Origin of the sequence: Escherichia sp. MOD1-EC6819, from assembly GCF_002965765.1 — a bacterium.
GTDB classification, from domain to species: domain Bacteria; phylum Pseudomonadota; class Gammaproteobacteria; order Enterobacterales; family Enterobacteriaceae; genus Escherichia; species Escherichia ruysiae.
In genome coordinates, this window is sequence record NZ_PTRG01000010.1 from 114,985 (window position 1) to 172,655 (window position 57,671).

General features: G+C 50.9%; 54 protein-coding genes (2 of these 54 only partly in view). 28 read left to right on the forward strand and 26 right to left on the reverse strand.

The features are described 5' to 3' along the window. On the forward strand, nucleotides 1-1,370 hold the 3' portion of the coding sequence (locus A7Z06_RS15785) for an ABC-F family ATPase (RefSeq protein WP_000961452.1). Its footprint begins 223 nt before the window's first position; 1,370 of the gene's 1,593 nt are visible here — the last part of the coding sequence; its start codon lies beyond the left edge, outside the window; the stop codon is at nucleotides 1,368-1,370. A 228-nt stretch (nucleotides 1,371-1,598) separates the two neighbouring features. Here A7Z06_RS15785 and A7Z06_RS15790 read toward each other — a convergent pair whose 3' ends face one another. From A7Z06_RS15790 to A7Z06_RS15805, 4 genes are all read right to left on the reverse strand, one after another. Then, entirely contained in the window at nucleotides 1,599-2,858 is a 1,260-nt protein-coding gene (locus A7Z06_RS15790) for a DUF1479 domain-containing protein (RefSeq protein ID WP_000144773.1), read from the reverse strand. Between the two features lie 151 nt (nucleotides 2,859-3,009). Beyond that, nucleotides 3,010-3,825, reverse strand: a complete 816-nt coding sequence (gene ybiV / locus A7Z06_RS15795; protein WP_000216898.1) for a sugar-phosphatase YbiV — start codon at nucleotides 3,823-3,825, stop codon at nucleotides 3,010-3,012. Nucleotides 3,826-3,965: 140 nt separating this feature from the next. After that, the gene (locus A7Z06_RS15800) at nucleotides 3,966-6,398 is read right to left on the reverse strand and encodes a glycyl radical protein (protein WP_000209349.1); all 2,433 of its coding nucleotides are present in this window, start codon (nucleotides 6,396-6,398) and stop codon (nucleotides 3,966-3,968) included. A gap of 5 nt (nucleotides 6,399-6,403) precedes the next feature. After that, on the reverse strand, nucleotides 6,404-7,303 hold the full coding sequence (locus A7Z06_RS15805; RefSeq protein WP_000576968.1) for a glycyl-radical enzyme activating protein: 900 nt from the start codon (nucleotides 7,301-7,303) through the stop codon (nucleotides 6,404-6,406). A 130-nt stretch (nucleotides 7,304-7,433) separates the two neighbouring features. Between A7Z06_RS15805 and fsa the strand changes: the two genes are divergently transcribed. Next, the gene (gene fsa / locus A7Z06_RS15810) at nucleotides 7,434-8,096 is read left to right on the forward strand and encodes a fructose-6-phosphate aldolase (RefSeq protein ID WP_001487873.1); all 663 of its coding nucleotides are present in this window, start codon (nucleotides 7,434-7,436) and stop codon (nucleotides 8,094-8,096) included. Nucleotides 8,097-8,183: 87 nt separating this feature from the next. On the opposite strand, the gene moeB is transcribed toward fsa, so the two are convergent. Together moeB and moeA are read right to left on the reverse strand one after the other, a co-directional pair. Next, nucleotides 8,184-8,933, reverse strand: a complete 750-nt coding sequence (moeB, locus tag A7Z06_RS15815) for a molybdopterin-synthase adenylyltransferase MoeB (protein WP_000829246.1) — start codon at nucleotides 8,931-8,933, stop codon at nucleotides 8,184-8,186. Beyond that, the gene (moeA, locus tag A7Z06_RS15820; protein ID WP_000397342.1) at nucleotides 8,933-10,168 is read right to left on the reverse strand and encodes a molybdopterin molybdotransferase MoeA; all 1,236 of its coding nucleotides are present in this window, start codon (nucleotides 10,166-10,168) and stop codon (nucleotides 8,933-8,935) included. Before moeA ends, moeB begins: the two co-directional genes overlap by 1 nt. Before the next feature lie 201 nt (nucleotides 10,169-10,369). Between moeA and iaaA the strand changes: the two genes are divergently transcribed. From iaaA to A7Z06_RS15855, 7 genes are all read left to right on the forward strand, one after another. Continuing rightward, the gene (gene iaaA / locus A7Z06_RS15825; protein WP_000513749.1) at nucleotides 10,370-11,335 is read left to right on the forward strand and encodes a beta-aspartyl-peptidase; all 966 of its coding nucleotides are present in this window, start codon (nucleotides 10,370-10,372) and stop codon (nucleotides 11,333-11,335) included. After that, nucleotides 11,322-13,193, forward strand: a complete 1,872-nt coding sequence (gsiA, locus tag A7Z06_RS15830; RefSeq protein WP_010347511.1) for a glutathione ABC transporter ATP-binding protein GsiA — start codon at nucleotides 11,322-11,324, stop codon at nucleotides 13,191-13,193. Before iaaA ends, gsiA begins: the two co-directional genes overlap by 14 nt. A 19-nt stretch (nucleotides 13,194-13,212) precedes the next feature. Continuing rightward, the gene (gsiB, locus tag A7Z06_RS15835; RefSeq protein WP_000090186.1) at nucleotides 13,213-14,751 is read left to right on the forward strand and encodes a glutathione ABC transporter substrate-binding protein GsiB; all 1,539 of its coding nucleotides are present in this window, start codon (nucleotides 13,213-13,215) and stop codon (nucleotides 14,749-14,751) included. 17 nt (nucleotides 14,752-14,768) lie between these two features. Next, a complete protein-coding gene (gene gsiC / locus A7Z06_RS15840) occupies nucleotides 14,769-15,689 on the forward strand; it encodes a glutathione ABC transporter permease GsiC (protein ID WP_000936038.1) in 921 nt (306 codons plus the stop codon). 2 nt (nucleotides 15,690-15,691) lie between these two features. After that, complete coding sequence (gene gsiD, locus A7Z06_RS15845; RefSeq protein ID WP_001236036.1) at nucleotides 15,692-16,603, forward strand: glutathione ABC transporter permease GsiD; 912 nt, start codon at nucleotides 15,692-15,694, stop codon at nucleotides 16,601-16,603. 177 nt (nucleotides 16,604-16,780) lie between these two features. Beyond that, nucleotides 16,781-19,129 (forward strand): sensor domain-containing phosphodiesterase, encoded by a 2,349-nt coding sequence (locus tag A7Z06_RS15850; RefSeq protein ID WP_105279489.1) that lies wholly within the window; start codon nucleotides 16,781-16,783, stop codon nucleotides 19,127-19,129. Between the two features lie 7 nt (nucleotides 19,130-19,136). Further along, nucleotides 19,137-20,465 (forward strand): GGDEF domain-containing protein, encoded by a 1,329-nt coding sequence (locus tag A7Z06_RS15855; protein ID WP_105279490.1) that lies wholly within the window; start codon nucleotides 19,137-19,139, stop codon nucleotides 20,463-20,465. Between the two features lie 46 nt (nucleotides 20,466-20,511). Here the strand turns inward: A7Z06_RS15855 and rimO are convergent, their stop codons facing one another. From rimO to A7Z06_RS15870, 3 genes are all read right to left on the reverse strand, one after another. Further along, complete coding sequence (rimO, locus tag A7Z06_RS15860; RefSeq protein WP_000049382.1) at nucleotides 20,512-21,837, reverse strand: 30S ribosomal protein S12 methylthiotransferase RimO; 1,326 nt, start codon at nucleotides 21,835-21,837, stop codon at nucleotides 20,512-20,514. Between the two features lie 127 nt (nucleotides 21,838-21,964). Further along, entirely contained in the window at nucleotides 21,965-23,200 is a 1,236-nt protein-coding gene (locus A7Z06_RS15865) for an oligosaccharide MFS transporter (protein WP_000926279.1), read from the reverse strand. A gap of 254 nt (nucleotides 23,201-23,454) precedes the next feature. Continuing rightward, complete coding sequence (locus tag A7Z06_RS15870) at nucleotides 23,455-24,537, reverse strand: LacI family DNA-binding transcriptional regulator (RefSeq protein ID WP_000849771.1); 1,083 nt, start codon at nucleotides 24,535-24,537, stop codon at nucleotides 23,455-23,457. Nucleotides 24,538-24,771: 234 nt separating this feature from the next. On the opposite strand from A7Z06_RS15870, the gene A7Z06_RS15875 reads away from it, so the two are divergent. The 3 genes from A7Z06_RS15875 (at nucleotide 24,772) to yliI (ending at nucleotide 28,540) form a co-directional block, all read left to right on the forward strand. Continuing rightward, nucleotides 24,772-26,826 (forward strand): beta-galactosidase, encoded by a 2,055-nt coding sequence (locus A7Z06_RS15875; RefSeq protein WP_000357588.1) that lies wholly within the window; start codon nucleotides 24,772-24,774, stop codon nucleotides 26,824-26,826. A gap of 104 nt (nucleotides 26,827-26,930) precedes the next feature. Beyond that, nucleotides 26,931-27,314, forward strand: a complete 384-nt coding sequence (gene bssR / locus A7Z06_RS15880; protein WP_000497144.1) for a biofilm formation regulator BssR — start codon at nucleotides 26,931-26,933, stop codon at nucleotides 27,312-27,314. Between the two features lie 110 nt (nucleotides 27,315-27,424). Next, on the forward strand, nucleotides 27,425-28,540 hold the full coding sequence (gene yliI, locus A7Z06_RS15885) for an aldose sugar dehydrogenase YliI (protein WP_000555066.1): 1,116 nt from the start codon (nucleotides 27,425-27,427) through the stop codon (nucleotides 28,538-28,540). Here the strand turns inward: yliI and gstB are convergent. Next, nucleotides 28,537-29,163, reverse strand: coding sequence for a glutathione S-transferase GstB (gstB, locus tag A7Z06_RS15890; protein ID WP_010347520.1), 627 nt, complete (start codon nucleotides 29,161-29,163; stop codon nucleotides 28,537-28,539). The two genes, yliI and gstB, sit on opposite strands and share 4 nt — an antisense overlap. A gap of 246 nt (nucleotides 29,164-29,409) precedes the next feature. Here gstB and dacC point away from each other — a divergent pair, with 246 nt between their 5' ends. Continuing rightward, nucleotides 29,410-30,612: a serine-type D-Ala-D-Ala carboxypeptidase gene (gene dacC, locus A7Z06_RS15895; RefSeq protein ID WP_024212562.1), complete on the forward strand. Its 1,203-nt coding sequence runs from the start codon at nucleotides 29,410-29,412 to the stop codon at nucleotides 30,610-30,612. Between the two features lie 47 nt (nucleotides 30,613-30,659). Here the strand turns inward: dacC and deoR are convergent, their stop codons facing one another. Together deoR and ybjG are read right to left on the reverse strand one after the other, a co-directional pair. Continuing rightward, nucleotides 30,660-31,418 (reverse strand): DNA-binding transcriptional repressor DeoR, encoded by a 759-nt coding sequence (gene deoR / locus A7Z06_RS15900; RefSeq protein WP_000450139.1) that lies wholly within the window; start codon nucleotides 31,416-31,418, stop codon nucleotides 30,660-30,662. 57 nt (nucleotides 31,419-31,475) lie between these two features. Further along, nucleotides 31,476-32,072 carry an undecaprenyl-diphosphate phosphatase gene (gene ybjG / locus A7Z06_RS15905; RefSeq protein WP_000892324.1) on the reverse strand — a complete coding sequence of 199 codons (597 nt, stop codon included), beginning with the start codon at nucleotides 32,070-32,072 and terminating at the stop codon, nucleotides 31,476-31,478. Between the two features lie 283 nt (nucleotides 32,073-32,355). On the opposite strand from ybjG, the gene mdfA reads away from it, so the two are divergent. Continuing rightward, a complete protein-coding gene (gene mdfA / locus A7Z06_RS15910; protein ID WP_010347523.1) occupies nucleotides 32,356-33,588 on the forward strand; it encodes a multidrug efflux MFS transporter MdfA in 1,233 nt (410 codons plus the stop codon). A 40-nt stretch (nucleotides 33,589-33,628) separates the two neighbouring features. Here mdfA and ybjH read toward each other — a convergent pair whose 3' ends face one another. From ybjH to A7Z06_RS15925, 3 genes are all read right to left on the reverse strand, one after another. Beyond that, nucleotides 33,629-33,913, reverse strand: a complete 285-nt coding sequence (gene ybjH, locus A7Z06_RS15915; RefSeq protein ID WP_077629224.1) for a protein YbjH — start codon at nucleotides 33,911-33,913, stop codon at nucleotides 33,629-33,631. An 84-nt stretch (nucleotides 33,914-33,997) separates the two neighbouring features. Further along, nucleotides 33,998-34,813 carry a 5-amino-6-(5-phospho-D-ribitylamino)uracil phosphatase gene (gene ybjI, locus A7Z06_RS15920; protein WP_010347526.1) on the reverse strand — a complete coding sequence of 272 codons (816 nt, stop codon included), beginning with the start codon at nucleotides 34,811-34,813 and terminating at the stop codon, nucleotides 33,998-34,000. Next, nucleotides 34,813-36,021, reverse strand: coding sequence for an MFS transporter (locus A7Z06_RS15925; protein WP_000217871.1), 1,209 nt, complete (start codon nucleotides 36,019-36,021; stop codon nucleotides 34,813-34,815). Before A7Z06_RS15925 ends, ybjI begins: the two co-directional genes overlap by 1 nt. 83 nt (nucleotides 36,022-36,104) lie before the next feature. Between A7Z06_RS15925 and rcdA the strand changes: the two genes are divergently transcribed. Next, nucleotides 36,105-36,680 carry a DNA-binding transcriptional regulator RcdA gene (gene rcdA / locus A7Z06_RS15930; protein ID WP_001250445.1) on the forward strand — a complete coding sequence of 192 codons (576 nt, stop codon included), beginning with the start codon at nucleotides 36,105-36,107 and terminating at the stop codon, nucleotides 36,678-36,680. A gap of 135 nt (nucleotides 36,681-36,815) precedes the next feature. Here rcdA and A7Z06_RS15940 read toward each other — a convergent pair whose 3' ends face one another. Then, nucleotides 36,816-38,501, reverse strand: coding sequence for an aspartate:alanine antiporter (locus A7Z06_RS15940; protein ID WP_001024863.1), 1,686 nt, complete (start codon nucleotides 38,499-38,501; stop codon nucleotides 36,816-36,818). Nucleotides 38,502-38,769: 268 nt separating this feature from the next. Here A7Z06_RS15940 and A7Z06_RS15945 point away from each other — a divergent pair, with 268 nt between their 5' ends. Continuing rightward, nucleotides 38,770-39,147 carry an inner membrane protein YbjM gene (locus A7Z06_RS15945; RefSeq protein ID WP_000681103.1) on the forward strand — a complete coding sequence of 126 codons (378 nt, stop codon included), beginning with the start codon at nucleotides 38,770-38,772 and terminating at the stop codon, nucleotides 39,145-39,147. Nucleotides 39,148-39,178: 31 nt separating this feature from the next. On the opposite strand, the gene grxA is transcribed toward A7Z06_RS15945, so the two are convergent. After that, entirely contained in the window at nucleotides 39,179-39,436 is a 258-nt protein-coding gene (gene grxA / locus A7Z06_RS15950; protein WP_001195223.1) for a glutaredoxin 1, read from the reverse strand. Nucleotides 39,437-39,595: 159 nt separating this feature from the next. Between grxA and A7Z06_RS15955 the strand changes: the two genes are divergently transcribed. The 10 genes from A7Z06_RS15955 to rlmC all read left to right on the forward strand — a co-directional run bounded on the left by A7Z06_RS15955 (nucleotide 39,596) and on the right by rlmC (nucleotide 48,319). Then, nucleotides 39,596-39,883, forward strand: coding sequence for a YbjC family protein (locus tag A7Z06_RS15955; RefSeq protein ID WP_001201587.1), 288 nt, complete (start codon nucleotides 39,596-39,598; stop codon nucleotides 39,881-39,883). Continuing rightward, nucleotides 39,867-40,589 carry a nitroreductase NfsA gene (nfsA, locus tag A7Z06_RS15960; protein WP_000189117.1) on the forward strand — a complete coding sequence of 241 codons (723 nt, stop codon included), beginning with the start codon at nucleotides 39,867-39,869 and terminating at the stop codon, nucleotides 40,587-40,589. Before A7Z06_RS15955 ends, nfsA begins: the two co-directional genes overlap by 17 nt. Before the next feature lie 60 nt (nucleotides 40,590-40,649). Continuing rightward, nucleotides 40,650-41,552, forward strand: coding sequence for a 30S ribosomal protein S6--L-glutamate ligase (rimK, locus tag A7Z06_RS15965; protein ID WP_000684348.1), 903 nt, complete (start codon nucleotides 40,650-40,652; stop codon nucleotides 41,550-41,552). Between the two features lie 87 nt (nucleotides 41,553-41,639). Continuing rightward, nucleotides 41,640-42,116 (forward strand): YbjN domain-containing protein, encoded by a 477-nt coding sequence (locus A7Z06_RS15970; RefSeq protein ID WP_000203025.1) that lies wholly within the window; start codon nucleotides 41,640-41,642, stop codon nucleotides 42,114-42,116. 350 nt (nucleotides 42,117-42,466) lie between these two features. Continuing rightward, nucleotides 42,467-43,579, forward strand: a complete 1,113-nt coding sequence (gene potF / locus A7Z06_RS15980; protein ID WP_000126058.1) for a spermidine/putrescine ABC transporter substrate-binding protein PotF — start codon at nucleotides 42,467-42,469, stop codon at nucleotides 43,577-43,579. A gap of 94 nt (nucleotides 43,580-43,673) precedes the next feature. Then, the gene (potG, locus tag A7Z06_RS15985; RefSeq protein ID WP_105279491.1) at nucleotides 43,674-44,807 is read left to right on the forward strand and encodes a putrescine ABC transporter ATP-binding subunit PotG; all 1,134 of its coding nucleotides are present in this window, start codon (nucleotides 43,674-43,676) and stop codon (nucleotides 44,805-44,807) included. Nucleotides 44,808-44,816: 9 nt separating this feature from the next. Continuing rightward, nucleotides 44,817-45,761: a putrescine ABC transporter permease PotH gene (potH, locus tag A7Z06_RS15990; protein ID WP_000105409.1), complete on the forward strand. Its 945-nt coding sequence runs from the start codon at nucleotides 44,817-44,819 to the stop codon at nucleotides 45,759-45,761. Continuing rightward, complete coding sequence (gene potI, locus A7Z06_RS15995) at nucleotides 45,758-46,603, forward strand: putrescine ABC transporter permease PotI (protein ID WP_085460562.1); 846 nt, start codon at nucleotides 45,758-45,760, stop codon at nucleotides 46,601-46,603. Before potH ends, potI begins: the two co-directional genes overlap by 4 nt. A 59-nt stretch (nucleotides 46,604-46,662) precedes the next feature. After that, a complete protein-coding gene (locus A7Z06_RS16000) occupies nucleotides 46,663-47,151 on the forward strand; it encodes a YbjO family protein (RefSeq protein WP_000389254.1) in 489 nt (162 codons plus the stop codon). 40 nt (nucleotides 47,152-47,191) lie between these two features. Beyond that, entirely contained in the window at nucleotides 47,192-48,319 is a 1,128-nt protein-coding gene (gene rlmC, locus A7Z06_RS16005; RefSeq protein WP_001149761.1) for a 23S rRNA (uracil(747)-C(5))-methyltransferase RlmC, read from the forward strand. A gap of 171 nt (nucleotides 48,320-48,490) precedes the next feature. Here rlmC and artJ read toward each other — a convergent pair whose 3' ends face one another. The 6 genes from artJ to A7Z06_RS16035 form a co-directional block, all read right to left on the reverse strand. Next, the gene (artJ, locus tag A7Z06_RS16010) at nucleotides 48,491-49,222 is read right to left on the reverse strand and encodes an arginine ABC transporter substrate-binding protein ArtJ (RefSeq protein ID WP_010347547.1); all 732 of its coding nucleotides are present in this window, start codon (nucleotides 49,220-49,222) and stop codon (nucleotides 48,491-48,493) included. A gap of 293 nt (nucleotides 49,223-49,515) precedes the next feature. After that, complete coding sequence (gene artM, locus A7Z06_RS16015) at nucleotides 49,516-50,184, reverse strand: arginine ABC transporter permease ArtM (RefSeq protein WP_000895401.1); 669 nt, start codon at nucleotides 50,182-50,184, stop codon at nucleotides 49,516-49,518. After that, complete coding sequence (gene artQ, locus A7Z06_RS16020) at nucleotides 50,184-50,900, reverse strand: arginine ABC transporter permease ArtQ (protein WP_001001682.1); 717 nt, start codon at nucleotides 50,898-50,900, stop codon at nucleotides 50,184-50,186. Before artQ ends, artM begins: the two co-directional genes overlap by 1 nt. 6 nt (nucleotides 50,901-50,906) lie before the next feature. After that, on the reverse strand, nucleotides 50,907-51,638 hold the full coding sequence (artI, locus tag A7Z06_RS16025) for an arginine ABC transporter substrate-binding protein ArtI (RefSeq protein WP_000756564.1): 732 nt from the start codon (nucleotides 51,636-51,638) through the stop codon (nucleotides 50,907-50,909). Between the two features lie 18 nt (nucleotides 51,639-51,656). Continuing rightward, nucleotides 51,657-52,385, reverse strand: a complete 729-nt coding sequence (gene artP, locus A7Z06_RS16030) for an arginine ABC transporter ATP-binding protein ArtP (protein WP_000027204.1) — start codon at nucleotides 52,383-52,385, stop codon at nucleotides 51,657-51,659. A gap of 217 nt (nucleotides 52,386-52,602) precedes the next feature. Then, entirely contained in the window at nucleotides 52,603-53,118 is a 516-nt protein-coding gene (locus A7Z06_RS16035) for a lipoprotein (RefSeq protein WP_010347551.1), read from the reverse strand. A 125-nt stretch (nucleotides 53,119-53,243) separates the two neighbouring features. On the opposite strand from A7Z06_RS16035, the gene A7Z06_RS16040 reads away from it, so the two are divergent. Both A7Z06_RS16040 and amiD read left to right on the forward strand, forming a co-directional pair. Beyond that, complete coding sequence (locus A7Z06_RS16040; RefSeq protein WP_001160737.1) at nucleotides 53,244-53,567, forward strand: heavy metal-binding domain-containing protein; 324 nt, start codon at nucleotides 53,244-53,246, stop codon at nucleotides 53,565-53,567. Beyond that, nucleotides 53,564-54,394, forward strand: a complete 831-nt coding sequence (amiD, locus tag A7Z06_RS16045; RefSeq protein ID WP_001258030.1) for an N-acetylmuramoyl-L-alanine amidase AmiD — start codon at nucleotides 53,564-53,566, stop codon at nucleotides 54,392-54,394. The genes A7Z06_RS16040 and amiD overlap by 4 nt, the downstream gene beginning before the upstream one ends. Here the strand turns inward: amiD and A7Z06_RS16050 are convergent. The 3 genes from A7Z06_RS16050 to ltaE all read right to left on the reverse strand — a co-directional run. Continuing rightward, nucleotides 54,391-55,404 (reverse strand): NAD-dependent epimerase/dehydratase family protein, encoded by a 1,014-nt coding sequence (locus tag A7Z06_RS16050; RefSeq protein WP_024165209.1) that lies wholly within the window; start codon nucleotides 55,402-55,404, stop codon nucleotides 54,391-54,393. The two genes, amiD and A7Z06_RS16050, sit on opposite strands and share 4 nt — an antisense overlap. A gap of 99 nt (nucleotides 55,405-55,503) precedes the next feature. Further along, nucleotides 55,504-56,934, reverse strand: a complete 1,431-nt coding sequence (locus tag A7Z06_RS16055; protein WP_001136568.1) for an SDR family oxidoreductase — start codon at nucleotides 56,932-56,934, stop codon at nucleotides 55,504-55,506. Nucleotides 56,935-56,944: 10 nt separating this feature from the next. Beyond that, nucleotides 56,945-57,671, reverse strand: the 3' portion of a protein-coding gene (gene ltaE / locus A7Z06_RS16060; RefSeq protein ID WP_000566396.1) for a low-specificity L-threonine aldolase. 275 nt of this gene lie beyond the right edge of the window; only the last 727 of its 1,002 coding nucleotides appear in the window; the start codon falls outside the window, past its right edge; it ends in the stop codon at nucleotides 56,945-56,947.

Here is a 57,671-nt window from a genome sequence, read left to right on the forward strand (position 1 = left end):
CCTTTGAAGAGTTCACCGTGCTGGATACGGTGATCATGGGGCATAAAGAGTTGTGGGAAGTGAAGCAGGAGCGCGACCGCATCTATGCTTTGCCGGAAATGAGCGAAGAAGATGGCTATAAAGTTGCCGATCTGGAAGTGAAATACGGCGAAATGGACGGTTACTCTGCGGAAGCGCGCGCCGGTGAGCTGTTGCTTGGTGTGGGAATTCCAGTGGAACAACACTACGGCCCGATGAGTGAAGTTGCTCCTGGCTGGAAGCTGCGTGTGCTGCTGGCGCAGGCGCTGTTTGCTGATCCAGACATTCTCTTGCTCGACGAACCAACCAACAACCTGGACATCGATACCATTCGCTGGCTGGAGCAGGTGCTGAACGAGCGTGACAGTACCATGATCATCATCTCGCACGACCGTCACTTCCTTAATATGGTTTGTACCCACATGGCGGATCTGGATTACGGCGAGCTGCGCGTTTATCCGGGCAACTACGATGAGTACATGACGGCGGCGACCCAGGCGCGTGAGCGTCTGCTGGCTGATAACGCCAAGAAGAAAGCGCAGATTGCTGAGCTGCAATCTTTCGTTAGCCGCTTTAGCGCCAATGCCTCGAAATCTCGCCAGGCAACTTCGCGCGCGCGCCAGATTGATAAAATCAAACTGGAAGAGGTGAAAGCCTCCAGCCGTCAGAACCCGTTCATCCGTTTCGAGCAGGATAAGAAACTGTTCCGTAACGCGCTGGAAGTGGAAGGGCTGACCAAGGGGTTTGATAACGGTCCACTGTTTAAAAATCTCAACCTGCTGCTGGAAGTGGGTGAAAAGCTGGCGGTACTCGGCACCAACGGCGTCGGTAAATCGACTTTGCTGAAAACGCTGGTGGGTGATCTGGAACCGGATAGTGGCACCGTAAAATGGTCAGAGAACGCGCGCATTGGTTACTACGCGCAGGATCACGAATATGAGTTCGATAATGACCTGACCGTGTTTGAATGGATGAGTCAGTGGAAGCAGGAAGGCGATGACGAGCAGGCGGTACGCAGCATTCTCGGTCGTTTGTTGTTCAGCCAGGACGACATCAAAAAGCCTGCTAAAGTGCTTTCCGGTGGTGAAAAAGGCCGTATGCTGTTTGGTAAGTTAATGATGCAGAAACCGAACATTCTGATCATGGACGAACCGACCAACCACCTGGACATGGAATCCATCGAGTCGCTTAACATGGCGCTGGAACTGTATCAGGGCACGCTGATTTTTGTTTCTCACGACCGTGAGTTTGTAAGCTCCCTGGCGACCCGTATTCTGGAAATCACGCCGGAACGCGTGATTGACTTTAGCGGTAATTACGAAGATTACCTGCGTAGTAAAGGAATCGAGTAAGTTATAGTCAGTAGCCCTGGTTATGTCAGGGCTACTGATGACAAATACAAGATTGCTATCAGGCCTACGCAGTACCTGCAATATATTGAATCTTCAGGACTTTGTAGGCAGGATAAGGCGTTAACGCCGCATCCGGCATGAACAAAGCGCACTTTGTCAGCAATCTGAGCAACATCGAACCTTCTTTCTTAACCTCACATCAATTCACTTCCACTAATCCATAACTTCTCAAACATCCATGCCCAGCGCGCGTTTACCGTGAACGTTCAGATCTTCCAGTGTAAATCGGCCTTGCCAGTTTGTTTCATAATCTTCCCGTGGGAAGTCTCCCGGCGATGCACCTTTTTCCAGTGCTTTCCTGACCTTGTGCGCATAAACCCGGTTTTTCTCGCACATCGGCGCGGCAGGAATATACATCACATTCCCCCAGCCCTGTTGATTGTCTACCGGTGCGACACAGTGGATCACATCGCAGTGCCACCAGACAGAATCCCCCGCTGTTATTGCCGGAATTGACGTTAGTGCTTTCATCAATAAGGGATGCCATTTCTCTGAAACAGGCAGAACTTTACCAGGCGCAACACCGCACAGCTCGTCGTCCGGTACGTCATCCAGCAACGGACGCAGCAGAACGTATGCCATCGCTTCCGGGATCGGCACCACGTGTAACAATCCCTGGCCTGGTAACATATCGGAAAGTGCCGTCCAGCCCTGGAACGTGCGGAACACCGAACATTTGGTGGTGTTATCGACGGTGTATTCTTCTACTTCGGTACGGTGTGCGGCATCCCACGGATCGTAATCATCAAAATTACCGTTGAAAACATGGGCAAAAACGCGCTGATAAGCAGGTAATAACCAGCGTTCCAGTGCGCCAGAATCAGTGTGTGCCCCCAGACCTTTGGACGTCGTGCCCGGTGGGCGGCGGCGGATCCTGTCTGGATAGATCACGCTGACATCGGGATCAAACCATTGTTTGCCGTTGCTTTCAGACTTCCACAGACGGTTAAGGAAAGATTGCACCGCAGCCATATTGTCGCTCTGCCGCGCCTGCATCTGTGGCTGTGACCAGTAAATGGGATAGATTTCGGGGCGAGACGCCTCCAGCGAGCCGAAAAAGCTGTCACCGGGACCTTTATACACATCATCAAAGTGATTGGCATCAAGGTAGTTGAGCATTGCGCGATCCCACGCCAGCGCCTGCTCGCGGGGGAAATTGCCTTTTATTACCGCGCAACCGCGACGTTTTATCTCATTGCGCGTGGCTTCACTCACTGTACCTGCTGCAATGTCGCTATAAGGAACTTCCGGCCAAACCGGCAATCCTTGCGCTTTCAGTGCGTCTATTTCTGCTACACGCGCTTCGATTTTTGCAGAGAGTTTTTCGAAGACCTGTTGTACATCGCCGATCTGTTGTCGCAGCTTCGCTTTCATTTCACGGATAGCCGTTTTCGCATCTGTTGGCAGCGTCTCATAGGTAAAAGTCATATCAACCTCGCAACTTTCGTTCGAAAGTAAAAATAGTTACGATTGATACTTTAAGTTAAAAATAAGTTAACGCAAGATAAAAATCTTGAGTCAGTACACAAAGTGAGCAAAAAAGAGAGATGCCGGAACGGTCGCTCCGGCCGGGAGAAGATTACTTATTGAAAGGAGCGGAGCTATCCAGCACCGCCTGAATCACATTCAGCGCGCCTTCATGATTATTATCATCGGTAGCGTAACGGGCGATTTGTTTAATGTTTTCCGCAGCATTGCCCATCGCAAAGGAATAATGCGCCATTTTAAGCATCTCTGCGTCGTTACCGCTGTCGCCAATCGCTACCACATTTTGCGGCGATAGACCCCAGCGTTTTAACAACCGCGAAATACCATTTGCTTTATGCAGGCCGGGAATAATCAGGTCGATAAAACCCGCGCCACTGGTGACAGGTTTCATAATGCCATCGAGCGCAACGTGCAGTTTGTCGACAACCAGCGGGATTTGTTCATCCGGCAGGTTGAGCGAAAACTTGAAAAGCACGTCATCAATCTCCTGGTAATCCTTCACAGGTTTCAGCCGATGGTAGTGTTTTTCCATCAGTGCGACGAATGCTTCCGGCGCATTTTCACTGATGTATGCGCTTTGCAGACCACAGGCGACAAAATTGAGTTGTTTATCTTTCAGCAGTTCCCCAATGACAATCCTGGATTCATGCCGGGTCAGTTCGCCGTGGAACAACTGCTTGCCATGTTCGTAGACCAGCGCGCCGTTTTCCGCGACAAAAGAGATCTCATCTTTTAGCTCAGGAAAGAAGGAAATAAGCTGGTAATACTGGTTACCACTGGCGACAACGAACTCAATATCGCGCTTTTTCAGTTCCTGATACTGCGCCATAAAACGTGACTGGTTGTACATTTTGGCGTCGTTAAGAAAAGTACCGTCCATATCGCAAACGATAACTTTTACAGTCATAAAAGTGCTCCCGGCAATGAATGCAAACGCCACAGTGTAATGACAATGTGATGCGGAGCACAAACTAATTTCGAATGAAAGCGAGAGTAAAATTGATTTCGTGAATGTTTTAGCCCGGCGGTGACGCCGGGCTGAGGGGATTACAGCATGTGTTCGGTGCGGGCGATGATATCGTCCTGAGCGTCTGGAGAGAGCGCGGTGAAGAAGGCGGAATAGCCCGCTACGCGCACGACCAGATCCCGGTACTGATCCGGATGTTTTTTCGCTTCCAGCAGCGTTTCGCGGGAAACGATGTTGTACTGAATATGCCAGCCTTTATGCACTTCGAAGAAGGTACGCAGCAGGATCATCAGTTTCTGCTTGTCAGATTCGTTCTCCAGCGTCGCCGGGTTTAGTTTCTGGTTGAGCAATACACCGCCGAGAATCGCTGCGGTAGGCAGTTTACCCACCGAGCCAATGACCGCCGTTGGGCCGAGATGGTCAGTACCGGAAGCCGGGCTTGCGCCTTCCGCCAGCGGGGTATGTGCTTTACGTCCGTCCGGCGTTGCCATTGTTTGCGCGCCAAACGGTACGTTAGCGGAGATAGACGACGTACCTGCGTAATAGTTGCCGCCAACCGGACCACGACCGTAGCGCGGGTTGTGGAACTGCTTCAGTTCGTCAATATAGGTCTGATAGGCGCGAGCCAGCAGCGTATCGACGCTATCATCGTCGTTGCCATACTTCGGCGCGCCGTTAATCAGACGCTGACGCAACTGCTCATGAGTCAGGCCATCGAAGTCATCCGCCAGCGCGGCAGCCAGTTGTTGTTGACCAATCGCGCCCTGTTCAAATACCAGTTTCTTCACTGCCGCCAGGCTGTTGCCGAGGTTGGCAATGCCCACCTGCAGGCCAGAAACCCAGTCATATTTCGCGCCGCCTTGCTTGATACTTTTCGCTCGCTCAATGCAGTCATCCACCAGCGCCGAGCAGAGAATATCGTGCACGTTCTCTTCCAGCATGGTGTCGACCACATATTCGATTTCGATCGATTTGCGGGTGTAGTAACGGATTTGCGTATCCCACGCGTCCATTACTTCATCGAAGTTGTTGAAGTTACCCGCTGACAACGCTTTTTCTTGCGGCAGGAACACGTTGCCGCTGGTGGCATCACGACCGCCTTCCAGCGCCGCCAGCATCACGCGGGCGAAGTTGATAAAGCTCATGCCGGTGCAGCGATAGCCCCATTTGCCGCCGACGGCGGTTTCGATACAACCAATCGCTGCGTAGTCGTAAGCGTCCTGCGGTTCAATACCGAGTTTAATAAATTCCGGGATCACGATTTCGTCGTTGTTGAACGCTGGCATCCCGAAGCCGCAGCGGATCACCTGTACGCAGGCGTCGAGGAAATCGTTACTCATTCCCGCATGGTAACGCACGCTGAGGTTAGGCTGAGTGGAGCGCAGACGACCGCAGGATTCCAGGATCGCGTAAGAGAGCGGATTCACTGCGTCCATCGGCTGACCATCAACCAGATTTTGCCCGCCAATGGTGACGTTCTGATACAGCGGACTTCCCGCAGAGGCTTTCGAGTGCGAGCCTGAGCGGATCTTGTTCACCTCAAGCAGTTTCAGCCAGCAGCTATGCAGCATCTCGATGGCGTGTTCGCGATCCAGCGTCTGGTTCAGTTCAACGTCGCGGCGATAGTACGGATAGAGATACTGGTCCATACGACCAAACGACACCGAGTGACCGTTAGATTCGATCTGTAAAATCAACTGGATGAAGTAGCACAGTTGCAGCGCCTGCCAGAACGTCTGCGGCGGCTGGTGGGCGATAAGGTCGCAATTTTCTGCCATTGCCAGCAGTTCATCGCGACGGCTTTCGCGGGTTTCGGTGGCTGCCATTTCACGCGCCAGGGCAGCGAAACGTTCAATATGTTCACTGACTGCAACCAGCACGATATCAATCGCTTTCAGGAACTGCTCGCCGTGCAAATCTTCCAGCACAGTCAGGTTGATACGCGAGCGACGCTCCGCCACTTTCTCGCGCAGACCATCAAGCCCTTTTTCCAGCAGCAGCGGGAAATTGACCGCCAGGTGTGCATCGCCGGAGGTCATATTGCCTTCTGCTTTGATAATACCGGTCGCCAGCAGGCCTTTTTGCTCATCGGTAAACATGCCGTAGCAGCGATCCTGTACGGTCTGACCGCGCCACCACGGGCACACTTCATGCAGAACGCGTTTGTTCTCTTCGCTCACCGCAAAACCCGCGCCGGGACGATCGGCCAGATCATCAATCTCTTTTTCGATCCACGACACGGTATATTCCGGGAAGATTGGCGCGGCGCGAACTTCGCTTGCCTGGTTGCCGATGATCAACTCATCGTGTTTGATCCAGATGGTGCGATTCGCCAGGTGATGCGCCAGCGCCAGCGCGCGACGAACCGGGATCGGCTTATCGAGATGTTGTTGATACATCTCGGTATAGTGCTGTGCGCGCTCGGTACAGACCGGCGGTTTCACAATATGCACCAGCGCATTTTTGTGCGCTTTAATGCGGTCGCTGAGCGTGTCCAGTTTCAGTGTTGTCATGGTTGTTATCCTCGTAAAGTCGCGGTTAACCCTTTCTGGCAGGCATACTGCTGGGCAAAGTCGAGCAGTTCTGGCGCATCAAGCGGTTTTTCCGGGGCGTCATAGGGCAGATTAAGTAAGTGATATTTGTTGATGCCCAGCGTGTGGTAGGGCAGGAAATGAATTTCGCCAACGTGCAGCTCGTCGGCGGCAAAATCGGTAATGGCTTTTACAGAGGTTTCGTCAGCATTAAAGCCCTGAATCAGCGGCACGCGGATAATGATTTTTTTCCCCGCTGCGGCGAGTTTTTTCAGGTTATCCAGCACTCTGGCGGCGTTACCGTCGGTCCACTGTTTAAACGGCACGTCGGCGACGTGTTTTAAATCGGCAAGAAACAGATCGATATAGGGCAGAGAAGGGGCGATATATTTCCACGGCACATGCAGGCAGGTTTCTACCGCAGTATGAATGCCGGCCTCGTGGCTGGCTTGCAGTAGCGCCGTCGCCATTTCCGGCTGCATAAAGGGTTCACCGCCAGAAAGCGTTAAGCCGCCGCCGCTGCGATCGTAAAACGGTTTATCGCGCAAAACGGTCGCCATGATCTCCTCAACGCTTTTCACTTCACCACACACGGTTAACGCCTGTGTCGGGCAGCAGTTGGTTAACGCCGTCAGATGCTCCGGGGTTAACTTTTCCCGATGAATAAGCAGGCCATTCAGCGTGCGCTCAATCACTTCCGGCACGGCCTTAGCACATAGCTCGCAGCCCTCCAGGCACAGACGTGCGTCATACAGTAGATCCTGCGTGCGGGCGCGGCTTTCAGGATTCTGACACCAGCGACAACCCAGCGAGCAACCTTTCAGAAAAACCACTGTGCGAATGCCGGGGCCATCGTGGGTCGAGTAGCGTTGAATATTGAAAATCATAGATGCCTCTCTGTTTCGTTCAAACATTAAATTACTTTCGAATGAAAGTTATGTTGATGTGCGTCAACTGTTCAGAGAGTTTTCTCGTGGTAGTCTGGTTTCAGACAAAAAGTACATTTTGAGGATGGTTATGGAACTGTATCTGGATACTTCAGACGTTGTTGCGGTGAAGGCGCTGTCACGTATTTTTCCGCTGGCGGGTGTGACCACTAACCCAAGCATTATCGCAGCGGGTAAAAAACCGCTGGACGTTGTGCTTCCGCAACTTCACGAGGCGATGGGCGGTCAGGGGCGTCTGTTTGCCCAGGTAATGGCTACCACTGCTGAAGGGATGGTGAATGACGCACGTAAATTGCGTTCTATTATTGCGGATATCGTGGTGAAAGTCCCGGTGACCGCCGAGGGGCTGGCAGCTATTAAGATGTTAAAAGCGGAAGGGATCCCGACGCTGGGCACGGCGGTGTATGGCGCGGCACAAGGGCTGTTGTCGGCGCTGGCGGGCGCGGAATATGTTGCGCCTTATGTCAACCGTATTGATGCTCAGGGTGGTAGCGGTATTCAAACCGTGACCGATTTGCATCAGTTACTGAAAATGCATGCGCCACAGGCGAAAGTGTTAGCCGCGAGTTTCAAAACCCCGCGTCAGGCGCTGGACTGCTTACTGGCAGGATGTGAATCCATCACCCTGCCGCTGGATGTGGCACAACAGATGATTAGCTATCCGGCGGTTGACGCTGCCGTAGCGAAGTTTGAGCAGGACTGGCAGGGAGCGTTTGGCAGAACGTCGATTTAACCGGACGTTCTGCATCCTCATAAATTGCTGATGACGTGGCGGAGTGCACCGATGCCTGGCGCGTCTTATCAGGCCTGGAGGCGACAATTACTGCCCGCAAACCTCACATCCCGGATTGCGCATCAGTTTCATTTCGCGGAACTGACAGGTCATCGCATCGTACATAACGATTTTTCCGCTGGCAGGTTTCCCATAGCCTGCCAGCAGTTTGATCGCTTCCATTGCCTGCAACGAACCAATTACGCCAATCAATGGCGCCATCACGCCTGCTTCCACGCAGGTTAACGCGTTTTCGCCAAACAAACGGCTAAGGCAGCGGTAGCAAGGCTCGCCGTCCTGATAAGTAAAGACGGTGATTTGACCTTCCATACGAATTGCCGCGCCGGAAACCAGCGGCACCTTCGCGGCAAAACAGCCTGCGTTCAGTTGATTACGTACCGCAACGTTATCCGTACAGTCGAGCACCAGATCGTGTTTAGCAATCAACGCAGCAAGCTCAGCATCATTAAGTAACGCATTCACTGGTGTAATTGCGATATGTGGATTGATCCGTGCCAGTGCATCACGGGCAGATTCAACCTTCGGTTGCCCGACCGTAGCGTCACTGTGTAGCGTCTGGCGTTGCAGATTCGAGAGCGAAACCGTGTCGAAGTCGAGCAGCGTCAGGTTGCCGACACCGGCGCTTGCCAGATACTGCGAGGCTGCGCAACCGAGTCCACCGAGGCCGACGACCAGCACGCGAGAATCTTTCAACGCTTCCTGGCCGTCAAAATCAAAACCACGCAGGATGATTTGCCGGTTGTAGCGCAGCATCTCCTGATCGCTGAGTTCCGCCATTACAGGCCTCCGAACAACGCGTTAAACGGCTCGACTTCCACCCATTCGCCCGCTTCAACATTGCCGCGATCGCGTTCCAGCACGATAAAGCAGTTGCCGAGGCTAAAAGAGCTAAATATATGGGAACCCTGATGTCCGGTGGTCATCACTTCCAGTTCGCCGTCGGCATTGCGTTGCAGCACACCACGCTGGAAATCAAGACGACCAGGCGTTTTCTTGAGGCGAGAAGCCGTGCGTACACGTTGGCGCGTAGGCAGGCCGCTGGCGGTGTTGCCGCTTAATTTTGCCAGTAACGGCTGTACCAGTTGGTAGAATGTCAGCGTTGCTGAAACCGGATTACCCGGCAGGCCGCAGAACCAGCTATTGCCGAGTTTACCGAACGCGAACGGTTTACCCGGTTTAATCGCCAGCTTCCAGAAGGCGATTTCGCCCAGCTCTTCGAGAATGGTTTTGGTGTAATCTGCTTCACCAACCGAAACACCGCCAGAACTGATCACTACATCCGCCTGACTGTCGGCTTCAATAAATGCTGTGCGCAAGGCGTGGGGATCGTCGCGGATAATCCCTAAGTTGATCACCTCGCAACCCAGTTGTTCTAACATCAGGTGTACGGCGAGACGGTTGGTATCGTAGATTTGACCGTCGCCCAGCGGCTGGCCTGGCAACTGTAACTCATCACCGGTGGAAAACAGCGCCACACGCACTTTGCGAATCACCGGAACGTCGGCAATTCCCAGTGAAGCAATCACCGGCAGCTCTGCGGTAGTCAGGCGAGTCCCCGCCGGGAAAACAACCGCACCCGCAGAGATATCTTCACCGCGACGACGAATATTTTGCCCGCTACGCACTTCAGCGGTAAAACGCACTCCTGCATCCGTTTGTTCGGTCTGTTCCTGCATCACCACCGCTTCACAGCCTTCCGGCACCGGAGCACCGGTCATAATGCGAATACAGGTGCCAGCAGGCCATTCACCATGATACGGCTGCCCGGCAAACGATTTGCCAGCAACGGGCAGCGGTTGCCCGGAGGCGATATCGGCTAAACGAACCGCGTAGCCGTCCATTGCCGAGTTATCAAACCCAGGGACATCGAGCGGCGAAACCACATCGCTCGCCAGAATACGCCCAAAACACTGAACCAGTGGCAGCGTTTCCTGAGCAGTCAAAGGGGTAACGCGAGAAAGCATCTCATTAAGCGCGGTGTCGAGCGACATCAAACCGGTGGTAAATTCCATGAAAACACTCCTGCGGGGCAAAATCGAATCCGCCTATTATGTCAGAAAAACGCCACGGACTGTATGCCACCTCGGTCGTAGAGCGGGCTCCTGCCTTTACATGCCATATACATCTTTCTATATTCAAAAATTGAATGAATAATTCATAAAAATTCTGATATTTATAGCAAAGTGGCGAGCCACCCTTAATGGACGAATACTATGGGCAAAGCAGTCATTGCAATTCACGGCGGCGCAGGCGCAATTAGCCGCGCACAGATGAGTCTGCAACAGGAATTACGCTACATTGAGGCACTGTCTGCCATTGTTGAAACCGGACAGAAAATGCTCGAAGCGGGCGCAAGTGCGCTGGATGCAGTGACGGAAGCCGTGCGCTTGCTGGAAGAGTGCCCACTGTTTAACGCCGGAATTGGCGCTGTCTTTACGCGTGATGAAACCCATGAACTCGACGCCTGCGTGATGGATGGCAATACCCTGAAAGCCGGTGCAGTGGCGGGCGTCAGTCATCTGCGTAATCCGGTTCTTGCCGCCCGTCTGGTGATGGAACAAAGCCCGCATGTGATGATGATAGGTGATGGCGCAGAAAATTTTGCTTTTGCTCATGGCATGGAGCGCGTCTCGCCGGAGATTTTCTCCACGCCTTTGCGTTATGAACAATTACTGGCGGCGCGTGAGGAAGGGGAAACGCTCCTCGACCATAGTGGCGCTCCGTTGGATGAAAAACAGAAAATGGGCACTGTGGGAGCCGTGGCGTTGGATCTCCATGGCAATCTGGCGGCTGCCACGTCCACGGGGGGAATGACCAATAAATTACCTGGTCGGGTCGGCGACAGCCCGCTGGTTGGCGCCGGGTGCTACGCCAATAACGCCAGCGTGGCAGTTTCTTGTACCGGCACGGGCGAAGTCTTCATTCGCGCGCTGGCGGCGTATGACATCGCCGCGTTGATGGATTACGGCGGCTTAAGCCTCGCACAAGCCTGCGAGCGGGTAGTGATGGAAAAACTCCCTGCGCTTGGCGGCAGTGGCGGACTAATCGCTATCGATCATGAAGGCAACGTCGCGCTACCTTTTAACACCGAGGGAATGTATCGCGCCTGGGGCTACGCAGGCGATACGCCAACCACCGGTATCTATCGTGAAAAAGGGGACACCGTTGCCACACAGTGATGAGCTTGAAGCCGATGATGTGCTGGCTGTTGATAATCTCAATATTGCCTTTATGCAGGACCAGCAGAAAGTGGCTGCGGTTCGCGGTCTCTCTTTTAGCCTGCGACGTGGTGAGACGCTGGCAATTGTTGGAGAGTCCGGTTCCGGCAAGTCAGTCACAGCACTGGCGTTGATGCGTCTGTTAGAACAGGCGGGGGGGCTGGTGCAGTGTGACAAAATGTTGTTGCGGCGGCGCAGTCGTGAGGTGATTGAGCTTAGTGAGCAGAGCTCCCGGCAAATGCAGCATATACGCGGTGCGGATATAGCGATGATTTTCCAGGAGCCAATGACGTCGCTAAATCCGGTATTTACCGTGGGCGAACAGATTGCCGAGTCTATCCGTCTGCATCAGAACGCCAGTCGTGAAGAAGCGATGTCGGAGGCGAAACGGATGCTGGATCAGGTTCGCATCCCGGAAGCACAAACCATTCTTTCGCGTTATCCGCATCAACTCTCCGGTGGGATGCGTCAGCGGGTGATGATTGCCATGGCGCTGTCATGTCGCCCGGCGGTGCTGATTGCCGATGAGCCGACGACTGCACTGGACGTCACCATTCAGGCGCAGATCCTGCAATTAATCAAAGTGTTGCAAAAAGAGATGTCGATGGGCGTCATCTTTATCACTCACGACATGGGCGTGGTGGCGGAGATTGCCGATCGGGTACTGGTGATGTATCAGGGCGAGGCGGTGGAAACGGGCAGCGTCGAACAGATTTTTCATGCGCCACAGCATCCTTATACCCGTGCGCTATTGGCTGCTGTTCCGCAGCTTGGCGCGATGAGAGGGCAAGATTATCCCCGACGTTTCCCGTTGATATCGCTTGAACATCCGACTCAACAGGAACGCCCTGTCGAGCAGAAAACGGTGGTTGATGGCGAACCTGTTTTACAGGTGCGTAATCTGGTCACCCGTTTCCCTTTGCGTAGTGGGTTGTTGAATCGCGTAACGCGGGAAGTGCACGCCGTTGAAAAGGTTAGTTTTGATCTCTGGCCGGGTGAAACGTTGTCGCTGGTGGGGGAGTCTGGCAGTGGTAAATCCACCACCGGACGGGCGTTGTTGCGCCTGGTTGAAAGTCAGGGCGGAGAAATTATCTTCAACGGCCAGCGAATCGATACTCTGTCACCCGGCAAACTTCAGGCATTGCGCCGCGATATTCAGTTTATTTTTCAGGATCCTTACGCCTCACTGGATCCACGCCAGACGATCGGTGATTCGATTATCGAACCGCTACGTGTTCATGGATTATTGCAGGGTAATGAAGCCGCTGCACGCGTTGCGTGGCTACTGGAACGCGTTGGTCTGTTACCCGAACATGCGTGGCGCTACCCGCATGAGTTTTCCGGCGGCCAGCGTCAGCGTATCTGTATTGCCCGTGCGCTGGCGTTGAATCCCAAAGTCATTATTGCCGATGAAGCCGTGTCGGCGCTGGATGTTTCTATTCGCGGGCAGATTATCAACTTGTTGCTCGATCTCCAGCGTGATTTCGGCATTGCATATCTGTTTATCTCTCACGATATGGCGGTCGTGGAGCGGATCAGCCATCGTGTAGCGGTGATGTATCTTGGACAAATTGTCGAAATAGGCCCCCGGCGCGCGGTCTTTGAAAATCCACAGCACCCTTATACGCGTAAATTACTGGCGGCAGTTCCGGTTGCTGAACCGTCCCGGCTGCGACCACAGCGCGTACTGCTATCGGACGATCTTCCCAGCAATATTCATCAGCGTGGCGAAGAGGTTGCAGCCGTCTCGTTGCAATGCGTCGGGCCGGGGCATTACGTCGCACAACCACAATCAGAATACGCATTCATGCGTAGATAACATTCAGGCGGAGAATCAAATGGCAAGAGCTGTACACCGTAGTGGGTTAGTGGCGCTGGGTATTGTCACAGCGTTGATGGCATCTTGTGCATTCGCTGCCAAAGATGTGGTTGTGGCGGTGGGATCGAACTTCACCACCCTCGACCCGTATGACGCGAATGACACGTTGTCACAGGCCGTGGCGAAATCGTTTTACCAGGGGCTGTTCGGTCTGGATAAAGAGATGAAGCTGAAAAATGTGCTGGCGGCGAGTTATACCGTCTCCGGTGACGGCCTCACTTACACCGTGAAATTGCGTGAAGGGATTAAGTTCCAGGATGGCACCGACTTCAACGCGGCGGCGGTAAAAGCGAATCTGGATCGGGCCAGTGACCCAGCGAATCATCTTAAACGCTATAACTTGTATAAGAATATTGCCAAAACTGAAGCGGTCGATCCGACAACGGTGAAGATTACGCTTAAACAGCCGTTCTCCGCGTTTATAAATATTCTTGCCCATCCGGCGACAGCGATGATTTCTCCGGCGGCGCTGGAAAAATATGGCAAAGAGATTGGTTTTCATCCGGTGGGAACCGGGCCGTATGAACTGGACACCTGGAATCAGACCGATTTTGTGAAGGTCAAAAAATTCACCGGTTACTGGCAGTCAGGACTGCCCAAACTGGACAGCATTACCTGGCGTCCGGTGGCGGATAACAACACTCGCGCGGCAATGTTGCAAACCGGTGAAGCGCAGTTTGCTTTCCCCATTCCCTACGAGCAGGCCGCGCTGCTGGAGAAAAACAAAAATATCGAGCTGATGGCCAGCCCGTCGATTATGCAGCGTTATATCAGTATGAATGTGACGCAAAAGCCGTTTGATAACCCGAAGGTACGGGAGGCGCTGAATTATGCCATCAACCGTCCGGCGCTGGTGAAAGTCGCGTTTGCGGGATATGCAACGCCCGCCACTGGCGTGGTGCCGCCGAGTATCGCCTACGCGCAAAGTTACCAACCGTGGCCTTACGATCCGGCAAAAGCGCGCGAATTACTTAAAGAGGCGGGATATCCCAACGGTTTCAGTACCACGCTGTGGTCGTCACATAACCACAGCACCGCGCAGAAAGTGCTGCAATTTACCCAGCAGCAGTTAGCGCAGGTAGGAATTAAAGCCCAGGTGACGGCGATGGATGCCGGACAGCGGGCGGCAGAAGTAGAAGGTAAAGGGCAAAAAGAGAGCGGCGTGCGACTGTTCTACACCGGCTGGTCGGCATCGACCGGCGAAGCTGACTGGGCGTTATCGCCGCTGTTTGCGTCACAGAACTGGCCACCGACGCTGTTTAATACTGCGTTTTACAGTAATAAACAGGTGGATGATTTCCTGGCTCAGGCACTGAAAACTAACGATCCGGCGGAAAAGACCCGCTTATATAAGGCGGCGCAGGATATCATCTGGCAAGAGTCGCCGTGGATCCCGCTGGTGGTCGAAAAACTGGTGTCGGCACACAGTAAAAATCTGACCGGTTTTTGGATCATGCCAGACACCGGCTTCAGCTTTGAAGATGCGGACTTGCAATAAGCAACGCAGGGAGTGGAATGCTTAATTACGTTATCAAACGCTTACTGGGGTTGATTCCGACGCTGTTTATCGTCTCGGTGCTGGTGTTTTTATTTGTCCATATGCTGCCCGGCGATCCGGCGCGATTGATTGCCGGCCCCGAAGCCGATGCTCAGGTCATCGAACTGGTGCGTCAGCAACTGGGTCTGGATCAGCCGCTGTATCACCAGTTCTGGCACTACATCAGCAACGCAGTGCAGGGAGATTTTGGCCTGTCGATGGTGTCGCGTCGTCCGGTTGCCGATGAGATTGCCAGCCGCTTCATGCCAACGCTGTGGCTGACCATAACCAGTATGGTCTGGGCGGTGATATTTGGTATGGCGGCAGGAATTATCGCCGCCGTCTGGCGTAACCGTTGGCCGGATCGATTGAGTATGACCATCGCGGTGTCGGGGATCTCCTTCCCGGCATTTGCCCTGGGGATGCTTTTGATACAGGTTTTCTCCGTTGAGCTGGGCTGGCTGCCTACCGTAGGTGCAGACAGTTGGCAGCACTACATTTTACCCTCCCTGACGCTCGGCGCGGCAGTGGCAGCCGTGATGGCGCGCTTCACCCGCGCGTCGTTTGTCGACGTTTTAAGCGAAGATTATATGCGTACCGCGAGGGCGAAAGGGGGGAGCGAAACCTGGGTTGTCCTCAAACATGGGCTACGCAACGCGATGATCCCGGTAGTGACTATGATGGGCTTACAGTTTGGCTTTTTGCTCGGAGGTTCCATCGTGGTGGAGAAGGTTTTCAACTGGCCCGGACTTGGACGCTTACTCGTTGACTCCGTAGAAATGCGCGATTACCCGGTGATTCAGGCGGAAATTCTGCTTTTCTCGCTGGAATTTATTCTTATCAACTTAGTGGTGGATGTGCTTTACGCCGCCATTAACCCGGCTATCAGGTACAAGTAAGGATGCGATTATTTAACTGGCGTCGTCAGGCGGTGTTAAACGCCATGCCACTAGTAAAACCTGATCAGGTGCGTACTCCGTGGCATGAGTTCTGGCGACGTTTTCGCCGTCAGCATATGGCGATGACCGCCGCATTATTCGTCATTTTGTTGATTGTGATGGCAATTTTTGCACGCTGGATCGTCCCCTATGACGCCGAAAATTATTTCGATTATGACAATCTGAATAACGGACCTTCTTTGCAGCACTGGTTTGGCGTCGATTCACTGGGGCGCGACATTTTCAGCCGTGTCCTGGTTGGTGCACAAATCTCGCTGGCGGCGGGTGTGTTTGCGGTGTTTATCGGTGCGGCGATTGGGACGTTGCTGGGTTTGCTGGCTGGATATTACGAAGGCTGGTGGGATCGGCTGATCATGCGTATTTGCGATGTGCTGTTTGCTTTCCCTGGCATTTTGCTGGCTATTGCTGTTGTCGCGGTGCTGGGAAGCGGCATTGCTAACGTGATTATCGCCGTCGCTATCTTTTCTATTCCTGCGTTTGCCCGACTGGTGCGCGGCAACACGCTGGTGTTAAAACAGCAAACCTTTATTGAATCAGCGCGCAGTATTGGGGCCAGCGATATGACCATTTTGTTGCGCCACATCTTACCGGGGACAGTCTCTTCCATCGTCGTGTTCTTTACCATGCGCATTGGCACCTCAATTATCTCCGCCGCCAGTCTGTCGTTTCTCGGCCTGGGAGCGCAGCCGCCGACCCCGGAGTGGGGAGCGATGCTCAACGAAGCGAGAGCGGATATGGTTATCGCGCCGCATGTGGCGGTTTTCCCGGCACTGGCTATTTTCCTGACCGTGCTGGCGTTCAACTTGCTGGGTGATGGTTTGCGTGATGCGCTGGACCCCAAAATTAAAGGATAGTCACGGTTGAATATTGCTTGAAAGGGTAATGACCTCAGAGGAAATTATTGCCTTAAGCAAGTGTTGTAACTTTCTTCTAATTTTGTAGAATCGAGTAATTTGGTTAAAAAGCCGCTGTGAGGGACTATTTATGCAGCGGCACAGCGTATTGACAGTTATTTTGTTAAATGTATTAACATGCTGAGTTTATACGAAAAGATAAAGATCAGGCTGATAATTTTATTTTTATTGGCTGCGCTGTCATTTATTGTTCTTTTTTTCATCATTAACTATCAGCTGGTATCGGAGCGTGCGGTAAAACGTGCTGATAGCCGCTTTGAACTTATTCAAAAAAACGTTGGCTATTTCTTTAAAGATATTGAACGTTCCGCTCTGACGTTAAAGGACTCACTTTATTTATTGAAAAACAGTGAGGAGATTAAACGAGCTGTCATCCTGAAAATGGAAATGATGCCATTTTTAGACTCAGTGGGGCTGGTACTGGATAATGATAAATATTATCTATTTTCGCGGCGGGCGAATGATAAAATCTTTGTTTATCATCAGGAAAAGGTAAATGGTCCCCTTGTTGATGAGGCAGGACGCGTCATCTTTGCCGATTTTAATCCGTCGCAGCGCCCGTGGTCAGTAGCTTCGGATGGCTCTGACAGTAGCTGGAATCCGGCATATAATTGCTTTGATCGTCCGGGGAAAAAATGTATTTCTTTTACACTACGAATTAACGGCAAAGACCGTGATTTGCTGGCTATTGATAAAATTCATGTCGATTTAAACTGGCGATACCTGAACGAATACCTTGATCAAATCAGCGCAACTGATGAAGTGTTGTTTCTGAAACAAGGTTATGAAATCATTGCAAAGAACCAACTCGCCCGTGAAAAATTGATTATTTATAATAGCGAAGATAATTATAATATTATTGATTCTGTCGATACGGAGTATATAGCAAAAACATCGCGCGTACCCAATAACTCGCTATTCGAAATCTATTTTTATTATCCTACGGGGAAACTATTTAACGCGTCAGATAAACTTTTTTATTTACCGTTTGCTTTCATTATTGTCGTATTGCTGGCGGTTTACTTAATGACGACCCGTGTGTTCCGTCGCCAATTTTCAGAAATGACAACGCTGGTCAATACGCTGGAGTTTTTACCTGACTCTGCGGATCAAATGCAGGCACTGAAAATTCGTGACGGCGATGCGAAAGAGATTATCAGCATCAAAAATTCGATCGCGGAAATGAAAGATGCTGAAGTTGAGCGTTCAAATAAATTGCTCTCGCTGATCTCCTACGATCAGGAAAGCGGTTTTATCAAAAATATGGCGATTATTGAGTCAAACAATAATCAGTATCTGGCCGCCGGGATCATCAAACTGTGCGGACTGGAAGCCGTCGAAGCCGTGTTTGGTGTCGAGGAACGCAACAAAATCGTCAGGAGGCTGTGTCAGCGAATTGCCGAGAAATATGCACAATGCTGCGATATCGTGACATTTAATGCCGATTTATATTTATTATTATATCGGGAAAATATACAGACGTTTACTCGTAAAATAGCGATGATAAACGATTTCGACAGTAGCTTTGGCTATCGCAATCTGCGTATACACAAATCTGCCATTTGTGAACCTCTGAAGGGCGAAAATGCCTGGAGCTACGCAGAAAAACTGAAGCTGGCGATTTCCAGCATCCGTGACCATATGTTCTCTGAGTTTATTTTCTGTGATGATGCGAAACTCAGCGAAATTGAAGAGAATATCTGGATTGCGCGCAATATCCGTCATGCAATGGAAAAAGGCGAGCTATTCCTGGTTTATCAACCGATTGTTGATATTAACACCCGTGAAATTCTGGGCGCTGAGGCACTGTGCCGCTGGGTTTCTGCGGAGCGGGGGATCATCTCGCCACTGAAGTTTATTGCTATCGCGGAAGATATCGCTTTTATCAATGAACTGGGTTACCAAATTATTAAAACGGCGATGGCTGAATTCCGCCATTTTAGCCAGCGTGCGCTCCTGAAACAGGATTTCTTACTGCATATAAATGTTTCGCCCTGGCAGTTAAACGAACCTCATTTTCATGAGCGTTTTATCGCCATCATGAAAGAACATGAACTGACAGCGAAAAGTCTCTGTATTGAGATCACTGAAACTGTGATTGAGCGAATTAGTGAACATTTTTATCTCAATATTGAACAGCTGCGTAAACAAGGGGTACGAATATCGATTGATGACTTTGGTACGGGTTTGTCAAACCTGAAACGTTTTTATGAAATTAATCCTGATAGCATAAAAGTGGACTCGCAATTTACCGGCGATATTTTCGGCACTGCGGGTAAAATTTTGCGCATTATCTTCGACCTGGCACGCTATAACCGGATCCCGGTGATTGCAGAAGGTGTTGAGAGCGAAGAGGTTGCGCGTGAATTAATCAAATTAGGGTGTGTTCAGGCCCAGGGGTATCTGTACCAGAAGCCGTTGCCATTCTCTGCCTGGGACAAAAGTGGAAAGTTAGTAAAAGAGTAGTTTAGGTATGTCCAGAATCAATAAATTCGTACTTACAGTCAGTCTGCTGATTTTTATCATGATTTCAGCAGTTGCCTGCGGGATCTATACCCAGATGGTAAAAGAACGGGTGTATGGCCTGAAACAGTCCGTTATTGATACTGCTTTTGCGGTGGCAAATATTGCTGAATATCGGCGTAGTGTGGCAATTGATCTCATTAACACGCTTAACCCGACTGAAGAAGAATTGCTGGCTAGCTTGCGCACAGCTTACGCTGACTCGGTTTCACCTTCTTATTTGTATGATGTTGGTCCTTATCTGATTTCCAGTGATGAGTGTATTCAGGTTAAGGAGTATGAAAATAATTATTGTGCAGATATTATGCAAGTTGTTAAGTATCGGCATGTTAAAAATACGGGGTTCATCTCTTTTGACGGCAAAACCTTCGTCTATTATCTCTATCCGGTTACTCACAATCGCAGTTTGATATTTTTGCTTGGGCTGGAGCGATTTTCGTTACTGTCAAAGTCACTGGCAATGGATAGCGAGAACCTGATGTTCTCACTGTTTAAGAACGGCAAGCCAGTTACCGGTGATGAATATAATGCCAAAAACGCCATCTTCACCGTTTCGGAAGCGATGGAACATTTCTCCTATTTGCCGACCGGATTGTACGTATTTGCTTATAAAAAAGACGTTTATTTGCAGGTATGTACGCTGATTATTTTCTTTGCTGCCTTGGTGGCAGTTATTTCAGGCACAAGTTGCCTCTATCTGATACGCAGAGTGATTAATCGTGGCATTGTTGAGAAAGAAGCCATTATTAATAACCATTTTGATCGCGTGCTGGACGGTGGGCTTTTCTTTTCGGCGGCGGATGTCAAAAAACTCTACAGCATGTATAACTCGGCGTTTCTTGACGATCTGACAAAAGCAATGGGCAGAAAATCCTTTGACGAAGATTTAAAAACCTTACCGGAAAAAGGTGGTTATTTATGCCTGTTTGACGTCGATAAATTCAAAAATATTAACGATACCTTCGGTCATTTGTTGGGCGATGAAGTGTTGATGAAGGTCGTGAAAATCCTTAAATCACAAATTCCGGTGGATAAAGGCAAAGTCTACCGCTTTGGCGGCGACGAATTTGCGGTGATTTATACTGGCGGAACCCTGGATGAGTTGCTATCGATTTTAAAAGATATCGTTAATTTCCAGGTGGGGAGTATTAATTTAAGCACCAGTATCGGCGTGGCGCATTCAAATGAATGTACTACCGTTGAACGGTTAAAAATGCTGGCGGATGAGCGGCTGTATAAAAGTAAGAAAAACGGCAGGGCACAGATTAGCTGGCAGTAATTTTTATTAACGAACCGGGCAAATGATTTTGCCCGGCCTGAATTAATTAAACCCGACTACCCCACAAATCGTACTCGTCGGCGTGCTCGACTTTCACACGCAGGATATCGCCCGGCTTAACGTTGGTTTCACCGTTGAGATAAACCGCGCCGTCGATTTCCGGTGCATCTGCCATGCTGCGGCCAATCGCGCCTTCTTCGTCTACTTCGTCGACGATCACCAGAATTTCACGGCCCACTTTTTCTTGCAGGCGCTCGGCGGAAATCTGCTGCTGCAGTTGCATGAAGCGATTCCAGCGTTCTTCTTTCACTTCTTCCGGAACCTGGTCAGGCAGGGCATTGGCGTCTGCGCCTTCAACCGGGCTGTATTTAAAGCAGCCAACGCGATCCAGACGTGCTTCTTTCAGGAAGTCGAGCAGCATCTGGAAATCTTCTTCCGTCTCGCCAGGGAAGCCGACAATAAAGGTTGAACGCAGGGTCAGTTCCGGGCAGATTTCGCGCCACTGTTTGATGCGTGCCAGTTGGCGATCTACAGAACCCGGGCGCTTCATTAGTTTGAGAATGCGCGGGCTGGCGTGCTGTAACGGAATATCCAGATACGGCAGGATTTTGCCTTCAGCCATCAGCGGGATAACGTCATCTACATGCGGGTAAGGGTAAACGTAGTGCAGACGTGTCCAGATCCCCAGTTTTGATAACTGTTCGCACAGGCTGACCATACTGGTTTTTACCGGCTCGCCGTTGTAAAAGCCTGTACGGTGTTTAACATCAACGCCATACGCGGAAGTATCCTGGGAGATCACCAGAATCTCTTTAACGCCCGCATCTACCAGGCGTTTCGCTTCGCTTAACACTTCGCCAATCGGACGGCTCACCAAATCGCCGCGCATAGACGGAATAATGCAGAAGGTGCAGCGATGGTTACAGCCTTCGGATATCTTCAGATAAGCGTAATGACGTGGCGTCAGCTTAACGCCTTGCTCAGGCACCAGGCTCAGAAATGGGTTGTGTTTCGGTTTTGGCACGTAGTGATGAACGTGCTCCAGAACCTGCTCATAGCTATGAGGGCCGGTGATTTCCAGCACTTTCGGGTGGACTTCGCGGATCTGATCTTCTTTCGCCCCCAGACAACCGGTCACTATTACCTTGCCGTTTTCATTCAACGCTTCGCCAATGGCTTCCAGTGATTCTTGCACCGCACTGTCAATAAAACCGCAGGTGTTGACGATTACCATGTCTGCGTCGTCGTAGCTCGGTACTACGTCATAACCTTCAGTGCGCAATTCGGTCAGAATACGCTCTGAATCGACGAGGTTTTTCGGACAGCCGAGGGAAACAAAGCCGATTTTCGGCTGGGGAGTTACTTTGCTCATAGCTTAAAAAATATTCAGTTACAGGAAAGGTCAGGGCAGGGATTCTACAGAGTTCTGGATAAAATTTGTATCGTAATCTGGTCAACAGGCGAGGAAAACGCCCCAACTATCGGGGCGCAAATGGTTATCAGGCTACAGGGTTTTCAGTTAGCGCCTTTGCAGGCTGGTTGCTGGATTTGTCCCGCAGCGTAAAGACCGAAATAAGCGTGAAACAACCGGCAATCGCCCCCAGGATGAGATAGGTTTCAGCAAAGCCAATGGTGTCATACAGATAGCCGGCAATAGGTGAATAGATTGCCGTGGCGATGGATGCCACAAAAAGCACCAGCAGGTAGACCGTCGAAGAGAGTTTATGATCAAAGTTAGCTGCGATAAATTTAAACACAGATACCAGGATCAGTGGTTTTTCGATGGCGTGCATCATTTTAACGGCTGCAATCCACACTGGTCCCAGTTGGATTGCAGAACCGGCAATGCGCAACGACATAATGGTTCCGGCAATCACTAATGCCCATTTTGCGCCAGTGCGGTTAACAAACCACGGCATCAGACAGAGAAATAGGGTTTCTCCACAGACCTGGACAGAAGCCAGAATCCCGTACCAGCGATTGCCTTCTTCTGGTGTCGGAAATTGCAGCGAAAAATATTGTGCGAATTGTTGATCGTAGGTGTCATAAATTTGCGTTACGAACAGAGTGAACATCAATAAAAACCAGAACTGACTATTTTTCGCCAGTTCAAGCGCATGGATAGCTTTCAGCGAATTGGTTTTTTCAATTTCCGCCTCGGTCAGTTCGATTTTGGTAAACATAAAGCAGATTGCGGCGACCACAATGGCACAGCTTGCCAGCCAGAAAGAGAGATTAGGGCTGGTATCAATGTATTTACCCACAATCCACGCGGCGGCGGCCCATCCCAGAGAGCCCCACATTCTTACGCGACCATATTCAAAATGATAACGACGCGAAACTTTATCTATCCAGGAATCCAGAACGCCACAGCCAGAATTAAAAATGATCCCCAGGTAAACGCCACCCAAAACAGCGCCCAGCCAGAAGTTATGAACCAGAAGCGGGGCGTACACATAAATAAAGAATGGGCCTACGGGAAGTAATAATGCGACGAGGATCCAGATGAGTTGTTTCTTAAGACCAAATTTATCGGAGATGAAACCGAAGAACGGTTGCATTAATAACGCAATGAAAGCATTAACGGAATAAAGTAATCCTGTGCGTGTGGCGGTAATTTCCAGATGCTGTGTCGTCCATATGACAAAAAATGCCATCGTTGCCGACCAGGCAAAGAGGTACAGGAAATCGAAAATACTGAGCAAAATATAATTACGTTTACCGGGCAATAACATAGCCATATCCTCAATCACTGGCGTTGGGTCATTTACCGTTGGCACAGGCATTCGCTGTGCTTACTGGTTATTGTTTTGGTATGCATCTCCGTAAAATGTCATACGTTAACAATTTCATTTTTACTCTGACCCTGAGTGCGATGATTAGGCAATGTGTTAAATGAATGTTTGCGATTTGCATCACAATTATTGCTGGTAATAAAAAAGATTTAGCGAAATAGATCACTAAATCTTTTTATGGGAACGTATTACTTTTATGCCTTGCGTGTTAGCTCATCCGCCAGTGTGCGAAGGTGTTCAGCAATATTCATCAGATCTGTCTGTGGTGAGTGCAGAGGGCCAGCAGAGTTACGCACGACCAGGCGACTGGGAAGGATGGTTGAAGAGCGGAGCATCGCGTGTTCATCGTCCGGCTGTAAAATCTGTTGAACGGCAATTTTCCCTTGTAAATCAAAGTCGATTGCGACGGTCGTTAGCGAAGGTTCAAAAAACGCACTCTCATAAGTGTCGTCATAGCCAATGACAGAAATATCTTGCGGGATTTTACGTTTTTGTTGATGTAAGGCGCTTAACGCCCCCAATGCCATCTGATCATTGGCGATCAGAAGAGCGGTCGCCTGTGGCGTTTCACGTAGCATCTGTAACGTCGCCAGATAGCCGCTTTGAGCGTCCCAACTACCGTAATGAATGGCCAGCGGCGTCAGTTGGAGTGAGGAGAGGGTATCGCGCCAGGTATTGAGTCGTAGCCGCGCCGGTACTGAGTTTTCTGGGCCAGAGATCAGGCAAAATTGACGATGCCCCAAATCGTAAAGATATTTCACGCTGGCGCGTGCACCTTCTGCGGGATTAAAGGTGACGTTAAACACCGGGCTATAAGGATCCACGTCGAGAAACAGACATAATACATCGCTGTTTTCAGCAACCAGAGTTTCAGCCAATGCCGTTTCCAGTGGTGCGTTGATAATAATCTTTGTTACCCGTTGTGCTTTTAAGTCATTAATTGCAGCCTGAATACCTTTAATATCAACATCATCAATCATGGATATCAGCACCTGATATCCCTGTTTTCCTGCATATTTTTTCACTGCTGCCGCAATTTGCGAGGGGGCATGTAGGGCGAGCGAAGTTGTAACCAGCCCGATCGTTTTGCTCTCTTTCCCTACCAACTGTTGAGCTACGCGATTTGGAACGTATTTAAGTTCGGCAATGGCTTGTTCAATTTTTTGACGTGTTTTGGCAGACACGTTCGCTGAATTGTTAAGCACCCGCGACACTGTCTGATAAGAAACATTGGCATGACGAGCAACATCGGCAAGGGTTGCAGCTTTGGTTTTCATATTCGCCCCGGCTAAAAGATTTGTCACAGTATACCGCAGTGAATGTCATACGTATCACGCTCACCTGTCTCAGTGCTGGTAAGCTGAACCGACGAACCTGTTTGAAGGGAAAAAACGCGTACTTGATCACATTCTTGCCGGACATTCCTTGCATAGCGAAGCAATTAATTACTAGATGATATCCTTGTGAACGAATAACATTTTTTGTCTGTTTAAAACAATTCAGGAGTCAGCATGGACAAGCACCCACCGATCATCCCCAGAGCCCCATGGTTACTTCATGGTGCTGATTACAATCCGGAGCAATGGTTACATGTCCCTGAGATTCTGGAGAAAGATATCGCCATGATGCAACAGGCTGGTTGTAACACCATGTCGGTGGGCATTTTTAGCTGGTCAATGCTGGAACCCACAGAGGGGGAGTATCGCTTTGACTGGCTGGATGAAGTGCTGGATAAACTTCATGCTGGCGGGATTTCTGTCTTCCTCGCAACACCAAGCGGAGCAAAACCCGCCTGGCTTGCAGCTCGTTATCCAGAGGTTCTGAGAGTTAGCGCCTCACGCGAGAAAATGCTTCACGGAGGTCGCCATAATCATTGCCTTTCTTCGTCAGTGTATAAAGATAAAGTGACGCAAATTAACCGTAAGCTGGCGCAGCGATACGCCAATCATCCGGCGGTTCTGGGGTGGCATATCAGTAATGAATATGGCGGAGAGTGTCATTGTAAGGGATGCCAACAGGCGTTTCGCCGTTGGTTGCAGACTCGTTACACCACTCTTGAGGCGCTTAATCAGGCATGGTGGACTGGCTTCTGGAGCCATACATACAGTGACTGGTCACAAATTGAATCGCCTTCCCCATTAGGTGAGATGTCTAACCACGGTTTGAATCTTGACTGGCGGCGCTTTGTCACATCGCAGGTAAAAGAGTTCTACCAAATGGAGATCGCGCCGTTAAAAGCTGAACGCCCAGATTTACCTGCGACGACCAATTTTATGTGGTATTTCAATGACTACAACTACTGGGCATTAGCCGAAGTGGTTGATTTTGTGAGTTGGGATAGCTATCCCATGTGGCATAAACAGGAAGATGAACGCGCCGTTGCCTGTAAAACAGCGATGTATCACGACCTGATGCGTACCTTGAAAAATAAACCGTTTATTCTGATGGAATCCACGCCCAGCCAGACAAGCTGGCAGCCAACCAGCAAATTGAAAAAGCCGGGAATGAATATTCTTTCTTCCTTACAGGCCGTCGCTCACGGCGCAGACGGCGTGCACTATTTTCAGTGGCGTAAGAGTCGTGGCGCCGTGGAGAAGTTTCATGGTGCGGTAGTTGATCATGTCGGTCATCTGGAGACGCGTACCGGGCGCGAAGTCATACAACTGGGGCAACGGCTGGCTCATCTTAACCAATTGGTTGGGACGAAAACGCAGGCAAAAGTTGCCATTATTTTCGACTGGGAAAACCGCTGGGCGGTCAATGATGCTGCCGGGCCGCGCAATTGCGGTATTCACTACGAGCAAACGGTAGTGGAGCATTACCGACCTTTCTGGGAGCAGGGCGTGGCGGTCGATATTATCAATGCTGATTGTGATCTTACGGGTTATCAGTTAGTTATTGCCCCAATGCTCTATATGGTTCGCGATGGATTTGCTGCTCGTGCTCGCGCCTATGTTGACGCTGGTGGCAATTTTGTCACCACTTACTGGTCCGGGATTGTCAATGAAACCGATTTATGTCACCTGGGTGGGTTCCCTGGCCCGTTGCGTGACCTGATGGGTGTGTGGGCTGAAGAGATTGATAGCCTTAATGATTATCAGCATAACGAAGTTATCTGTGAGCCGAATGCATATGGACTGCAGGGGCAATGGCAGGCACGGGAATTATGTGCGGTTATTCACGCCGAAGGTGCACAGGTTCTGGCGCGCTATGGCGAGGATTTTTATGCGGGTACGCCTGCGTTAACGGTAAATCACGTCGGACAAGGTCGAGCTTTCTATGTGGCTTCGCGTAATGATGCGTTATTTCATCAAGCGTTTGCCGCGATGTTGATCAACACACTTCATCTCCCAAAAGCACTTGCTACTGAACTTCCTGCTGGCGTTATTGCAACGCGTCGGACAGACGGCGATCAGGAATGGGTTTTTGTACAAAACTACACTGCTCATGTACAAAATATTGTGCTTCCTGGAGCGTGGCGAGTGGCGGAAACAGGTAAAGCTTGTTCACAAGACTTAGAACTGGCTCCGTGGGGATGCGAGGTGCTGGAAAGAGAAATAATGTAAATTCTTATTAATAAAATGTGAAGTATTGATCCCTGACAGCATTTTGTACAAAAAGTAGCCATACTATTTAATTGCACAAAGGCTGCAAAGAGGAGGATCGAAGTATGTTCGTTGACAGACAGCGAAGCGATCTACTTAACCGGTTGATCGATGCAAGAGTTGACCTCGCCGCATATGTGCAACTGAGGAAGGCCAAAGGATACATGTCCGTCAGCGAAAGCAATCATCTACGAGATAACTTTTTTAAACTGAATCGCGAACTGCACGATAAATCGCTGCGGTTGAATCTTCATCTGGATCAGGAAGAGTGGAGTGCTCTTCATCATGCTGAAGAAGCATTAGCGACAGCCGCAGTATGTTTGATGAGTGGGCATCATGATTGCCCGACTGTTATTACCGTCAACGCCGATAAGCTTGAAAATTGTCTGATGAGCTTAACGCTGAGTATCCAGAGCCTTGAAAAGCACACCATGCTTGCGCAGGCCTGAAAACTAAGGGGGAGAAAGCGTCTCCCCCTTCATGTTTAAGTTTTTGTAAAAATGAATTTGTCATCTCCTCCACTGACTACGCTTTAAGCCAGAGTCAATCCGGAGGCGTTATGCATCGACAATCCCTTTTCCTTGTGCCCTTTCTCTGTGTTTCTTCCGCTCTCTGGGCGGCTCCCGCGCCGGTAAATGTCGAAGTACTGCAAGACAAACTCGACCATCCGTGGGCGCTGGCCTTTTTACCTGATAATCACGGCATGTTAATCACCCTGCGCGGTGGCGAGTTGCGTCACTGGCAAGCAGGAAAAGGATTATCTGCGCCGCTTGTCGGTGTGCCGGAAGTCTGGGCGCGCGGGCAGGGCGGCCTGCTGGATGTGGCATTAGCGCCTGATTTTGCCCAGTCGCGCCGCATCTGGTTAAGTTATTCCGAAGTTGGCGATGATGGCAAAGCCGGAACTGCCGTGGGGTATGGCCGCTTAAGTGATGATCTCTCAAAAGTGACCGACTTCCGCACTGTCTTTCGCCAGACACCAAAACTTTCTACCGGCAACCATTTTGGCGGGCGGCTGGTCTTCGACGGTAACGGTTATCTTTTTGTTGCTCTGGGCGAAAACAATCAGCGTCTGACGGCGCAAGATCTGGATAAATTACAGGGCAAACTGGTGCGTCTGACCGAACAGGGCGAGATCCCGGATGATAATCCCTTTGTAAACGAATCCGGTGCGCGAGCCGGGATCTGGTCTTATGGCATTCGTAACCCGCAAGGGATGGCGATGAATCCGTGGAGTAATGCGCTGTGGCTGAATGAACATGGCCCGCGCGGTGGTGATGAAATTAATATCCCGCAAAAAGGCAAAAACTACGGTTGGCCGCTGGCAACCTGGGGCATTAATTACTCAGGTTTTAAAATACCGGAAGCAAAAGGGGAAATCGTCGCCGGAACCGAGCAACCGGTTTTTTACTGGAAAGATTCGCCCGCCGTGAGCGGTATGGCCTTCTATAACAGTGACAAATTCCCCCAGTGGCAGCAAAAATTATTTATTGGCGCGCTGAAAGATAAAGATGTCATCGTGATGAGCGTCAAAGGCGACAAAGTGACGGAAGATGGCCGCATATTAACGGACAGGGGGCAGCGAATTCGTGACGTTCGCACAGGACCCGACGGTTATTTATACGTTCTCACCGACGAGTCCAACGGGGAATTACTCAAAGTTAGCCCACGCAATTAGCTAACGGGGATCATCACCACTTTGCGCACTGCGGGGCGTTCGGTGAGTTGCTGATACCAGCGTTGCAGATTCGGACGCGGTGTCCAGGTCAGGCCAACGTTAAACAAATTGTAAATAAACGGTGCGATAGCGATATCGCCCACACCAAACTCGTCGCCAGAAAACCATTTTACTTTTGCCAGTTCCGCATCGAGTAGGGCAAACAGGGCATCGCACTCTTTGCAGCTGGCATCAATGGCGGCCTGATTACGTTCTTCTGGTGGCGTTCTGACTAATCCCATCAGGATCCCACGATGGGCATTGCTGAGCGTCTGGTTTGCCCAGTCCATCCACTTTTCGGCTTCTGCGCGACGTGCCGGTGAGTCGATCCACAGACGTTCTTGCCCGTACTGTGCCGCCAGATAGCGGACAATGGCGTTTGATTCCCAAAGAATTAAATCACTTTCGTCATCACGCAACAGCGGCACCAGCCCGTTAGGGTTCATCGCCAGAAAATCGGCGTCATGGTTTACCCCAAACTCACGACCCGCCAAAATTTGCTCATAAGGCAGTTCCAGTTCTTCGAGCGTCAGCAACACTTTTTTAACGTTGGTTGAATTATTCCGACCCCACAACGTAATCATACTCACCCCTTTTCCGACAGGCAGCCACAGGCTGAACAGGACTCCGATGGTGAAGTAAAGTTAACTTTTAAGCAACAGCGAGTAAAAAAATGACGCCAGAAGCAGCGAAGCGGCAGGATATTGCATAAACTTTAAAAACTTTACCAACTTACGGTTTCTTTAAACTTGTGTGTGCGTTATTAATCACCGAACTTATCATACGGCGATATAACGTATTTTTTTTGAATGGATACTCGGGTGGCATTTATGACGCAATACTCCTCTTTCCTTCGTGGTCTTGCAGCGGGTTCTGCATTTTTATTCCTTTTTGCCCCAACGGCATTCGCGGCAGAACAAACCGTTGAAGCGCCGAGCGTGGATGCGCGTGCATGGATTTTAATGGATTACGCCAGCGGTAAAGTGCTGGCAGAAGGCAATGCGGATGAGAAACTGGATCCCGCGAGTCTGACTAAAATCATGACCAGCTATGTGGTTGGGCAGGCGCTTAAGGCCGATAAGATCAAACTCACCGATATGGTGACGGTCGGTAAAGATGCCTGGGCGACGGGAAACCCGGCACTGCGCGGTTCGTCGGTAATGTTCCTCAAACCGGGCGATCAGGTTTCGGTGGCGGATTTGAACAAAGGTGTGATTATCCAGTCCGGTAATGACGCCTGTATTGCGTTGGCCGATTACGTTGCCGGGAGTCAGGAGTCATTTATTGGTTTGATGAATGGTTATGCCAAAAAACTGGGCCTGACCAACACCACCTTCCAGACGGTGCACGGTCTGGATGCGCCGGGGCAATTCAGTACCGCGCGCGATATGGCATTGCTGGGTAAAGCGTTAATCCACGATGTGCCGGAAGAGTACGCTATTCATAAAGAGAAAGAGTTTACCTTTAACAAAATTCGTCAGCCTAACCGTAATCGTCTGCTGTGGAGCAGCAATCTGAATGTTGATGGCATGAAGACCGGAACCACGGCAGGTGCGGGATATAATCTGGTTGCTTCGGCTACCCAGGGTGATATGCGTTTAATCTCCGTAGTGCTGGGGGCAAAAACTGACCGCATCCGTTTTAATGAGTCTGAGAAATTACTGACCTGGGGCTTTCGCTTTTTTGAAACCGTGACGCCAATTAAACCTGATGCCACCTTTGTGACTCAGCGCGTCTGGTTCGGTGATAAGAGCGAAGTGAATCTCGGCGCAGGCGAAGGGGGATCAGTGACCATCCCACGCGGGCAACTGAAAAACCTGAAAGCGAGTTATACGTTAACGGAACCGCAGCTCACCGCGCCGCTGAAAAAAGGTCAGGTTGTCGGCACCATTGATTTCCAGCTTAACGGTAAATCTATTGAACAGCGTCCGCTGATCGTGATGGAAAATGTGGAAGAGGGTGGGTTCTTTGGTCGGATGTGGGACTTCGTGATGATGAAATTCCATCAGTGGTTCGGCAGCTGGTTCTCTTAATCTTCTGATGACCGGATGGCGCGGAAACGTCATCCGGTTATGCGTCATTAATACATCAACTTAATACGCTGCGCCTGCGCATACTTCACATACTCATCTTCCGGACAACAATCGCTCACCACAATATCAAAGCGTTTCAGCTCGCCCATGCGCGCCGGACGTACCTTGCCAAACTTACTGTGGTCGACAACCAGCACGTGCTTTTGTGCCATCGACATCGCCCAGTGTTTTACCGGCAACTCTTCAAGATTAAAACAGGTTGCGCCTTTACTGACATGCACGCCAGCTGCGGAATAAAAAGCGATATCCGGGCAAAAATTATTCAGTGTTTGCTGAAAATCAATGGGTTTGAAAATGGCGTTGCTGGCGTGAAATTCACCACCGCAAAGAAACGCGCGGCAATGGGGTTTCTCTTTCAGCGCCAGAAAGGTATTTAGCGAATAACAAACGGCGGTGAAAGGGATTTCATTATCTATCGCTTCAATAATCCACGGCGTGGTGGTGCCGCAGTCAAAAAAGAGGGTCTGATCGGGTTCAACCAGCGTCGCGGCCAGTTTTGCCGCCCGGCGTTTTTCTTCCACCAGGCGGGATTTTTGATCGCTTAACAGGTAATGGCTGGCACTACGCGGTTCCAGAACAATATAGCCGCCGAGTAGTACGACGGGGGCACTGTTGTTATTCAAATCGCGACGAATCGTCATCTCTGAAACCCCAAGCAGGGCGGCGGCATCCTTCAGGTGTAACTTATCGCTGCGTTTTAATTCTTGTAGTAACTGCCCGATACGCTCTTCGCGACGTGTTTCCATATTCCCTCTGAATAGTTATTGAAGCGAGCCGCCTGATATTACACTTTTTATCCGAAATCAGCCACGCACCCAGCCTTTACGTATAGGTAAGGCGAAACAGAAGCGATACCATAATTGCAGCTTCTGGTAGAGCATTGCCCCCACAGCCTGCCAGATAATCTGGGCGCTAAGGCAACCAATCATTCCTGCCAACAATCCACCGAGCATGTCCAGCGGCCAGTGAACACCGAGATAAACACGTGACCAGGCAATGACCACCGCCAGCGTCATGAGGATTGCGCCTGACCACAGGCGATGCCAGCATAAAAATGCCAGCGCAAAGGTAAATATCACCGTGCCGTGATCGCTTGGGAAAGAGTCATCCGCCGCATGATGCAGGAAGTTATAGCCGATATGATCAACAAACGGACGGTCGTGCGGAAATAAGTGCCCCATCGTCCAGGAAACAAACAGGCCGACCGCCAGCGCGATAGCGATTTTTATCACCAGTTGCCGTTGCGCTGTAAACCCCCATAGCCAAAGCACCGTAGCCAGCAGCGGTACTACAGTAATTAAATCTTTGGCAATAAAAATCGCTAACGAAATCATCCATGCGGATGAGTCTGGCGTCGCGTTAATAAGAGAGAATAATGAGTAATTCAGATTTTCCAGCATAACTTTCAGACTCAAAAGGTGATTATTGGGGAGCCATCAGGCAAGTCGATGAGCATAAAGTGCATGTTAAACAGGGTAAAGCGGCATCGTCTTATTTCACTTTCGGATTGGTTTACAACAGGGAATAGTAACGCGAAGGAATTAAATAAAGCTTAAAGAAAGAGTAGCTATACTCGGAATAATGTAAGAATGTGCTTAAGCGTGGTTTCACCTACAAAATTTGCTTTCTCGTTTGCCGCGCTTTTATTAAACTTTGCGCGATTATTATTGGCGAAGAAATTGCATGCAAAATAGATTAGCTTCCGGTGCCCGGCTTGGACGTCAGGCGTTACTTTTTCCTCTCTGTCTGGTGCTCTACGAATTCTCGACCTATATCGGCAATGATATGATTCAACCCGGTATGCTCGCTGTAGTGGAAGAGTATCAGGCGGGTATTGACTGGGTTCCTACTTCGATGACCGCTTACCTGGCGGGCGGGATGTTTTTACAGTGGCTCCTGGGACCGCTGTCGGATCGTATTGGCCGCCGTCCGGTGATGCTGGCGGGCGTGGTGTGGTTTATCGTCACCTGTCTGGCAATATTGTTGGCGCAAAACATTGAACAATTCACGCTATTACGCTTCCTGCAAGGGATAAGCCTTTGTTTCATTGGCGCTGTCGGATACGCCGCGATTCAGGAATCCTTCGAAGAGGCGGTTTGTATCAAGATCACCGCGCTGATGGCGAACGTGGCGCTGATTGCTCCGCTACTCGGTCCGCTGGTGGGCGCCGCATGGATCCATGTGCTGCCCTGGGAGGGGATGTTTGTCTTGTTTGCCGCATTGGCAGCGATCTCCTTTTTCGGTCTGCAACGCGCTATGCCGGAAACCGCCACGCGTATTGGTGAGAAACTGTCCCTGAAAGAGCTTGGGCATGACTACAAGCTGGTGCTGAAGAACGGTCGCTTTGTTGCCGGAGCTCTGGCGCTGGGGTTCGTCAGCCTGCCGTTGCTGGCGTGGATCGCCCAGTCACCAATTATCATTATCACTGGCGAAAAGTTGAGCAGCTATGAATATGGTTTGCTGCAAGTGCCAGTTTTCGGGGCGTTAATTGCGGGTAACTTGCTGTTAGCGCGTTTGACCTCGCGCCGCACCGTTCGTGCATTGATCATCATGGGCGGCTGGCCGATTATGATTGGCCTGTTAGTCGCCGCTGCCGCAACGGTTATCTCATCGCACGCGTATTTATGGATGACCGCCGGGTTAAGTATTTATGCTTTTGGTATTGGCCTGGCGAATGCGGGGCTGGTGCGATTAACCCTGTTTGCCAGCGATATGAGTAAAGGTACGGTTTCTGCGGCGATGGGGATGTTACAAATGCTGATCTTTACCGTCGGTATAGAAATCAGTAAACATGCCTGGCTGAACGGGGGCAACGGCCTGTTTAATCTCTTTAACCTTGCCAACGGAATTTTGTGGCTGCTGCTGATGTTTATCTTTTTAAAAGATAAACAAACAGGAAATTCAAACGACGGATAAGAAAATGCCTGGTTGCTTTGCACAATCAGGCATTCATGGATTAATGGTGATGGTCGTCGATTTGATGTTCGATAACCATCCCTTCGCCTACGCTGGCAAGGTGACGAACATACGGATGTGGGCGGTAAGCCGGCGCTGGAGTAGGCGCCACATAGACAGTTTGCGGTACAGTCGCGACGCTGACCGCTTGTGGAACGCTGACTGAATCGGGGACTACCACCACTTTGTATCCGCTCGGCACATCAACGGTGACACTTTGCGCCATTGCCACACCAGTAAAACTCAACAGAAACGCGCCCAGCAGTACACAATTTTTCATCATCATTTCGCCTGAAATAATCCAGAAGGGGAATTTCCGCGAATTATGCATCCTTCATTCAGGCATTGTGTTGCCGGGCGTGCTGCCGTTTTATTGATTAAATGGCGCTTCGTGCTTAAGAACTTTATCGATCACATCCAGTACGCCTTCACGGTTATTGGAGCCAGCGCGGTATTTCGCCGCAGCTACGACCGCGTTGCCGGCATTTTCCATCGCAAAGCTAAAGCCAGCCTGGCGCAGCATTTCGATATCGTTACCGCCATCGCCAAAGACCACCACTTCACTGTCGTCTATTCCCCATAACTTCTGGAGTTGCCGCAGGCCATTGGCTTTATGTACGCCGGGGATAATCAGATCGATGCTACCGTTGCCGGTGTGAACCGGCACCATAATATCGCCAATCGAATCATGTAACTCTTTTTGCACTTGCGGAATCAGTTCATCGGAAAGATTCAGGCCAAACTTAAAGAAGATATCTTCTAAGTTGTCAAAGTTATCGACATATTCCAGACGGTGATAATACATTTCCGCCACCGTTTTCATGGCATCGTCATATTTTTTGAGGGTATAGGCGCTATTTTTTCCGCAGGCAATAATTTCCACTTCCGGGCGCGTCAGTAAATGTTCCACTACAGTGGTAAATGCATTTTTCGACAGCTTGCCATTAAAAACATCTTTGCCTTCGCTCACTACCCAACCGCCGTTTTCTGCCACAAAGGCAATTTCATCGGCAATTTCGGGGAAGAAAGAGATCAACTGATAATATTGATTCCCGCTGGCGACCACAAAGCGAATCCCTTGTGCTTTCATTTGCTGATATTGAGCCATAAACCGCTCGCGGTTATAGGTTTTTTGATCGCTTAAGAAAGTACCATCCATGTCTACCGCAATTAATTTAATGCTCATCAACTATTCTCCATCGCCGTCTGCGTTTTGGTATCGGGTTTGGCGACGGCCTTCGCGACAATAGCCGCGAGAATAACCAGCGCCAGTACAACCAGCATTGCACTACGTAATCCATAATGTTCGCCGAGATAGCCCAGCAGCGGCGGCCCGACGAGGAAAGCCAGATAACCGGTTGTTGCTACCACGCTGACGCGGGTCGGCGCATCGGGGCCGGTATCACTGGCGGCAGAAATGGTCAGTGGGAAGCCCAGAGAAGCTCCCAACCCCCAAAGGACAACAGACACCCCCGCGACCCAGGCGCTATCGACAAAAATAATCAGCCCAATACCCAACGCACCCATTAGCGCACTGGCCCGAACCACGGCAACGCGACTGTAACGGTCTATGAACCAACCGCCAGTGAAGCGTCCAACGGTCATCCCCAGGGTAAAACCGGCATAAATCAGCGAGCCGGAAGTAGGGCTAAAACCGTGACCATCAACCATTAATAAGGGTAACCAGTCGTTGGCAGAACCTTCTGCAAACGCCATCGCCAGCACCACGACACCAATCAACAGCAACTGGATATCGCGATAAAAAGGTACGCCTTTTTCGCCATGCTGCGTGCCATCGGCGGCATTTTTTCCTGTTCCGTCAGGGATTGCCTGAATGGCGATATAAATAGGTGCAATGCCGACCAGTGCCGCCAACAAAATATGCACAGTTGCCGGAACGCCAAAGGCCGTCAGCGCCATCCCGACACCAGCACCTGCCAGCGTGCCCAGGCTATAAAAGCCGTGCATCATCGGCAAAACCGTTTTATTCATTTCTCGCTCAACGGCGGCACCTTCAACGTTTATAGCAACTTCAGCGGAACCAAAACTGGCTCCAAAGACGCCAAGACCCACGGCAAAGAGCACGGGCGATGTCAGCCAGAGTGCCAGACTTAATATCATCATCCCGATCAACGCGCAGGACATCGTGACCAGGATGACATTACGCGTCCCAAAACGTTTCACTAACCACGCCGAGCAGAGAATTCCGCTCATCGAACCGATCGACAAGCCAAAGAGTACACCGCCCATTTCAGCGATCGAAACAGAAAGAATGTCGCGAATCGCTGGCGTACGGGTTGCCCAGGACGCCATTAACAGGCCTGGCAAAAAGAAGAACATAAACAGCGCCCAGGTTCGGCGTTTCAAGGCATTACGTGAAGAATTTACGGTCATAGATCACGTCAAAAAAAGAAGAGGGAAGACAACATTAGCAAGGTTGTGTACATTTGTACACAATTGCAAAGAGAGGAAATGACATGCGTCGCGCTAACGATCCGCAACGGCGAGAAAAAATCATCCAGGCCACGCTGGAGGCGGTGAAACTTTACGGAATACATGCCGTTACACACCGCAAAATCGCTACCCTTGCCGGAGTGCCGTTGGGGTCGATGACCTACTATTTTTCAGGAATTGATGAGCTGCTGCTGGAGGCGTTCAGCAGTTTTACAGAGATAATGTCTAAGCAATATCAGGCATTTTTTAGTGATGTCAGTGATGCTTCAGGCGCCTGCCAGGCCATAACTGACATGATCTACAGCTCGCAGGTTGCAACGCCGGATAACATGGAACTGATGTATCAACTCTACGCATTGGCCAGCCGAAAACCGCTATTAAAAACGGTGATGCAAAACTGGATGCAGCGCAGTCAGCAAACGCTCGAACAATGGTTTGAACCCGGAACCGCCCGCGCGCTGGATGCATTTATTGAAGGGATGACACTGCATTTTGTCACTGACCGTAAGCCGCTATCGCGCGAGGATATTTTGCAGATGGTGGCGCAATTGGCAGGGCAGGAGATAAATTTCAGGCAACAAAAAACCCACCAACCTTGAACCGAAATGGCGGGGTTGATGGGCTCCACAAAATGGGGACATCAAAGAAAAGCAGTGGCACTAATTAAGACTGATGCCCCGAGGAAAAGTTCTGCGGTTGTGCAAAAAAATTTCATTTTTGGGGCAACTTCAGTTTTATCCGAGTCCTGGCCATACCATTACGATGATTGTCCCTGCCAACGTCAGCAGCACGTTAGCTATTGCATAAGTGCCCGCATAACCTAATGCCGGAATGTTGCTGCGCGCAGTGTCGCTGATGATCTCCATTGCTGGAGCACAAGTACGCGCGCCCATCATTGCACCGAACAACAGCGCGCGGTTCATGCGCAGCACGTAAGCGCCAAACAGGAAGCAAATCACAACGGGCACCAGGCTGACAATTAACCCGGCAATCAACATCTGACCGCCAATCGCGCCCAGGCCGTTATTGATGCCGCTGCCGGCACTTAAACCAACGCCCGCCATAAATACCATCAAACCGAACTCTTTCACCATGCTTAACGCGCCCTGGGGAATATAGCCGAAGGTTGGGTGGTTCGCTCGCATAAAGCCCAGCATAATACCAGCGAATAACAACCCGGCAGCGTTACCCATGCCGAAGCTGAATGTGCTGAACTGGAAGGTGATCATCCCGATCATCAGACCGATGACAAAGAACGCGCAGAATGCCAGTAGATCAGTAACCTGGCTGTGAATCGAGATAAAGCCGATGCGATCGGCGATGGTTTTCACGCGACGGGCATCGCCGCTCACCTGCAATACATCGCCTTTATTAAGCACCACGTTATCGTCGATCGGCATTTCGATCTGGCTGCGAATGACGCGGTTAAGGAAACAACCGTGATCGGTCAGCTTCAGTTGTGCCAGACGTTTACCGACAGCGTTATGGTTTTTGACGACCACCTCTTCAGTGACGATACGCATGTCGAGAAGGTCTCGATCAAAAACTTCTTTACCATTACGGAAGCTGGGATCGAGTCGGGCGTGGGCGTCGGGATAGCCTACCAACGCTATTTCATCGCCCATCTGTAGCACGGCGTCACCATCCGGATTTGCCAGAATCCCGTTACGACGAATACGTTCAATGTAGCAACCTGTTTGTCGATAAATACCCAGTTCACGCAAGTTTTTGCCGTCGGCCCAGGCGACCAGTTCCGGGCCGACGCGGTAGGCGCGAATTACCGGCAGATAGACTTTACGGCTGGCGTCGGTGTCCAGACCTCGCTCACGAGCGATTTGCTGGGCGCTGGTCTGTAAGTCCTGATGCTGCAACTTAGGCAAGTAACGCGCACCGACAATCAAACTCACCAGGCCAATCAAATAGGTTAATGCATACCCGAGGCTTAAATTATCCAGTGCCGCAGAGAGTTGCCTGCTTTCTATTCCAGAGTGGCGTAAGGTATCGCCCGCACCAACCAAAACCGGTGTTGATGTCATTGAGCCAGCCAACATACCAGCCGTCAGGCCGATGTCCCAGCCAAACAACTTACCCAGCCCTAAGGCGATCAGCAGTGCACTACCGACCATTACCAGGGCTAACATTAGGTAATTTTTACCATCGCGGAAAAAAATGGAAAAAAAGTTGGGTCCGGCTTCGACCCCGACGCAGAAAATAAACAGCATAAAGCCAAGATTAAGCGCGTCGGTGTTAATACTGAAATGTTGTTGCCCTAATAACAGTGATACGACTAAAACGCCAATGGAATTACCCAGTTGGATTGAACCAAGTCGTAATTTTCCGAGACATAGTCCAAGCGCGAGGACCACGAATAATAACAGAATGTAATTCCCATTTAACAATTCGGCGACGTTTATATTCACGGAGACTAACTTCTTGTTTACGAGTAAGCTGTTGAAAGAAATGGTAATTTAAGATAATGTTTTTACCTGAATTCAGAGCGCAGATTCATTCAGCGCACTTAATCAATAGTAAAGTAACAATATATTTTACTAGTGTAATCACATTAGATACCAACGGCTATAAGAATTGTGTTGGCCTATATTAGCATGGAATGCGAAGCGGCTTTATCTTACTGAGCGCCACACCGGCGAAAAATGTGTTCGATAGAGGCAGTGTCAGGAGGAACATGTGAAACATAAACAACATTGGGCGGGGGCAATTTGCTGTTTTGTCCTCTTTATTGTGGTGTGCCTTTTTCTGGCGACACATATGAAGGGAGCTTTTCGGGCTGCCGGGCACCCTGAAATCGGCTTACTGTTTTTCATTCTTCCTGGGGCTGTAGCCAGCTTTTTTTCGCGGCGTAGAGAAGTCCTTAAACCACTGTTTGGCGCAATGCTGGCAGCACCCTGTTCTATGTTAATTATGCGTCTGTTTTTTTCACCATCACGCTCATTCTGGCAGGAGCTGGCGTGGTTGTTGAGTGCCGTCTTCTGGTGTGCGCTGGGCGCGTTATGTTTTTTGTTTATTAGTAGCTTGTTCAGGCCACAACACAGAAAAAATCAATAAAGCCCTCAAACAGAGAGGGCTTATCCGGTAATCAGGCGTCAAGATTCTCTTTCACCCAGGCAGCAAAATCGGTATAGCCACCGATGTGTTGCTGATCGACAAAAATCTGCGGTACGGTTTCTACCGGCTTGCCAGCTTTCTGTTGCAGATCCTCTTTAGTGATCCCTTCAGCACGAATATCCACATACTGATAGTGAAAATCATCGTGTTCATTACTTAACTTTTCTGCCAAATCTTTGGCACGCACGCAGTAAGGGCAACCCGGACGACCGAAAATAACGGTTTGCATTGGCTTTCTCCATTTATCTGTCATGTGTGCATGATCACGCCAAATCTTATTCGCTGAAAGTAGGTTTAACCTGTTGCATTGATTGCTTAAAGCTATAACTGTTAAGCACAACGCGGCGAAAGGTTTTAAACTGGCTGCTCACTTTGCAGAGGGAAGTCTATGCGCGCGATCGGTAAATTGCCTAAAAGCGTGTTGATACTGGAATTTCTCGGAATGATGTTACTGGCGGCGGCGTTACTGTCGATAAGTGACAACTTTTCGCTTCCAGCGCCGTTTTCTACGCCAGAAGCGCAAATTCTGATGATTTTTCTCGGTGTTTTGCTCATGCTTCCCGCTGCGGTGGTGGTTATTCTTCAGGTGGCAAAACGGCTGGCCCCGCAACTGATGAATCATCCACCGGAATCTTCACGTTCAGAAAGAGAAAAAGATAATGACGCCAACCATTGAACTTATTTGTGGTCACCGCTCCATTCGCCATTTCACTGATGAACCTATCTCCGCTGAACAGCGTGAGGCGATTATCAACAGCGCCCGTGCGACCTCCAGTTCCAGCTTTTTGCAGTGTAGTAGCATTATTCGCATTACCGACCCCGCATTGCGTGAAGCCCTGGTGCCGCTGACCGGTGGGCAAAAACACGTTGCGCAAGCGGCGGAGTTTTGGGTGTTTTGCGCCGACTTTAACCGTCATTTGCAGATCTGCCCGGATGCTCAACTCGGCCTGGCTGAACAGTTGTTGCTCGGTGTTGTTGATACGGCGATGATGGCACAAAACGCCTTAATCGCAGCGGAATCGTTGGGGTTAGGCGGTGTATATATTGGCGGCCTGCGCAATAACATTGAAGCGGTGACGGCGCTGCTGAAATTACCAAAGCATGTTCTGCCGCTGTTTGGCCTGTGTCTCGGCTGGCCTGCGGATAACCCGGATCTCAAGCCGCGTTTACCGGCTTCCATTTTGGTGCATGAAAACAGCTACCAACCGCTGGATAAAGATGCTCTGGCACAGTATGACGAGCAACTGGCGGAATATTATCTTACCCGTGGCAGTAATAATCGCCGGGATACCTGGAGCGATCATATTCGCCGGACGATTATCAAAGAAAGCCGTCCTTTTATTCTCGATTATTTGCATAAACAAGGTTGGGCGACGCGCTAAAACCGTTACGGCGATGTATTATACGCGGGCTTTTGACCAGGTCTGACAGAGAGGTGCAGGGTGAAAATTGCCATATTGTCCCGGGATGGAACGCTCTATTCGTGTAAGCGGCTGCGTGAAGCCGCCATACAGCGTGGTCACCTGGTTGAAATTCTCGATCCGCTTTCTTGCTACATGAACATAAATCCTGCGGCGTCTTCCATTCACTACAAAGGCCGTAAGTTACCCCATTTTGACGCAGTGATCCCACGCATTGGCACTGCTATAACCTTTTATGGGACGGCGGTGCTGCGCCAGTTCGAAATGCTGGGCAGTTACCCGCTGAACGAATCGGTCGCGATTGCCCGGGCGCGTGACAAATTGCGTTCCATGCAACTGCTGGCGCGTCAGGGCATTGACCTGCCTGTCACGGGGATTGCGCATTCGCCGGATGATACCAGCGACTTAATCGATATGGTCGGTGGTGCGCCACTGGTGGTTAAGCTGGTCGAAGGCACGCAGGGAATTGGTGTGGTGCTGGCGGAAACGCGCCAGGCGGCAGAAAGCGTGATTGATGCTTTTCGCGGCCTGAACGCTCATATTCTGGTGCAGGAATATATCAAAGAGGCGCAAGGGTGCGATATCCGCTGTCTGGTCGTCGGTGATGAAGTTGTCGCGGCGATTGAACGGCGGGCGAAAGAGGGCGATTTTCGCTCCAATTTGCATCGTGGCGGCGCGGCAAGCATCGCCAGTATCACGCCGAAGGAGCGTGAAATCGCCATCAAAGCCGCGCGAACGATGGCGCTGGATGTTGCCGGTGTGGATATTCTGCGTGCCAATCGCGGGCCATTGGTGATGGAGGTGAATGCGTCGCCGGGGCTGGAAGGAATAGAAAAAACCACCGGTATCGACATTGCGGGTAAAATGATCCGCTGGATCGAACGCCACGCCACGGCAGAATATTGCCTGAAAACGGGTGGTTAGTCGCAATCACATTACTGATCATGGTTTTGCCTGCGCTTTTTGCGTAAGCTGTGCCAGTCTTTTTATCGGAAGAGGTTGTACAAAATTATGACATCGCTGGTCGTTCCTGGTCTGGATACGTTGCGTCAATGGCTCGATGACCTGGGGATGAGTTTTTTTGAATGTGATAACTGTCAGGCTTTGCATCTGCCCCATATGCAGAATTTCGACGGTGTCTTTGATGCCAAAATCGACCTGATTGATAACACAATCCTGTTTTCTGCCATGGCGGAAGTCAGGCCTTCAGCCGTGTTGCCGCTGGCGGCGGATTTATCAGCCATCAATGCCAGCTCACTGACCGTGAAAGCATTTCTCGATATGCAGGATGATAATCTGCCAAAGCTGGTGGTTTGCCAGTCTTTATCTGTTATGCAGGGCGTAACCTATGAACAGTTTGCATGGTTTGTACGCCAGAGCGAAGAGCAGATTTCAATGGTCATCCTCGAAGCTAATGCCCATCAGCTGCTGTTGCCGACTGACGATGAAGGGCAAAACAACGTTACCGAAAACTATTTCCTTCACTGATAACTTTCTTCGAGCACGCAGTCGCTGCCGCAGTGACTGCGCGTCGTAATATTTCCTGCTGATTTTAACCCTTCATTAAAGATTATTTCACTTCTATTGTGCCAGATTTGCTTTATCACATAGAGCAAATGCGCATAAAAATTTGTTAAATACCGTTTTTTAATTACAGCTATAGTTTCAAACCCTGGCTAAAGTTATTCTTGCGAGGCTTTTATATAGCGAGCAATGCTGGCCGGGAGAGAGTTCTCTTTTCTTGCACCGCGCCGATAAAAAATATGCACGTTTATTGCATATCTTTCAGTGTGACAACTTTTGTTCGTTTGTTAACGAACTTTCAGAAGGAAAGAGATATGACCGCCTTAAATAAAAAATGGCTATCGGGTCTGATTGCGGGTGCTCTGATGGCCGTCTCTGTCGGCACGCTCGCGGCTGAACAAAAAACACTCCACATCTATAACTGGTCTGATTATATCGCCCCGGATACGGTGGCAAATTTTGAAAAAGAGACCGGTATTAAAGTCGTCTACGATGTTTTTGATTCCAACGAAGTGCTGGAAGGCAAATTAATGGCGGGGAGTACCGGTTTTGACCTGGTCGTGCCGTCAGCCAGCTTTCTGGAGCGCCAGTTGACTGCGGGAGTATTCCAGCCGCTGGATAAAAGCAAATTGCCGGAGTGGAAGAATCTCGATCCAGGACTGCTGAAGCTGGTGGCAAAACACGATCCCGACAATAAATTTGCTATGCCGTATATGTGGGCGACTACCGGGATTGGGTATAACGTCGATAAAGTCAAAGCAGTGCTGGGCGAAAACGCGCCGGTCGATAGCTGGGACTTGATCCTCAAACCAGAAAATCTGGAAAAACTGAAAAGCTGTGGTGTCTCTTTCCTCGATGCGCCGGAAGAAGTTTTTGCCACTGTGTTGAATTATCTTGGTAAAGATCCGAACAGCACCAAAGCGGATGATTACACCGGACCAGCGACTGACCTGCTATTGAAACTGCGCCCGAATATTCGTTATTTCCATTCATCTCAATATATTAACGACCTGGCTAATGGCGACATCTGCGTGGCGATTGGCTGGGCGGGCGATGTCTGGCAGGCCTCCAACCGCGCGAAGGAGGCGAAGAATGGCGTGAATGTCTCTTTCTCGATTCCGAAAGAAGGGGCGATGGCATTCTTTGATGTCTTTGCCATGCCTGCCGATGCCAAAAATAAAGACGAAGCGTATCAGTTCCTGAATTATCTGCTGCGCCCGGATGTAGTAGCACATATCTCTGACCATGTGTTCTATGCCAACGCCAATAAAGCAGCTACGCCGCTGGTGAGTGCGGAAGTGCGTGATAATCCAGGGATTTATCCTCCGGCGGACGTTCGCGCCAAAATGTTCACCCTGCAAGTGCAGGATCCGAAAATCGATCGTGTGCGCACCCGCGCGTGGACAAAAGTGAAGAGCGGAAAATAATCCGCTGCCGTAGATGCCGGACGGGCGCACCACTCCCGCCGGCAATTCGCACCATCCTGGTGCGCTTGCACACATTAAATGCCGGAGAGCAGCCGTGAATGACGCTATCCCTCGCCCGCAGGCGAAAAGTCGTAAGTCGCTGACACCACTATTAGAAATCCGCAATTTGACCAAATCTTACGATGGTCAACACGCGGTCGATGATGTCAGTCTGACCATTTATAAAGGCGAAATCTTTGCACTGCTGGGCGCATCCGGCTGTGGCAAGTCCACGCTGCTGCGTATGTTGGCAGGTTTCGAACAACTTTCTGCCGGGCAAATTATGCTTGATGGTGTTGATTTGTCACAGGTTCCGCCTTATCTGCGCCCCATCAACATGATGTTCCAGTCCTACGCGCTATTCCCCCATATGACCGTGGAGCAAAACATTGCTTTTGGTCTGAAACAAGACAAGTTACCAAAAGCGGAAATTGCCAGTCGGGTCAATGAAATGCTGGGGCTGGTGCATATGCAGGAGTTTGCCAAACGCAAACCGCATCAGCTTTCCGGTGGCCAACGTCAGCGAGTGGCGCTGGCCCGAAGCCTCGCTAAACGCCCGAAACTATTACTGCTCGATGAACCGATGGGCGCGCTGGATAAAAAACTGCGCGACCGGATGCAGCTTGAAGTGGTGGATATTCTGGAGCGTGTCGGCGTGACCTGTGTGATGGTAACGCACGATCAGGAAGAGGCGATGACCATGGCGGGGCGCATCGCGATTATGAATCGCGGTAAATTTGTTCAGATTGGCGAGCCGGAAGAGATCTACGAGCATCCGACTACCCGCTATAGCGCCGAGTTTATTGGATCGGTAAACGTCTTTGAAGGCGTACTCAAAGAGCGTCAGGAAGATGGTCTGGTGCTTTATTCGCCGGGGCTGGTGCATCCGCTGAAAGTCGACGCGGATGCCTCGGTGGTCGATAACGTGCCGGTACATGTGGCGCTGCGCCCGGAAAAAATCATGCTTTGCGAAGAGCCGCCCGCCAATGGTTGTAACTTCGCGGTGGGGGAGGTGATACACATTGCCTATCTCGGCGATCTTTCGGTGTATCATGTCCGCCTGAAAAGCGGGCAGATGATCAGCGCCCAGTTACAAAACGCCCATCGTTTTCGCAAAGGGTTACCGACCTGGGGTGATGAAGTTCGTTTGTGCTGGGAATCAGACAGTTGTGTGGTGCTGACGGTTTAAGGAGCAAAGATGAGTACACTTGAACCTGCTGCCCAGCCGGGCGGATTAAAGCAGTGGCTTACACAGTGGCAAATGAAGCACGGGCGCAAACTGGTGATTGCGCTGCCGTATATCTGGTTGATTTTGTTGTTTCTGCTGCCATTTCTTATCGTCTTTAAAATAAGCCTGGCTGAGATGGCGCGCGCCATTCCGCCTTATACCGAACTGATGGCGTGGGCTGACGGGCAACTGTCTGTCACCCTCAATCTCGGCAATTTCCTGCAACTGACTGACGATCCGCTCTATTTCGATGCTTATCTCCAGTCGTTACAGGTGGCGGCGATTTCGACCGTTTGTTGCTTATTGCTCGGCTATCCGCTGGCGTGGGCAGTGGCGCACAGTAAACCTTCGACCCGCAATATCTTATTGCTGCTGGTGATCCTGCCTTCGTGGACCTCATTTTTGATCCGCGTTTACGCCTGGATGGGGATACTAAAAAACAATGGCGTGCTGAATAATTTCCTGCTGTGGCTGGGGGTTATCGATCAGCCGCTGACCATTCTGCATACCAATCTGGCCGTTTATATCGGCATTGTTTACGCCTATGTGCCGTTTATGGTGTTGCCTATCTACACCGCGTTAACTCGCATTGATTATTCGCTGGTGGAAGCCGCGCTGGATCTCGGCGCGCGTCCGCTGAAGACTTTCTTTACGGTGATTGTGCCGCTTACCAAAGGTGGGATTATCGCCGGATCGATGCTGGTTTTCATTCCGGCGGTGGGTGAGTTTGTGATCCCGGAACTGCTCGGCGGCCCGGACAGCATCATGATCGGGCGCGTTCTGTGGCAGGAGTTTTTCAATAACCGTGACTGGCCGGTGGCCTCAGCGGTGGCAATCGTTATGTTATTGCTGCTGATTGTGCCAATTATGTGGTTCCACAAATATCAGCAAAAAAGCGTGGGGGAACACGGATGAATAATTTACCGGTCGTTCGTTCGCCCTGGCGAATGGTGATTTTGTTGCTGGGCTTCACCTTTCTCTATGCGCCGATGCTGATGCTGGTCATCTATTCATTTAACAGTTCGAAGCTGGTGACGGTGTGGGCCGGTTGGTCAACGCGCTGGTACGGCGAGTTATTGCGTGATGATGCGATGATGAGTGCGGTCGGCTTAAGTCTGACGATTGCCGCCTGTGCGGCGACGGCGGCGGCAATTCTTGGAACTATCGCGGCGGTTGTGCTGGTACGCTTTGGGCGGTTTCGTGGATCAAATGGCTTTGCCTTTATGATCACCGCGCCGCTAGTCATGCCGGATGTGATCACTGGCCTGTCGCTGTTGTTATTGTTCGTTGCTCTTGCTCATGCGATCGGCTGGCCTGCCGATCGCGGTATGTTAACTATCTGGCTGGCGCACGTGACCTTCTGTACGGCTTATGTGGCAGTTGTTATTTCTTCGCGTCTGCGGGAACTGGATCGCTCCATTGAAGAAGCGGCGATGGATCTCGGCGCGACGCCGCTGAAGGTGTTTTTCGTCATTACACTACCGATGATCATGCCGGCGATCATTTCTGGCTGGTTACTGGCTTTTACTCTGTCGCTCGACGATCTGGTGATCGCCAGCTTTGTTTCCGGGCCGGGAGCCACCACCTTACCAATGCTGGTCTTCTCCAGCGTGCGGATGGGGGTGAATCCGGAAATCAACGCCCTGGCAACATTGATTCTCGGCGCGGTAGGAATTGTCGGATTTATCGCCTGGTATTTAATGGCGCGCGCAGAAAAGCAGCGGATACGCGATATCCAGCGTGCAAGACGTGGCTGAAGACACTAAAATTTGCCAACCTGGCTACATAATGCCGCGCATGTCGCGGCATTGTTTTCATGGAAGACGAAACGTTGGGATTTTTTAAGAAAACATCTTCATCACATGCTCGCCTGAATGTGCCTGCACTGGTGCAGGTGGCGGCGCTCGCCATTATTATGATCCGTGGCCTCGACGTGCTGATGATTTTCAATACGCTGGGCGTGCGCGGTATCGGCGAGTTCATACATCGCAGCGTACAAACCTGGAGTTTAACGCTGGTCTTTCTAAGCAGCCTTGCGCTGGTTTTTATTGAAATCTGGTGTGCGTTTTCGCTGGTGAAAGGGCGTCGCCTGGCGCGCTGGCTGTATCTGCTGACGCAAATCACGGCCGCCAGTTATCTGTGGGCAGCTTCGCTCGGTTATGGTTACCCTGAGCTGTTCAGCATTCCCGGTGAATCGAAACGCGAAATCTTCCATAGTCTGATGTTACAAAAGCTGCCGGACATGCTCATCTTATTGCTGCTGTTTGTTCCCGCCACCAGTCGGCGGTTCTTCCAGTTGCAATAATGTGTATAATCCTCGCCCCTGATGATGTGAAGGTCAATGTATGCAGTGCGCACTTTACGACGCGGGTCGCTGCCGCTCCTGTCAGTGGATAACGCAGCCGATTCCAGAGCAACTCTCCGCTAAAACCACCGATCTTAAAAATCTGTTGGCCGATTTTCCGGTCGCGGAATGGTGCGCGCCGGTGTCTGGCCCGGAACAAGGGTTTCGCAATAAAGCCAAAATGGTGGTGAGTGGTAGCGTTGAAAAACCACTGCTCGGAATGCTACACCGCGACGGTACGCCAGAAGATCTTTGCGACTGTCCGCTTTACCCTGCCTCATTTGCGCCTGTTTTTGCGGCGCTAAAACCGTTTATCGCCCGTGCGGGGCTGACGCCCTACAACGTGGCGCGCAAACGTGGCGAACTGAAATATATTCTGCTGACTGAAAGCCAGATGGATGGCGGTATGATGCTGCGCTTTGTACTGCGCTCTGAAACCAAGCTGGCGCAACTGCGTAAGGCGCTGCCGTGGTTACAGGCGCAACTGCCGCAGCTAAAAGTCATTACCGTCAATATTCAGCCAGTGCATATGGCGATAATGGAAGGGGAGACGGAGATCTACCTGACCGAACAGCAGGCGCTGGCAGAGCGTTTTAATGACGTGCCGCTGTGGATCCGCCCGCAAAGTTTCTTCCAGACTAATCCGGCGGTCGCCAGCCAGCTGTACGCCACCGCGCGTGACTGGGTGCGGCAATTGCCGGTAAATCATATGTGGGATCTGTTCTGCGGCGTTGGTGGTTTTGGTTTGCATTGCGCAACGCCAGAAATGCAGCTAACGGGGATTGAAATTGCGCCAGAAGCGATAGCCTGTGCGAAACAATCTGCTGCTGAACTGGGTCTAACGCGTCTGCAATTTCAGGCGCTGGACTCCACTCAGTTTGCCACCGCTCAGGGCGAAGTGCCGGAGCTGGTGCTGGTTAATCCACCGCGTCGCGGCATTGGTAAACCGCTGTGTGATTATCTTTCGACGATGGCACCGCGTTTTATTATCTACTCAAGCTGTAACGCCCAAACGATGGCGAAAGATATCCGCGAACTGCCAGGATATCGCATTGAGCGGGTACAGCTTTTCGATATGTTCCCCCACACCGCACATTATGAAGTGCTGACGCTGCTGGTGAAGCAATAAAAAAGCCGCATCTGCGGCTTCAGATCGCAGACCTGGTGCGCTTTGTTCATGCCGGATGCGGCGTGAACGCCTTATCCGGCCTACAAATCGTGCTCAATCAATACATTGCAGAGTCGATGTTGTCCTAATAAGCGTAGCGCATCAGGCATCTTACTTTCGTCTCAGTCTCAATTACTGCGGGAACCACTGATCGCTGATTTTCTGATATGTACCGTCTGCTTTAACGGCTGCCAGTGCGTTATTCAGTTTCTCCAGCAGAGCTTTGTTATCCGGACGTACAGCGATGCCCAGACCGGTGCCGAAGTACTGCGGATCGGTTACTTTCTCAGTCGCAACGCCCAGTTGCGGATTGGTTTTCAGCCACTCATTAACTACCGCTGTATCACCAAATACCCCATCAATACGACCATTTTTCAGGTCGATAAATGCATTCTGATAACTGTCATAAGAGACGGTTTTCACTTCCGGATGCTGATCCTGAATATATTTCTGGTGGGTAGTGCCGTTTTCCATACCAATACGTTTACCTTTCAGGTCGGCAAAAGTCTTATAGGTATCTTTTTTGGCAATCACAACGGCTGAGTTTTCGTAATAGGGGGTGGTAAAGGCGACCTGTTTGCTACGTTCCGGTGTGATGTCCATCCCGGAAATCACTGCGTCATATTTTCTGAATTTCAGTGACGGGATCAGGCTGTCGAAAGCGTGATTAGTAAAAGTACATTCTGCCTGCATTTGTTTGCATAACGCTTTTGCCAGATCGATATCAAAGCCGACGATCTGGTTATTTGCATCCATCGATTCGAATGGCGGATAAGTGGCAGAGACGCCGAAATTGATTTTCTCTGCGGCAGAAGCGCCGAATGCACAGGATGCAAGTAATGCGGCAAGAACTAGCTTTTTCATGATGGAACTCCCGTCTGTCAATCTTATGATTATTAGCCGTGTCTGCGGCATGGATTTACAATGCCATCAAATGAATTTATATGCAATAAATATGATTAAATAGTTTGCGAGAGATAAAAAAAGACGGACAACTTAGTGGGTTGTCCGTCTTCATTATAAGGATTTATGCACTATGTGTGCCGGATAAGGCGTTTACGCCGCATCCGGCACAGGCACCGTGCAGGTGTCTGATGCGACGCTGGCGCGTCTTCTCAGACCTACAAAACCCCCCGGCGAATGTGTACGCAGTCACATTAATTCCGACGTTCAAATGCCAGTGCTTTACGCTCAATCAGACGCATCATCAGCGTCAGCAGGCCGTTGACGACGAGGTAAATAATCCCCGCCGCGCCAAACACCATTACGTCGTAGGTGCGTCCGTACAGTAACTGGCTGTAGCCCATCACTTCCATTAGCGTAATGGTGTATGCCAGAGAGGTACTTTTGAACACCAGCACCACTTCGTTGGAATAAGACGAGAGCGAGCGTTTAAAGGCATACGGCAGAAGGATCGCCAGCGTATCTTTTTTGCTCATTCCCAGCGCGCTACAGGACTGCCATTGACCTTCCGGGATCGCGCGAATCGCCCCGTAAAACAGCTGCGTGGTATACGCTGCACTGTTCAGCGACAATGCAATTAGCGCACACAGCCACGGTTCCGACAGCAAATGCCACAGCGCCGGATACTCCTGCAACGTCGGAAACTGACCTGGTCCGTAGTAAATCAGGAAGATTTGCACCAGCAGCGGTGTACCGGTAAACAGCGTGATATAACCACGCACCAGCCACACCAGCACCGGCGTTTTTAGCGTCAGGATGATGGTAAAAATCAACGCCAGAATCAGCGCCACAATCAGCGAGGCAACCGTCAGGGTCAGGCTGGTATGCAGCCCTTTCATCAGTTCGGGTAAATACTCAAGCATCAGCCAGGTCTCCGCTCAAAACGTGTCGCGCGCAGGTCAATGCGTTTGAGAATGTACTGGCTCAACAGGGTAATCACCAGGTAAATCGCCGCCGCCACAATGTACCAGGTAAACGGTTCCTGGGTACGGGTGGCGATGCTTTTGGTTTGCAGCATTAAATCATTCACACTAATCAAACTGACCAGCGCGGTATCTTTCAGCAGTACCAGCCACTGGTTGCCGAGACCAGGCAGCGCATGACGCCACATCTGCGGCATCACCAGACGGAAAAAGATAGCCGATTTCGACAGCCCCAGCGCCTGACCCGACTCCCACTGACCCACCGGCACCGCTTTCAGTGCGCCACGCAGAGTTTGCGAAGCATAAGCGGCATACAGCAGTGACAGAGCGATAACACCGCAAAGGAACGGACTGACATCGAAGTTTTCAATCTGCATCTGCACCGGGATCTCTACAATCCCAAGATTGATGGTGAAGCCATCCGCAAGCGTCAGCAGTAACTGCGAGGAGCCAAAATAGATAAACAGCACCACCAGAATTTCTGGCAGGCCGCGCAGAATCGTCACCAGCGCCGAACCTGCCCATGCAACAGGGCGCCATTTTGCTGACTCCCATACTGCAAAGAACATCGCCAGCGCCAGTCCGACAATCAATGCACAAACGGCAAGGCCGACGGTCATCCCGGCGGCGCTTGCTAAAGGAAAAAATTCATTCATCAGGAATTACTTCTGGAACCATTTGTTGTAGATGGTTTCGTAAGTGCCATCTTTCTTCACTTTTTCCAGCGCAGTATTAAATTTCTGCTGCAGTTCAGTGTTGCCCTGACGTACTGCGATGCCGAGGCCAGTACCGAAGTAATCTTTATCGGTCACTTTGTCGCCCACTGCCGCCAGTTTCGGGTTATCTTTCAGCCATTCGGTTACTACTGCGGTGTCACCGAATACACCGTCGATACGCCCGTTTTGCAGATCCAGTTTTGCGTTCTGGTAGCTGTCATACGGAACTGTGGTGATTTCCGGATGCTTATCCATAATGAATTTTTGGTGTGTCGTCCCGTTCTGCACACCGACTTTCTTGCCTTTCAGCTGATCAACGCTGGTGTATTTACCTTGCTGACCCACAAACAGGGCGGAGTTGTCATAGTACGGAGTGGTGAACAGCACCTGTTTTTCACGCTCTGGAGTGATATCCATACCTGCCATAACGGCGTCCACACGGCGGAATTTCAGACTCGGGATCAGGCTGTCAAATGCCTGGTTGGAGAAAGTACAGGTTGCATCAATCTCTTTACACAGCGCCTGTGCGAGGTCGACGTCAAAACCGACGATCTGGTTATTCGCGTCTATAGATTCAAACGGAGGATAGGAGGCTTCGGTAGCAAAACGAATGGTTTCGGCAGCTGTGGCGGAAAGACTAAAACCTGCAATTAACGCGGCAATCAGAACTTTTTTCATTGTCGTTATCCCGAATCTTTAGTGAGAGAGATAGTTTTTAAATGCTTCGGTTTGCGGCTCGGTAAAGCAGCGCGCGTCGCCTTGTTCAACGATGTGACCGTTTTCCATATACACCACACGGCTGGCGGTTTTACGCGCCACTTCAACTTCGTGGGTGACGATCACCTGGGTAATATTGGTCTCCGCCAGCTCACGAATGATGCTGACGATTTGTGCCGTAATTTCCGGATCCAGCGCGGCGGTCGGTTCATCAAACAGCAGTACCTGCGGCTCCATCATCAGCGCACGGGCAATAGCAACACGTTGTTGCTGACCACCAGAAAGGTGCAGCGGGTAACGATCGCTATAAGGTTTGAGACGCAGACGCTCCAGCAGTTTTTCTGCACGAGCCAGCGCCTGATCTTTACTCAAGCCGAGTACGCGGCATGGCGCTTCGATCAGGTTTTGCTGTACGGTGAGATGCGGCCACAGATTGTATTGCTGAAACACCATGCCGACGTTGCGACGCAGGTCGCGAATCGCTTTGTCTGACGGTGTTTTGGTGAAATCGAAATGGTTGCCTGCAATGTTGAGCGTACCGGAGCGCGGCATCTCAAGCAGATTGAGTACACGCAGCAGCGAGCTTTTCCCCGCGCCGCTGGGGCCAAGTAACACCAGCGTTTCGCCCTGCGGGCAATCCAGCGTGATATCGAACAGCGCCTGATGTGCGCCGTAGAAGCAATTAATGCCGTTTAATTGAATACTCATTGACACTCGTATACTGGCAGTCTGATAGCTATTGAGGTCGAAGATAGTACCTTTGACAGAATAATTATGCAATATTTCTGCTTTAAAAGTTAAAAGCAAAGCGCATTATTCAATAAACATAGCACAAAATAACGGGGGCGTTGTTCGGCGAGCATAAATGTCGGCATTCCTCTCAGAATGCCGGACAATTTATGGGGGTTATAATCTAATCAAGGGATTAACGATTCTCAATGGACTGGCGTAATGTCCCCGCTTTGGCGTGAACGCTGCCACCTAAATAGCGCACATCGTCGATGACCCAACACTGGCCTTCCTGAATCATCAGCACCTCATCCTGCCAGCTCTGGTCGCCTTGTTTCAGATCCACGCGCAGCGGAATATTACGTGCATCGCGATTCGGGATGGTAGAAGCACTGGCGACGCGGGCGCTGTCTGGCAAGGTGGTACGACTGGAGAAGGGATCGCTGCTTAACAATTCGCGTTGGTTGTTATCGCGGCTGGCATCACTGAGCAGTGCCGCCAGTTTGTCACTCAAGTACGGACGCAGAGCGGTAATGTCGTTACTGCGATGCTGAATACGGTAGTCATAGAATTGCTGAGCCACGCTGTCAGGGCCGCCCTGGACGCAAGAACCTGTGCGGGAGCCGTTGTCTTTATAGGCTGGCGTGACGGTGGTGCAAGCACTGAGTAACAGTGCGCAAGGGATAAGCATGGTCAATTTGCTGTAGCGCATAATGATTTCCTTATAAGCGAACACCTTGAAAGCGTTCTACGATAATAATGATATCCTTTCAATAATAGCGTATCAGTCCGATAATGCTTTTGAGATCGAAGGCTTAGCAAACAAGGAGATCGATCATGCAATTTTCCACAACCCCAACACTTGAAGGTCAGACCATCGTTGAATATTGCGGTGTGGTGACGGGCGAAGCGATTTTAGGCGCCAATATTTTTCGTGATTTCTTTGCCGGTATCCGCGATATCGTCGGCGGTCGTTCAGGGGCTTACGAAAAGGAACTGCGCAAAGCCCGGGAGATTGCGTTTGAAGAATTAGGCTCCCAGGCACGGGCGCTGGGAGCGGACGCAGTGGTTGGCATTGATATCGACTACGAAACTGTCGGGCAAAACGGCAGTATGCTGATGGTCAGCGTCAGCGGAACGGCGGTGAAAACACGTCGATGAGAAGCGTTTTCTGGCTGGTTGCGGCGATCCTGTTACTGGCAGGGTGTGCAGGCGAAAAAGGCATTGTCGAGAAAGAGGGATACCAACTCGATACCCGACGCCAGGCGCAGGCGGCATATCCCCGTATTAAAGTGCTGGTGATCCACTACACGGCGGATGATTTCGACACGTCGCTGGCGACGCTGACCGATAAAAAAGTCAGCTCGCACTACCTGGTGCCAGCTGTGCCGCCGCGTTTCAACGGCAAACCGCGTATCTGGCAACTGGTGCCGGAGCAAGAACTGGCCTGGCACGCGGGGATCAGCGCCTGGCGCGGGGCGACGCGGATTAACGATACCTCTATTGGCATTGAGCTGGAAAATCGCGGCTGGCAGAAATCAGCGGGGGTGAAATATTTTACGCCGTTTGAACCAGCGCAAATTCAGGCGCTCATTCCCCTGGCGAAAGATATTATCGCCCGCTATCACATCAAACCAGAAAACGTAGTGGCACATGCGGATATTGCCCCACAGCGCAAAGACGATCCTGGTCCACTGTTCCCGTGGCAGCAACTGGCGCAGCAGGGGATTGGTGCCTGGCCGGATGCATCGCGCGTTAGCTTTTATCTGGCCGGGCGCGCGCCCCACACGCCGGTAGAAACCGCATCGTTGCTTGAGCTTTTGGCACGCTACGGCTATGACGTAAAACCTGAAATGACGCCGCGCGAACAGCAGCGAGTGATTATGGCGTTTCAGATGCATTTCCGCCCGACGTTATATAACGGCGAAGCGGATGCAGAAACTCAGGCGATTGTCGAAGCGTTGCTGGAGAAATACGGTCAGGATTAGCGCGGCAGTTTTCCGTGGTCGCGCAGCCAGGCGGCAGTTTGCTCAATACCTTCATTTAGCGTGATGATCGGCTGATAACCTAACTCTTCCTGCGCACGCGTAATATCCAGCGTAAAGTCAAAATTCAACTTGGAGACGCCGTAATGGGTCAGCGGCGGCTCTTTTGCTGACTTGCGTCCTAAACGCTCCATACTGCGGGCAATCATATCCAGCATCGGGTAGGGGACGGAACGAATACGACAGTCAATATTCAATTCGTCGATCAGCTTCTGCACGATGCTGCGCAGTGTGCGATGTTCGCCGTTGGTGATGTTGTACACACGCCCGGAAGGCAACTTATCGCACGCTTCCTGACTCGCCAGCCACATAGCGTGCACGGCATTTTCATAGTAGGTCATATCGACCAGCGCGCTGCCGCCGTGGGGTAACAGGATGCTGCCGTAGTGGTGCATCATATGCGCCAGACGGGGAATAAAAACTTTATCGTGCGGGCCGAACAGACTTTGTGGGCGCAGAATAGTAAAGCGCGTCTGTGGGTTGGTCTGCGAAAGCATATTGATCACCTCTTCGCTGGCGGCTTTGCTGCGGGCAAATTCGTTGGCGAAGCGGTGAGGGCGAAAATCTTCTTTGATATCGCGATGGTGGTGATAATCGAAGTACAGGGAGGGTGAAGAGATATGAATAAAGTTACGTACACCCCAGGCGACAGCCCATTCGCCCAGGCGGCGAGTGGCACGAACGTTTGCCAGATCGAAAGCCTGCTGCGTTCCCCACGGCGAGGTAAAGCTGGAACAGTGCCACAGTGTATCAATGCCCGCGAGCATCACCTTCGCCTGCGATGAGACCAGCTCAGTCAGATCCGCATGGACAAACTCTGCACCTATTTTTTCCAGCAATTTGCCCATCGCTTCGTTGCGACCGGTTGCTCTCACACTGATGCCTTTCCGGCATAAAAACTCAACCGCGTTTCGACCTAAACCGCTGGTGGCGCCGGTAACCAGTACCTTCATATCATTCCACTGTTGTTGATAAAACGACGAGCGCATTCTTCCGTGATTTCCTCCTTGATGCAATGGGAAACGTGAAAGAATAACGCAGGTTTTTTTCGATTAATCTGTGCTTTGTTCTGCAAGTCTGGCGATTCGTTTTGCCATGCCGCGAAAAATAAACAGATGTGCTGGGATCATCAGTAGCCAGTAAAACAACCCTGGCATACCGTGAGGATGCCAGAAGGCGCGTACATCAATAGTGCGATAGTCGCCTTTATCTTCCAGTGTAAAACACAGTCTTCCCAGCCCCGGCGCTTTCATGCCAAATAACAGGGTAAGTTGTTTTTCCGGTTCGACGATAATCACTTTCCAGCTATCCACCGCATCGCCTGTTTGCAGATATTCCCGTGCGGGGCGACCTTTCGCCAGTTTGTGACCTATCGCGCGATCCATTAGCGCCCGGGTCTGCCACAAAATATTGCCAAAGAAATAACGCTCTTTACCGCCGATTTGATTCACCACCTGCCATAAAGCCTGAAGGCTGGCGGAAGTTTTAACGGTAAACCCCGCCTGTTTGGCGAAATAACCGTATTCTGGTCGCCAGCGGGCAAAGGCCTGAGCGTCGTATCCCCAGTCGCTGGAGTTGACCAGTTTTTCTTCCTCTTTCAACGTGCTACGTACCGCATCATCGAAAGCGATCAGCGGTTGTGGAATGAGTGCACGTAACGCGGTGTCATCTGCTAACAGATCGTGTTTCAGCCCCTGAATCAACGCTTTGGCGGTGGTGGGCGGTACGGAAGTAATCACATTGAGAAACCATACCGAAATCCAGCGGGTGGGAAAGGGGATGGGGATCAACCAGCGGCGCTTACCGCTTACGGTCATAAAATGTTCAAATTGTTGTTGATAACTGAGCACCTCTGGTCCGGCAGCTTCGAAGATGCGGTGTTCGCTGGCCGGATGGTCCAACAGCGCCACCAGATAGTGCAGCAGGTTTTCCAGCGCGATGGGCGTGGTGCGTGAACGAACCCAGCGCGGCGGGGTTAGCACTGGCAGGTTGTATACCATATCGCGCATGACTTCGAACGCCGCTGAACCTGCGCCAACGATAATTCCGGCACGCAATTCGGTCACCGGGACACCCGCTTCACGAAGAATGTCCGCCGTAGCCTGACGGGCGCGCAGATGGTCTGACTGCTCATGTGGCGGGGCTTGCAGTGAACTGAGGAAGATTAATTGCTTAACCGGCACTTTGCGCAGCGCATCGCGGACGTTGAGAGCCACCTGGCGCTCCTGCGCGATAAAATCGCCGCCTTCGCCCATGCTGTGCACCAGAAAATAGACGGTATCGATATCCTGCAATAGTGCCGGTAGGTTATCCGGCCAGCTAAGATCGACTTTATGGCAACTGACATTAGCCAGTTGCAGCTTCGAAAGTCTGTCGACGTGACGTGCCGCCGCCAGGATCTGATGCCCCTGCTGGCTGAGTGTGCGCACCAGATGCTGACCAATGTAGCCACTGGCACCGAGAACTAAAATGCGTTGCGGCACGTCTCTCTCCTTAACGCGTCAGGAAAGCGCGCCAGTGGGCGGCGACTTCCGCCAGTTGTTCGCGCGAGACGTCAAGATGCGTCACCAGGCGGACAATCGGCGAGGCGTTGATCAGTACGTTTCGCGCTTTCATGTATTCACCTAACGCGGCAGCTTTTTCTTCCCCGACGCGGACAAACAGCATATTAGTGTCCTGACGCATCACATCCGCGCCTGCTTCACGCAACTGCTCCGCCATCCAGGCGGCGTTGTCGTGGTCTTCCTGCAACCGTGCAACGTTGTTTTTCAGCGCATACATCCCGGCGGCAGCCAGAATGCCGGACTGGCGCATCCCGCCGCCGGTCATTTTCCGCCAGCGGATGGCGCGTTTAATATAATCACGATTGCCGACCAGTAACGAACCGACTGGCGTACCAAGACCTTTCGACAGACAAATGGTGAACGAATCACAATATTGCGTGATCTCTTTCAGTTCGCAGCCGTAAGCCACTACGGCATTAAAGATGCGCGCGCCGTCAACGTGTAGCGCCAGATTACGCTCGCGGGTAAATTCCCATGCCTGTTTCAGGTATTCACGCGGCAGCACTTTGCCGTTGTGGGTGTTTTCCAGACTGAGTAATTTGGTGCGGGCGAAGTGAATATCGTCGGGTTTGATTTTCATCGCCACTTTATCCAGCGGTAGCGTGCCGTCGGCAGCAGCGTCGATGGGTTGCGGCTGAATACTGCCCAGCACCGCA

Bases quoted from the DNA above. Each gene is read 5' to 3' on its own strand.
- A7Z06_RS16035 (WP_010347551.1), bottom strand. From the start codon at position 53,118: ATGCGCTACAGCAAATTGACCATGCTTATCCCTTGCGCACTGTTACTC.
- artQ (WP_001001682.1), bottom strand. From the start codon at position 50,900: ATGAATGAATTTTTTCCTTTAGCAAGCGCCGCCGGGATGACCGTCGGC.
- A7Z06_RS15850 (WP_105279489.1), top strand. From the start codon at position 16,781: ATGCTGAGTTTATACGAAAAGATAAAGATCAGGCTGATAATTTTATTT.
- A7Z06_RS15925 (WP_000217871.1), bottom strand. From the start codon at position 36,021: ATGACCGTAAATTCTTCACGTAATGCCTTGAAACGCCGAACCTGGGCG.
- A7Z06_RS15970 (WP_000203025.1), top strand. From the start codon at position 41,640: ATGACATCGCTGGTCGTTCCTGGTCTGGATACGTTGCGTCAATGGCTC.
- rcdA (WP_001250445.1), top strand. From the start codon at position 36,105: ATGCGTCGCGCTAACGATCCGCAACGGCGAGAAAAAATCATCCAGGCC.
- ybjG (WP_000892324.1), bottom strand. From the start codon at position 32,072: ATGCTGGAAAATCTGAATTACTCATTATTCTCTCTTATTAACGCGACG.
- gstB (WP_010347520.1), bottom strand. From the start codon at position 29,163: ATGATTACGTTGTGGGGTCGGAATAATTCAACCAACGTTAAAAAAGTG.
- A7Z06_RS16050 (WP_024165209.1), bottom strand. From the start codon at position 55,404: ATGAAGGTACTGGTTACCGGCGCCACCAGCGGTTTAGGTCGAAACGCG.
- amiD (WP_001258030.1), top strand. From the start codon at position 53,564: ATGAGAAGCGTTTTCTGGCTGGTTGCGGCGATCCTGTTACTGGCAGGG.
- artJ (WP_010347547.1), bottom strand. From the start codon at position 49,222: ATGAAAAAGCTAGTTCTTGCCGCATTACTTGCATCCTGTGCATTCGGC.
- A7Z06_RS15855 (WP_105279490.1), top strand. From the start codon at position 19,137: ATGTCCAGAATCAATAAATTCGTACTTACAGTCAGTCTGCTGATTTTT.
- A7Z06_RS16000 (WP_000389254.1), top strand. From the start codon at position 46,663: ATGGAAGACGAAACGTTGGGATTTTTTAAGAAAACATCTTCATCACAT.
- A7Z06_RS16040 (WP_001160737.1), top strand. From the start codon at position 53,244: ATGCAATTTTCCACAACCCCAACACTTGAAGGTCAGACCATCGTTGAA.
- moeA (WP_000397342.1), bottom strand. From the start codon at position 10,168: ATGGAATTTACCACCGGTTTGATGTCGCTCGACACCGCGCTTAATGAG.
- potI (WP_085460562.1), top strand. From the start codon at position 45,758: ATGAATAATTTACCGGTCGTTCGTTCGCCCTGGCGAATGGTGATTTTG.
- A7Z06_RS15805 (WP_000576968.1), bottom strand. From the start codon at position 7,303: ATGATTTTCAATATTCAACGCTACTCGACCCACGATGGCCCCGGCATT.
- mdfA (WP_010347523.1), top strand. From the start codon at position 32,356: ATGCAAAATAGATTAGCTTCCGGTGCCCGGCTTGGACGTCAGGCGTTA.
- rimO (WP_000049382.1), bottom strand. From the start codon at position 21,837: ATGAGCAAAGTAACTCCCCAGCCGAAAATCGGCTTTGTTTCCCTCGGC.
- iaaA (WP_000513749.1), top strand. From the start codon at position 10,370: ATGGGCAAAGCAGTCATTGCAATTCACGGCGGCGCAGGCGCAATTAGC.
- bssR (WP_000497144.1), top strand. From the start codon at position 26,931: ATGTTCGTTGACAGACAGCGAAGCGATCTACTTAACCGGTTGATCGAT.
- potF (WP_000126058.1), top strand. From the start codon at position 42,467: ATGACCGCCTTAAATAAAAAATGGCTATCGGGTCTGATTGCGGGTGCT.
- deoR (WP_000450139.1), bottom strand. From the start codon at position 31,418: ATGGAAACACGTCGCGAAGAGCGTATCGGGCAGTTACTACAAGAATTA.
- gsiC (WP_000936038.1), top strand. From the start codon at position 14,769: ATGCTTAATTACGTTATCAAACGCTTACTGGGGTTGATTCCGACGCTG.
- artM (WP_000895401.1), bottom strand. From the start codon at position 50,184: ATGCTTGAGTATTTACCCGAACTGATGAAAGGGCTGCATACCAGCCTG.
- moeB (WP_000829246.1), bottom strand. From the start codon at position 8,933: ATGGCGGAACTCAGCGATCAGGAGATGCTGCGCTACAACCGGCAAATC.
- yliI (WP_000555066.1), top strand. From the start codon at position 27,425: ATGCATCGACAATCCCTTTTCCTTGTGCCCTTTCTCTGTGTTTCTTCC.
- rlmC (WP_001149761.1), top strand. From the start codon at position 47,192: ATGCAGTGCGCACTTTACGACGCGGGTCGCTGCCGCTCCTGTCAGTGG.
- dacC (WP_024212562.1), top strand. From the start codon at position 29,410: ATGACGCAATACTCCTCTTTCCTTCGTGGTCTTGCAGCGGGTTCTGCA.
- A7Z06_RS15955 (WP_001201587.1), top strand. From the start codon at position 39,596: ATGCGCGCGATCGGTAAATTGCCTAAAAGCGTGTTGATACTGGAATTT.
- A7Z06_RS15870 (WP_000849771.1), bottom strand. From the start codon at position 24,537: ATGAAAACCAAAGCTGCAACCCTTGCCGATGTTGCTCGTCATGCCAAT.
- artP (WP_000027204.1), bottom strand. From the start codon at position 52,385: ATGAGTATTCAATTAAACGGCATTAATTGCTTCTACGGCGCACATCAG.
- artI (WP_000756564.1), bottom strand. From the start codon at position 51,638: ATGAAAAAAGTTCTGATTGCCGCGTTAATTGCAGGTTTTAGTCTTTCC.
- gsiB (WP_000090186.1), top strand. From the start codon at position 13,213: ATGGCAAGAGCTGTACACCGTAGTGGGTTAGTGGCGCTGGGTATTGTC.
- fsa (WP_001487873.1), top strand. From the start codon at position 7,434: ATGGAACTGTATCTGGATACTTCAGACGTTGTTGCGGTGAAGGCGCTG.
- potH (WP_000105409.1), top strand. From the start codon at position 44,817: ATGAGTACACTTGAACCTGCTGCCCAGCCGGGCGGATTAAAGCAGTGG.
- A7Z06_RS15865 (WP_000926279.1), bottom strand. From the start codon at position 23,200: ATGTTATTGCCCGGTAAACGTAATTATATTTTGCTCAGTATTTTCGAT.
- A7Z06_RS15800 (WP_000209349.1), bottom strand. From the start codon at position 6,398: ATGACAACACTGAAACTGGACACGCTCAGCGACCGCATTAAAGCGCAC.
- A7Z06_RS15875 (WP_000357588.1), top strand. From the start codon at position 24,772: ATGGACAAGCACCCACCGATCATCCCCAGAGCCCCATGGTTACTTCAT.
- ybjI (WP_010347526.1), bottom strand. From the start codon at position 34,813: ATGAGCATTAAATTAATTGCGGTAGACATGGATGGTACTTTCTTAAGC.
- ybjH (WP_077629224.1), bottom strand. From the start codon at position 33,913: ATGATGATGAAAAATTGTGTACTGCTGGGCGCGTTTCTGTTGAGTTTT.
- grxA (WP_001195223.1), bottom strand. From the start codon at position 39,436: ATGCAAACCGTTATTTTCGGTCGTCCGGGTTGCCCTTACTGCGTGCGT.
- nfsA (WP_000189117.1), top strand. From the start codon at position 39,867: ATGACGCCAACCATTGAACTTATTTGTGGTCACCGCTCCATTCGCCAT.
- gsiD (WP_001236036.1), top strand. From the start codon at position 15,692: ATGCGATTATTTAACTGGCGTCGTCAGGCGGTGTTAAACGCCATGCCA.
- A7Z06_RS15790 (WP_000144773.1), bottom strand. From the start codon at position 2,858: ATGACTTTTACCTATGAGACGCTGCCAACAGATGCGAAAACGGCTATC.
- ybiV (WP_000216898.1), bottom strand. From the start codon at position 3,825: ATGACTGTAAAAGTTATCGTTTGCGATATGGACGGTACTTTTCTTAAC.